General features: G+C 42.7%; 66 protein-coding genes, 4 tRNA genes and 2 pseudogenes (1 of these 72 running past the window's edge). 37 read left to right on the forward strand and 35 right to left on the reverse strand.

The annotated features are described in order from the left end of the window. The coding region (locus Q0C29_RS00335) for a DapH/DapD/GlmU-related protein (RefSeq protein WP_291998673.1) at positions 1–263 on the forward strand (263 nt) is incomplete at its 5' end. Here Q0C29_RS00335 and Q0C29_RS00340 read toward each other — a convergent pair. Next, positions 252–785, reverse strand: a complete 534-nt coding sequence (locus tag Q0C29_RS00340; RefSeq protein ID WP_291998674.1) for a hypothetical protein — start codon at positions 783–785, stop codon at positions 252–254. The two genes, Q0C29_RS00335 and Q0C29_RS00340, sit on opposite strands and share 12 nt — an antisense overlap. An 85-nt stretch (positions 786–870) precedes the next feature. Between Q0C29_RS00340 and Q0C29_RS00345 the strand changes: the two genes are divergently transcribed. After that, a complete protein-coding gene (locus Q0C29_RS00345) occupies positions 871–1,632 on the forward strand; it encodes an MBL fold metallo-hydrolase (RefSeq protein WP_291998675.1) in 762 nt (253 codons plus the stop codon). Here the strand turns inward: Q0C29_RS00345 and Q0C29_RS00350 are convergent. Together Q0C29_RS00350 and Q0C29_RS00355 are read right to left on the reverse strand one after the other, a co-directional pair. Next, positions 1,629–1,985 (reverse strand): hypothetical protein, encoded by a 357-nt coding sequence (locus Q0C29_RS00350; protein ID WP_291998676.1) that lies wholly within the window; start codon positions 1,983–1,985, stop codon positions 1,629–1,631. The two genes, Q0C29_RS00345 and Q0C29_RS00350, sit on opposite strands and share 4 nt — an antisense overlap. Continuing rightward, positions 1,975–2,310, reverse strand: a complete 336-nt coding sequence (locus Q0C29_RS00355; protein WP_291998677.1) for a hypothetical protein — start codon at positions 2,308–2,310, stop codon at positions 1,975–1,977. The genes Q0C29_RS00350 and Q0C29_RS00355 overlap by 11 nt, the downstream gene beginning before the upstream one ends. 206 nt (positions 2,311–2,516) lie before the next feature. Between Q0C29_RS00355 and Q0C29_RS00360 the strand changes: the two genes are divergently transcribed. The 3 genes from Q0C29_RS00360 to Q0C29_RS00370 are packed head-to-tail and all read left to right on the forward strand — an operon-like array spanning position 2,517 to position 4,913. Continuing rightward, a complete protein-coding gene (locus tag Q0C29_RS00360) occupies positions 2,517–3,017 on the forward strand; it encodes an archaellin/type IV pilin N-terminal domain-containing protein (protein WP_291998678.1) in 501 nt (166 codons plus the stop codon). A 38-nt stretch (positions 3,018–3,055) separates the two neighbouring features. Further along, entirely contained in the window at positions 3,056–3,490 is a 435-nt protein-coding gene (locus Q0C29_RS00365) for a hypothetical protein (protein ID WP_291998679.1), read from the forward strand. Next, positions 3,480–4,913: a hypothetical protein gene (locus Q0C29_RS00370; RefSeq protein ID WP_291998680.1), complete on the forward strand. Its 1,434-nt coding sequence runs from the start codon at positions 3,480–3,482 to the stop codon at positions 4,911–4,913. Before Q0C29_RS00365 ends, Q0C29_RS00370 begins: the two co-directional genes overlap by 11 nt. A gap of 1 nt (position 4,914) precedes the next feature. Here Q0C29_RS00370 and Q0C29_RS00375 read toward each other — a convergent pair whose 3' ends face one another. The 3 genes from Q0C29_RS00375 to Q0C29_RS00385 form a co-directional block, all read right to left on the reverse strand. Continuing rightward, positions 4,915–6,546 (reverse strand): acyl CoA:acetate/3-ketoacid CoA transferase, encoded by a 1,632-nt coding sequence (locus Q0C29_RS00375; RefSeq protein ID WP_291998681.1) that lies wholly within the window; start codon positions 6,544–6,546, stop codon positions 4,915–4,917. A 179-nt stretch (positions 6,547–6,725) separates the two neighbouring features. Continuing rightward, positions 6,726–8,048, reverse strand: coding sequence for a UbiD family decarboxylase (locus Q0C29_RS00380; protein WP_291998682.1), 1,323 nt, complete (start codon positions 8,046–8,048; stop codon positions 6,726–6,728). Between the two features lie 62 nt (positions 8,049–8,110). Beyond that, positions 8,111–9,025: a hypothetical protein gene (locus Q0C29_RS00385; RefSeq protein WP_291998683.1), complete on the reverse strand. Its 915-nt coding sequence runs from the start codon at positions 9,023–9,025 to the stop codon at positions 8,111–8,113. 89 nt (positions 9,026–9,114) lie between these two features. Between Q0C29_RS00385 and Q0C29_RS00390 the strand changes: the two genes are divergently transcribed. Beyond that, a complete protein-coding gene (locus tag Q0C29_RS00390) occupies positions 9,115–10,584 on the forward strand; it encodes a type II/IV secretion system ATPase subunit (RefSeq protein WP_291998684.1) in 1,470 nt (489 codons plus the stop codon). Next, positions 10,581–11,396 (forward strand): type II secretion system F family protein, encoded by an 816-nt coding sequence (locus Q0C29_RS00395; protein ID WP_291998685.1) that lies wholly within the window; start codon positions 10,581–10,583, stop codon positions 11,394–11,396. The genes Q0C29_RS00390 and Q0C29_RS00395 overlap by 4 nt, the downstream gene beginning before the upstream one ends. A gap of 376 nt (positions 11,397–11,772) precedes the next feature. Here the strand turns inward: Q0C29_RS00395 and Q0C29_RS00400 are convergent, their stop codons facing one another. After that, a complete protein-coding gene (locus Q0C29_RS00400; protein WP_291998686.1) occupies positions 11,773–13,581 on the reverse strand; it encodes a ribosome biogenesis/translation initiation ATPase RLI in 1,809 nt (602 codons plus the stop codon). Between the two features lie 194 nt (positions 13,582–13,775). Between Q0C29_RS00400 and Q0C29_RS00405 the strand changes: the two genes are divergently transcribed. Then, positions 13,776–14,498 carry an ABC transporter ATP-binding protein gene (locus Q0C29_RS00405; RefSeq protein WP_291998687.1) on the forward strand — a complete coding sequence of 241 codons (723 nt, stop codon included), beginning with the start codon at positions 13,776–13,778 and terminating at the stop codon, positions 14,496–14,498. A gap of 11 nt (positions 14,499–14,509) precedes the next feature. Here the strand turns inward: Q0C29_RS00405 and Q0C29_RS00410 are convergent, their stop codons facing one another. From Q0C29_RS00410 to Q0C29_RS00420, 3 genes are all read right to left on the reverse strand, one after another. Further along, positions 14,510–15,691, reverse strand: coding sequence for an MFS transporter (locus Q0C29_RS00410; protein WP_291998688.1), 1,182 nt, complete (start codon positions 15,689–15,691; stop codon positions 14,510–14,512). Beyond that, positions 15,688–16,236 (reverse strand): class IV adenylate cyclase, encoded by a 549-nt coding sequence (gene cyaB, locus Q0C29_RS00415; RefSeq protein WP_291998689.1) that lies wholly within the window; start codon positions 16,234–16,236, stop codon positions 15,688–15,690. The genes Q0C29_RS00410 and cyaB overlap by 4 nt, the downstream gene beginning before the upstream one ends. A gap of 454 nt (positions 16,237–16,690) precedes the next feature. After that, a tRNA-Pro gene (locus Q0C29_RS00420) sits at positions 16,691–16,810 on the reverse strand. Positions 16,811–17,043: 233 nt separating this feature from the next. Between Q0C29_RS00420 and Q0C29_RS00425 the strand changes: the two genes are divergently transcribed. The 3 genes from Q0C29_RS00425 to Q0C29_RS00435 are packed head-to-tail and all read left to right on the forward strand — an operon-like array spanning position 17,044 to position 18,600. Continuing rightward, entirely contained in the window at positions 17,044–17,628 is a 585-nt protein-coding gene (locus Q0C29_RS00425; RefSeq protein WP_291998690.1) for a DUF998 domain-containing protein, read from the forward strand. 32 nt (positions 17,629–17,660) lie between these two features. Then, complete coding sequence (locus Q0C29_RS00430) at positions 17,661–18,056, forward strand: hypothetical protein (RefSeq protein WP_291998691.1); 396 nt, start codon at positions 17,661–17,663, stop codon at positions 18,054–18,056. A 1-nt stretch (position 18,057) separates the two neighbouring features. Beyond that, a complete protein-coding gene (locus tag Q0C29_RS00435) occupies positions 18,058–18,600 on the forward strand; it encodes a CDP-2,3-bis-(O-geranylgeranyl)-sn-glycerol synthase (RefSeq protein WP_291998692.1) in 543 nt (180 codons plus the stop codon). A gap of 102 nt (positions 18,601–18,702) precedes the next feature. On the opposite strand, the gene Q0C29_RS00440 is transcribed toward Q0C29_RS00435, so the two are convergent. From Q0C29_RS00440 to Q0C29_RS00450, 3 genes are all read right to left on the reverse strand, one after another. Continuing rightward, a complete protein-coding gene (locus tag Q0C29_RS00440; protein ID WP_291998693.1) occupies positions 18,703–19,725 on the reverse strand; it encodes a hypothetical protein in 1,023 nt (340 codons plus the stop codon). A gap of 17 nt (positions 19,726–19,742) precedes the next feature. Further along, complete coding sequence (locus Q0C29_RS00445) at positions 19,743–19,934, reverse strand: hypothetical protein (protein WP_291998694.1); 192 nt, start codon at positions 19,932–19,934, stop codon at positions 19,743–19,745. A gap of 97 nt (positions 19,935–20,031) precedes the next feature. Then, entirely contained in the window at positions 20,032–20,640 is a 609-nt protein-coding gene (locus tag Q0C29_RS00450; RefSeq protein WP_291998695.1) for a histidine phosphatase family protein, read from the reverse strand. A gap of 203 nt (positions 20,641–20,843) precedes the next feature. Here Q0C29_RS00450 and Q0C29_RS00455 point away from each other — a divergent pair, with 203 nt between their 5' ends. Together Q0C29_RS00455 and Q0C29_RS00460 are read left to right on the forward strand one after the other, a co-directional pair. Next, entirely contained in the window at positions 20,844–21,356 is a 513-nt protein-coding gene (locus Q0C29_RS00455; RefSeq protein WP_291998696.1) for a hypothetical protein, read from the forward strand. 128 nt (positions 21,357–21,484) lie between these two features. Continuing rightward, positions 21,485–21,572 (forward strand) — tRNA-Leu (locus Q0C29_RS00460). Positions 21,573–21,734: 162 nt separating this feature from the next. Here Q0C29_RS00460 and Q0C29_RS00465 read toward each other — a convergent pair. From Q0C29_RS00465 to Q0C29_RS00475, 3 genes and pseudogenes are all read right to left on the reverse strand, one after another. Beyond that, positions 21,735–22,205, reverse strand: a pseudogene (locus Q0C29_RS00465) (PaREP1 family protein). 93 nt (positions 22,206–22,298) lie between these two features. After that, on the reverse strand, positions 22,299–22,913 hold the full coding sequence (locus tag Q0C29_RS00470) for a hypothetical protein (RefSeq protein WP_291998697.1): 615 nt from the start codon (positions 22,911–22,913) through the stop codon (positions 22,299–22,301). After that, positions 22,910–23,155 carry a MarR family transcriptional regulator gene (locus Q0C29_RS00475; RefSeq protein ID WP_291998698.1) on the reverse strand — a complete coding sequence of 82 codons (246 nt, stop codon included), beginning with the start codon at positions 23,153–23,155 and terminating at the stop codon, positions 22,910–22,912. The genes Q0C29_RS00470 and Q0C29_RS00475 overlap by 4 nt, the downstream gene beginning before the upstream one ends. Before the next feature lie 48 nt (positions 23,156–23,203). Here Q0C29_RS00475 and Q0C29_RS00480 point away from each other — a divergent pair, with 48 nt between their 5' ends. Continuing rightward, positions 23,204–23,560 carry a hypothetical protein gene (locus tag Q0C29_RS00480; protein WP_291998699.1) on the forward strand — a complete coding sequence of 119 codons (357 nt, stop codon included), beginning with the start codon at positions 23,204–23,206 and terminating at the stop codon, positions 23,558–23,560. Between the two features lie 182 nt (positions 23,561–23,742). Here the strand turns inward: Q0C29_RS00480 and Q0C29_RS00485 are convergent, their stop codons facing one another. Together Q0C29_RS00485 and Q0C29_RS00490 are read right to left on the reverse strand one after the other, a co-directional pair. Further along, positions 23,743–24,834: an ATP-binding protein gene (locus Q0C29_RS00485; protein WP_291998700.1), complete on the reverse strand. Its 1,092-nt coding sequence runs from the start codon at positions 24,832–24,834 to the stop codon at positions 23,743–23,745. A 229-nt stretch (positions 24,835–25,063) separates the two neighbouring features. Then, the gene (locus Q0C29_RS00490; RefSeq protein WP_291998701.1) at positions 25,064–26,071 is read right to left on the reverse strand and encodes an ATP-binding protein; all 1,008 of its coding nucleotides are present in this window, start codon (positions 26,069–26,071) and stop codon (positions 25,064–25,066) included. A gap of 128 nt (positions 26,072–26,199) precedes the next feature. Here Q0C29_RS00490 and Q0C29_RS00495 point away from each other — a divergent pair, with 128 nt between their 5' ends. Next, a complete protein-coding gene (locus Q0C29_RS00495; protein WP_367173589.1) occupies positions 26,200–26,673 on the forward strand; it encodes a PaREP1 family protein in 474 nt (157 codons plus the stop codon). A 34-nt stretch (positions 26,674–26,707) separates the two neighbouring features. Here Q0C29_RS00495 and Q0C29_RS00500 read toward each other — a convergent pair whose 3' ends face one another. From Q0C29_RS00500 to Q0C29_RS00505, 3 genes and pseudogenes are all read right to left on the reverse strand, one after another. Then, on the reverse strand, positions 26,708–26,869 hold the full coding sequence (locus Q0C29_RS00500; RefSeq protein ID WP_367173584.1) for a hypothetical protein: 162 nt from the start codon (positions 26,867–26,869) through the stop codon (positions 26,708–26,710). Beyond that, a pseudogene (locus Q0C29_RS10785) lies at positions 26,852–26,908 on the reverse strand (hypothetical protein); the annotation flags it as partial. The pseudogene Q0C29_RS10785 and the gene Q0C29_RS00500, both read right to left, overlap by 18 nt. Next, positions 26,893–27,117 carry an ankyrin repeat domain-containing protein gene (locus tag Q0C29_RS00505; RefSeq protein ID WP_291998703.1) on the reverse strand — a complete coding sequence of 75 codons (225 nt, stop codon included), beginning with the start codon at positions 27,115–27,117 and terminating at the stop codon, positions 26,893–26,895. The pseudogene Q0C29_RS10785 and the gene Q0C29_RS00505, both read right to left, overlap by 16 nt. Before the next feature lie 98 nt (positions 27,118–27,215). Here Q0C29_RS00505 and Q0C29_RS00510 point away from each other — a divergent pair, with 98 nt between their 5' ends. The 3 genes from Q0C29_RS00510 (at position 27,216) to Q0C29_RS00520 (ending at position 28,867) form a co-directional block, all read left to right on the forward strand. Beyond that, positions 27,216–27,692 (forward strand): PaREP1 family protein, encoded by a 477-nt coding sequence (locus Q0C29_RS00510; protein ID WP_291998704.1) that lies wholly within the window; start codon positions 27,216–27,218, stop codon positions 27,690–27,692. A 120-nt stretch (positions 27,693–27,812) separates the two neighbouring features. Beyond that, positions 27,813–28,355, forward strand: a complete 543-nt coding sequence (locus tag Q0C29_RS00515; protein ID WP_291998705.1) for a TQO small subunit DoxD — start codon at positions 27,813–27,815, stop codon at positions 28,353–28,355. Between the two features lie 5 nt (positions 28,356–28,360). After that, a complete protein-coding gene (locus Q0C29_RS00520) occupies positions 28,361–28,867 on the forward strand; it encodes a TQO small subunit DoxA domain-containing protein (protein ID WP_291998706.1) in 507 nt (168 codons plus the stop codon). Positions 28,868–29,483: 616 nt separating this feature from the next. Here Q0C29_RS00520 and Q0C29_RS00525 read toward each other — a convergent pair. From Q0C29_RS00525 to Q0C29_RS00535, 3 genes are all read right to left on the reverse strand, one after another. Continuing rightward, a complete protein-coding gene (locus Q0C29_RS00525) occupies positions 29,484–30,755 on the reverse strand; it encodes an MFS transporter (protein ID WP_291998707.1) in 1,272 nt (423 codons plus the stop codon). Next, a complete protein-coding gene (locus tag Q0C29_RS00530) occupies positions 30,752–30,931 on the reverse strand; it encodes a hypothetical protein (protein WP_291998708.1) in 180 nt (59 codons plus the stop codon). Before Q0C29_RS00530 ends, Q0C29_RS00525 begins: the two co-directional genes overlap by 4 nt. Before the next feature lie 114 nt (positions 30,932–31,045). Beyond that, positions 31,046–31,681, reverse strand: a complete 636-nt coding sequence (locus Q0C29_RS00535) for a hypothetical protein (protein WP_291998709.1) — start codon at positions 31,679–31,681, stop codon at positions 31,046–31,048. Positions 31,682–31,833: 152 nt separating this feature from the next. Here Q0C29_RS00535 and Q0C29_RS00540 point away from each other — a divergent pair, with 152 nt between their 5' ends. Continuing rightward, the gene (locus tag Q0C29_RS00540; RefSeq protein WP_367173585.1) at positions 31,834–32,040 is read left to right on the forward strand and encodes a hypothetical protein; all 207 of its coding nucleotides are present in this window, start codon (positions 31,834–31,836) and stop codon (positions 32,038–32,040) included. On the opposite strand, the gene Q0C29_RS00545 is transcribed toward Q0C29_RS00540, so the two are convergent. From Q0C29_RS00545 to Q0C29_RS00555, 3 genes are read right to left on the reverse strand one after another with little or no spacing between them, the layout of a single operon-like run. Further along, positions 31,982–32,500 carry a hypothetical protein gene (locus Q0C29_RS00545; protein ID WP_291998710.1) on the reverse strand — a complete coding sequence of 173 codons (519 nt, stop codon included), beginning with the start codon at positions 32,498–32,500 and terminating at the stop codon, positions 31,982–31,984. The genes Q0C29_RS00540 and Q0C29_RS00545 overlap by 59 nt on opposite strands. A 54-nt stretch (positions 32,501–32,554) precedes the next feature. Continuing rightward, on the reverse strand, positions 32,555–32,971 hold the full coding sequence (locus Q0C29_RS00550) for a hypothetical protein (protein WP_291998711.1): 417 nt from the start codon (positions 32,969–32,971) through the stop codon (positions 32,555–32,557). Between the two features lie 23 nt (positions 32,972–32,994). Beyond that, positions 32,995–33,873: an SPFH domain-containing protein gene (locus Q0C29_RS00555; RefSeq protein ID WP_291998712.1), complete on the reverse strand. Its 879-nt coding sequence runs from the start codon at positions 33,871–33,873 to the stop codon at positions 32,995–32,997. A 600-nt stretch (positions 33,874–34,473) separates the two neighbouring features. On the opposite strand from Q0C29_RS00555, the gene Q0C29_RS00560 reads away from it, so the two are divergent. Then, complete coding sequence (locus Q0C29_RS00560) at positions 34,474–35,613, forward strand: hypothetical protein (protein WP_291998713.1); 1,140 nt, start codon at positions 34,474–34,476, stop codon at positions 35,611–35,613. Positions 35,614–35,912: 299 nt separating this feature from the next. On the opposite strand, the gene Q0C29_RS00565 is transcribed toward Q0C29_RS00560, so the two are convergent. The 3 genes from Q0C29_RS00565 to tatC form a co-directional block, all read right to left on the reverse strand. Then, positions 35,913–35,989: transfer RNA gene (locus Q0C29_RS00565), tRNA-Phe, on the reverse strand. Positions 35,990–36,150: 161 nt separating this feature from the next. Continuing rightward, positions 36,151–36,819 (reverse strand): metallophosphoesterase, encoded by a 669-nt coding sequence (locus tag Q0C29_RS00570; protein ID WP_291998714.1) that lies wholly within the window; start codon positions 36,817–36,819, stop codon positions 36,151–36,153. A 205-nt stretch (positions 36,820–37,024) separates the two neighbouring features. Beyond that, positions 37,025–37,810, reverse strand: a complete 786-nt coding sequence (gene tatC / locus Q0C29_RS00575) for a twin-arginine translocase subunit TatC (RefSeq protein WP_291998715.1) — start codon at positions 37,808–37,810, stop codon at positions 37,025–37,027. A gap of 206 nt (positions 37,811–38,016) precedes the next feature. Between tatC and Q0C29_RS00580 the strand changes: the two genes are divergently transcribed. Next, positions 38,017–38,982, forward strand: coding sequence for an acyl-CoA thioesterase (locus tag Q0C29_RS00580; protein ID WP_291998716.1), 966 nt, complete (start codon positions 38,017–38,019; stop codon positions 38,980–38,982). Here Q0C29_RS00580 and Q0C29_RS00585 read toward each other — a convergent pair. Continuing rightward, positions 38,975–39,334, reverse strand: a complete 360-nt coding sequence (locus tag Q0C29_RS00585; protein ID WP_291998717.1) for a 50S ribosomal protein L18e — start codon at positions 39,332–39,334, stop codon at positions 38,975–38,977. The two genes, Q0C29_RS00580 and Q0C29_RS00585, sit on opposite strands and share 8 nt — an antisense overlap. Before the next feature lie 58 nt (positions 39,335–39,392). Here Q0C29_RS00585 and Q0C29_RS00590 point away from each other — a divergent pair, with 58 nt between their 5' ends. The 7 genes from Q0C29_RS00590 (at position 39,393) to Q0C29_RS00620 (ending at position 45,040) form a co-directional block, all read left to right on the forward strand. Further along, the gene (locus Q0C29_RS00590) at positions 39,393–40,355 is read left to right on the forward strand and encodes a cobalamin biosynthesis protein (RefSeq protein WP_291998718.1); all 963 of its coding nucleotides are present in this window, start codon (positions 39,393–39,395) and stop codon (positions 40,353–40,355) included. 132 nt (positions 40,356–40,487) lie between these two features. Continuing rightward, positions 40,488–40,952, forward strand: a complete 465-nt coding sequence (locus Q0C29_RS00595; RefSeq protein WP_291998719.1) for a hypothetical protein — start codon at positions 40,488–40,490, stop codon at positions 40,950–40,952. Positions 40,953–41,001: 49 nt separating this feature from the next. Further along, complete coding sequence (locus Q0C29_RS00600; protein WP_291998720.1) at positions 41,002–41,652, forward strand: hypothetical protein; 651 nt, start codon at positions 41,002–41,004, stop codon at positions 41,650–41,652. A gap of 12 nt (positions 41,653–41,664) precedes the next feature. Next, the gene (locus Q0C29_RS00605; protein ID WP_291998721.1) at positions 41,665–42,336 is read left to right on the forward strand and encodes a hypothetical protein; all 672 of its coding nucleotides are present in this window, start codon (positions 41,665–41,667) and stop codon (positions 42,334–42,336) included. Continuing rightward, complete coding sequence (locus tag Q0C29_RS00610) at positions 42,317–42,577, forward strand: winged helix-turn-helix domain-containing protein (protein ID WP_291998722.1); 261 nt, start codon at positions 42,317–42,319, stop codon at positions 42,575–42,577. The genes Q0C29_RS00605 and Q0C29_RS00610 overlap by 20 nt, the downstream gene beginning before the upstream one ends. Before the next feature lie 71 nt (positions 42,578–42,648). Continuing rightward, positions 42,649–42,882 carry a transcription elongation factor subunit Spt4 gene (gene spt4, locus Q0C29_RS00615; protein ID WP_291998723.1) on the forward strand — a complete coding sequence of 78 codons (234 nt, stop codon included), beginning with the start codon at positions 42,649–42,651 and terminating at the stop codon, positions 42,880–42,882. Between the two features lie 274 nt (positions 42,883–43,156). Next, entirely contained in the window at positions 43,157–45,040 is a 1,884-nt protein-coding gene (locus tag Q0C29_RS00620; protein WP_291998724.1) for a phosphoenolpyruvate carboxykinase (GTP), read from the forward strand. Positions 45,041–45,096: 56 nt separating this feature from the next. Here the strand turns inward: Q0C29_RS00620 and Q0C29_RS10790 are convergent, their stop codons facing one another. Then, positions 45,097–45,219, reverse strand: a complete 123-nt coding sequence (locus tag Q0C29_RS10790) for a hypothetical protein (protein ID WP_367173587.1) — start codon at positions 45,217–45,219, stop codon at positions 45,097–45,099. A gap of 172 nt (positions 45,220–45,391) precedes the next feature. On the opposite strand from Q0C29_RS10790, the gene Q0C29_RS00625 reads away from it, so the two are divergent. From Q0C29_RS00625 to Q0C29_RS00640, 4 genes are all read left to right on the forward strand, one after another. Then, positions 45,392–45,763, forward strand: coding sequence for a HEPN domain-containing protein (locus tag Q0C29_RS00625; protein WP_291998725.1), 372 nt, complete (start codon positions 45,392–45,394; stop codon positions 45,761–45,763). Continuing rightward, on the forward strand, positions 45,744–46,094 hold the full coding sequence (locus tag Q0C29_RS00630) for a nucleotidyltransferase domain-containing protein (RefSeq protein WP_291998726.1): 351 nt from the start codon (positions 45,744–45,746) through the stop codon (positions 46,092–46,094). Before Q0C29_RS00625 ends, Q0C29_RS00630 begins: the two co-directional genes overlap by 20 nt. Positions 46,095–46,372: 278 nt before the next feature. Next, on the forward strand, positions 46,373–46,537 hold the full coding sequence (locus Q0C29_RS00635; protein ID WP_291998727.1) for a hypothetical protein: 165 nt from the start codon (positions 46,373–46,375) through the stop codon (positions 46,535–46,537). A gap of 4 nt (positions 46,538–46,541) precedes the next feature. After that, positions 46,542–47,765, forward strand: coding sequence for an RNA-guided endonuclease InsQ/TnpB family protein (locus tag Q0C29_RS00640; protein ID WP_367173590.1), 1,224 nt, complete (start codon positions 46,542–46,544; stop codon positions 47,763–47,765). 336 nt (positions 47,766–48,101) lie between these two features. Here the strand turns inward: Q0C29_RS00640 and Q0C29_RS00645 are convergent. Further along, a tRNA-Ser gene (locus tag Q0C29_RS00645) sits at positions 48,102–48,190 on the reverse strand. Between the two features lie 277 nt (positions 48,191–48,467). On the opposite strand from Q0C29_RS00645, the gene Q0C29_RS00650 reads away from it, so the two are divergent. The 4 genes from Q0C29_RS00650 to Q0C29_RS00665 all read left to right on the forward strand — a co-directional run bounded on the left by Q0C29_RS00650 (position 48,468) and on the right by Q0C29_RS00665 (position 53,695). Continuing rightward, positions 48,468–49,136 (forward strand): class II aldolase/adducin family protein, encoded by a 669-nt coding sequence (locus Q0C29_RS00650; protein WP_291998729.1) that lies wholly within the window; start codon positions 48,468–48,470, stop codon positions 49,134–49,136. A gap of 9 nt (positions 49,137–49,145) precedes the next feature. Beyond that, the gene (locus Q0C29_RS00655) at positions 49,146–51,011 is read left to right on the forward strand and encodes an aldehyde ferredoxin oxidoreductase family protein (RefSeq protein WP_291998730.1); all 1,866 of its coding nucleotides are present in this window, start codon (positions 49,146–49,148) and stop codon (positions 51,009–51,011) included. 8 nt (positions 51,012–51,019) lie between these two features. Then, the gene (locus Q0C29_RS00660) at positions 51,020–52,519 is read left to right on the forward strand and encodes a rhamnulokinase family protein (RefSeq protein ID WP_291998731.1); all 1,500 of its coding nucleotides are present in this window, start codon (positions 51,020–51,022) and stop codon (positions 52,517–52,519) included. A 66-nt stretch (positions 52,520–52,585) separates the two neighbouring features. Continuing rightward, entirely contained in the window at positions 52,586–53,695 is a 1,110-nt protein-coding gene (locus tag Q0C29_RS00665) for a sugar phosphate isomerase/epimerase (RefSeq protein ID WP_291998732.1), read from the forward strand. Between the two features lie 18 nt (positions 53,696–53,713). Here Q0C29_RS00665 and Q0C29_RS00670 read toward each other — a convergent pair whose 3' ends face one another. Continuing rightward, positions 53,714–54,331, reverse strand: coding sequence for a 30S ribosomal protein S5 (locus tag Q0C29_RS00670; protein WP_291998733.1), 618 nt, complete (start codon positions 54,329–54,331; stop codon positions 53,714–53,716). A 109-nt stretch (positions 54,332–54,440) separates the two neighbouring features. Here Q0C29_RS00670 and Q0C29_RS00675 point away from each other — a divergent pair, with 109 nt between their 5' ends. Beyond that, positions 54,441–54,968 (forward strand): hypothetical protein, encoded by a 528-nt coding sequence (locus Q0C29_RS00675; RefSeq protein WP_291998734.1) that lies wholly within the window; start codon positions 54,441–54,443, stop codon positions 54,966–54,968. On the opposite strand, the gene Q0C29_RS00680 is transcribed toward Q0C29_RS00675, so the two are convergent. Next, positions 54,960–55,094: the 3' portion of a KEOPS complex kinase/ATPase Bud32 gene (locus tag Q0C29_RS00680; RefSeq protein ID WP_291998735.1), read on the reverse strand. It continues 525 nt past the right edge of the window; 135 of the gene's 660 nt are visible here — the last part of the coding sequence; its start codon lies off the right edge, out of view; the stop codon is at positions 54,960–54,962. The genes Q0C29_RS00675 and Q0C29_RS00680 overlap by 9 nt on opposite strands.

The raw sequence follows: 55,094 nt of genomic DNA on the forward strand, positions 1-55,094 counted from the left end.
GGCCGAACGCAGTGATAACCAATGATAAGTACCCACCCAGTAAGAGACTCCAGGGTGTGGTTATTAGGAGGGGGGCTGTTATTGGTGCTAACGCCACATTAATAGCCGGCATTGAGGTTGGGGAAGGAGCTGTGGTTGCCGCTGGATCAATAGTCACCAGGGATGTTAAGCCAGGGACTGTTGTTGCCGGTGCCCCGGCTAAACCCATGTATAGTGTTGATGTGTATATTGAGAAGAGGAGGATTTATGAATCAATGGGTTAAGTTACTTAATCTGCCTATGAGCTCCTTATGAAACTTTTCATCATCAATAATGCTCCTTATTATTGATTTAATAACCTCCATTCTAGACCTCTCTCCGCTAGTCAATACCCTTGATGATGCTGACTCATAGCTACTCAACATGTACTCATACATGCTTAAGGCTATTGTCTCATAATCCTCAAGCTCCATTAACCTATTAGCCAAATCCTTAGTCACACCACCCCTAACCGTTGCCGCATACTCCCTTATCTTACCAAGCTTACTCTCCAACTCCCTATTCATGGCTGCAACACCCTCAACGCTAAGTGAACCCTTAAGGTCATTGAGTAGCGTCTCTTCAATACCCTTCAATATATCCCTATGCTTAGCTGAGTCCCTACTTATTAACTGCAGGCTAATTTTACTTAATTCATCAGCAGCTAATTCGCTTAATTCACTATATAATTCAGCCAACTCATCCTCAACCTCCTCAAGATTCCTCAACATACTGATTAATGCAGAGTTAAAATCCCTAACAACCATAGGGCTTACGCATAAGCCGTGTTTTAAAGCATTCGATAATGAAAAGGACCGTAAGGTTAATTAATTTGAGGGCATTAAGGCATTAATGAGGGTTAGCTTCCTAGGCGTTGGCGGTTGGGTTTCAATGCCCTGGCTAAACCACCCCTCGATACTGGTTGAGGCCAAGGGGGCTAGGCTGCTTCTTGATGCTGGGGAGGGTTCATATAGGCAGTTGAGGAGGTGCACTGGCCTTGACGTTGACTCAATAGATGCAGTCGTAATAACTCATGGACATGGTGATCACATCCTCGGCTTACCCTCATACGTACTAATGGCTGGTTCAAGGGGTATTAGGCTGAGTGTAATAGCCCCAAGGTATGTTATGGATGATTTAGTAAGCCTAATTAAGGTAACCCACATTCAGCAGTACGCTAATGCACTTAACCCAATACCCATTGATATACCTAATGAGCCATCCCTCATAATGGAGCTTAAGGGTATTAGGATTTACGCAGTTAAGGTTAACCACACAGTGGATGCTATGGCGGTTAAATTAATCGACTCAGATGAATCATGCCTAACCTACAGCGGTGATACTGCACCATCAGGGTCACTGGTTGAGTTGGCTAAGGGCTGTGGTGCACTGATTCATGAGGCAAGTGGGAATCCGGGCTTTGAGGAAGAGGCTCATAGGCATGGTCATAGTACCGTTAAGGATGCCGTTAACATCGCTAAGGAGGCTGAGGTTAGGCAATTAATACTCACTCACTTCTATACGGTTAACCCAATCGTAAGTGGCTTAAGTGAAGGAGTAAACGTGATAATACCGTATGAGTGCTCAACTATTGAATTAAGTAAAGGGTCTTAAACACCAGCGCCCTTAACCTCCCTTAAAAGTCTCCTAAGGAATTCCCTCCTACGCCTAATCCTCCTAAGCCTACCCTCCACGTTACTCAACGGTACCCCCATTCTCCTAGCCTCAGCCACAGCCCTCTGGGCGTTAACCTCCTCAATACGTAGCCACTCATACATAACCCTAATCCTCCTAACCTCACCATAGGCATCATAACCCTGTGGCTCAACATTAATACCCAAGTAGTCGTTAAGCCACTTAACCCTAGCTTCCTCATTATCCCTAAGCGCCCTTGAAGCATCAATACCCCCAAGGAACCTAGAGTACTTGGTGGCAATTAGCTTAATTACAGGTGACTCACTGCTCATTAGGCATCAGCCTCTCCATAACCCTCTGCCCAAGGTACCTGTCCTCAACCCTACTCTCAACATTACCCACAACCTCATCATTAACCTCAACAGTCTCAACTTCATTAACCTCAACCACCTCATCATTAATGGGTCTAAGCCTACTCACTGCAGTAGCCATGTTTAAGTCAATCATCCTGAGTATTGAGTATAGGGAACGCTTATCTATCCTATTATTGTAAGCGTAGATTAAGGCTAATTCAAGAATCCTCCTACTGCTTAAGCCAGCATTGGTAAGCCCCAAAGCCTTAATGCCACCTAACAGTAATTGCCTACCCTTACCCATGATTAGTGATGCTCATTGGTGGCATTAAAAGCTAACGCGTAGAATCAGTACCTACCATGAATTTAAAGTTTAAGTAAATAGGTAATCATGTAGATAGAGCGATAATATATAGAAATGAGTAGCATGAACACCTTATGCTATTTACATTAATGATTTGCCATAGATTAACGCGTAAAGCTTAAAAATACATATTTGACAGGTAATACATGGGTAATTTGAATAGAAGGGCAAGGAGGGGTATTGAACCCATAGTGGCCGCAATACTACTAATAGTGATAACTGTCGTAGCCGCAATACTACTTTACTTCTGGTTCTCAGGATACCTATCAACGACAACAACAAGAGTATCACAAGTATCAGCTCCTGAAGAGGCGCAAATAATTGGAGTTAACTATAATCCATCAGGTAGTCAACTAATTGTGTATGTTCAGAATGTTGGGCAAATACCCATAACCATAGACCAAGCGTATATACTAAATAGTACAACATTAAATATAATATGTACATTAACCTTAACAGGCTACTCATCACCCCCTTCAGCAGCATATACTACAGCACCAGCTAGTGGGGTAACTTTAACCTATGGTAATTCTGCTGCATTATACTTCTCAATACCCTCTGGCTGCAGCCTAAATCCAAATTCACTCTATGTATTAAAACTTGTTACGGCAAGGGGTACTCAGATAACTTACCAGTTCTCAACGTAAATTCTTAATAAGCCCTAGTGCTAAAATTAAAAGTAGCCATGATGAGTTTTTTAAGGCATGGTTCAAGTGAAATCACTGGAGCGGTTCTAATACTGGTTATTTCAGTGATGCTTAGTGTGGCATTACTGGCATTATTCATAAACTACATTAATGGTTCACTACAGAGTCTCTACAGCGGTCCATTAGGCTACCATTGTGAGTTCACTGTTATTGGTTATGCAGTGAATGGTACAGTGAACACTTATAAGGTTGCCCTTGCCCTATACAATTACGGTACTGCAACATGCATTATTAACGATGCTGCGGTAATTAATGCAACGACAGGTAACGTAATAATGGTTATAACCTACAGTAACCCTATTAAGTTCAATAGGTTTACCATAGTAACTATAACAGTTAATTCAATTAAACCACCCTTCATTATTAAATTCTACTCAAATGACGGGTATACAGGTGGTGCCCTTGTTGAGTAGGCTTGGGCTCGGTGAGATTTACGTATTCGCAATATTCATAATAGCGGCAGCGGTCTTCTTAGTCTCAATACTGTATTTAGTTAACTCAATCAGGGGATTCATAAGTAAGGAAGTAACTTACGCCGCTGAGGCTTCAGCTTCTAAAATAACTATTATTCCCCAAGCACCACCTACTGCTAAGGGCTACTACACGTATGTTAATGCTTCCCTTAAAGGTGACTTAAGCGTGTATAGCACCGGTAACCCCTTACCCAACTATGCCTTTTGCTTAGTTAAGCTTAGTAACGGTACAGAGTATTATGCCCAGGGTACGGTACTATATTACTCAACCAGCGGTCTCAGCATAAATGTTAAGTGCCCAATCCCATTAAGTAACCTAAGTAATGTTGCTGAATTAACCTTGACCATACCAACCCCCCTAGGCTCAAGCGTTGAATTAACGTACAATTATATGCCATATGTACAAGTTGAAACAAAACCGCAGCTTAATGGTACTGCGGTGGGCTTATACGTGGTGAATAATTCAACAGGCTGGGTTTACATTAATGCAACAGCCACCGCCCTTAATGGTTATGTGGTTAAGCTAGGCAGTGCCATGATACCACCTGAATCATCCCTATTGCTTACTAATCTCACTTCACTCATTAACTCACCCATAGCGATAATTAGGTATACTGTCAATAATTTAGTTACGGTGAGCGAACTAGTAACCACAGTGAATATACCTTTACCATCTTCATGCCTACCTGGTAACGTAACCTTTAGTTACCTCGGTAATGGGACATTAAACTCATGGCAAAGCGCATACGATGGTTCAGGCCTCTACTGGAACTACATGGTTTACCACGGTACAGTTAATGAGTTAATGAACCCAATATACATGTATGCAACGACATTAAACTCCTCAGGTATTCTCATTCTCTACTATGATTTATCTAAACTACAGATAGGCGTAGACCATTACCCAATGGTCTCAGCGATACTCTACCCATCGCAATTCTCAGTAAATGGAACCGTATTTTTCATTTTCATTGTTACAGACAATAATGAATTAGTTGTTATTTATAGGTCATCTAATGTTAATCCATCTTCCACGGTCTCAGGAAGTAATTCGATAAGTGATATCGATATTCTTCTCAAGAGGACCCTTAAAATTAATGTTAATAAGGTGGTTAATATCAGCAATGGAACAATATTTAGCAATACACCACTCTACTTTACAGTTAACCTAAAGGGCATGGTTAGTGGTAATTACAAATACTTTGGAGTAGGCTTATTTATTAATAGTACAATTATAAGTACTAGCACCACTACTGGTGGGGGTGGTAACAAGGGAAAGGGGTCTAACACTATAGTCATTTCATCTATGGCTATTCCGTCCTATGGTGTAGCCTACTGGGATTACTTGTGTATAGGTAAGTGAATTACTGTTTAAGCATCTTTAGGGCCACTTCCCTAAGCCCTATCTTCCCTTCCCTGAATAATTCAGGCTCCATTTGCCTAATATCCCTGGATATCTGGGGCTTGAACTCCATCTTGCTTAATATATCCCTCTCAATGTCCACCCCTGGCGCATACTCCTCAAGCAGTAGGCCCTCTGGCGTTAACCTGAATATGGCCCTTTCCGTTATGTACATGACCTCCTTCCCAGCCTTTAGGGCTAATTCAGCGTTGAAGGCTATTTTGTAGGGCTTCCTAACGAACTTAACAATATCCCCATCCTTACCAATGGTTAACCTACCGTTCTCAACCCTAATGTCCCTCTTACCAGCCGTGAAGGCCCCTGCGAAGTATATCCTGGGTGCTCCATGGACTATTGATGGGAAACCCCCTGGCCCTGGTAGCCTCTCAGGTAGGAAGCTTGGGTTAACGTCACCCCTTGGCCCAACCTGCATGAAGCCGAGTGATGCGGCGTTAATTGCCCCACCCTCATAGATCGTGAATTGATCCGGCATTGGTATTACAGCGAATGGGGCTATGGCTACCCCGAAGTCGTCGCCGTTTAAGGCTATTCCACCCCATGGGCCTGATTCAACAGTTGTGAATATTAAGTCCCCTAGCCCCTCCTCACTAATCACTCTGGCTACCGTTGATGGTATTCCAATGCCAAGGTTAACTATGAGCGGCCTACCAACCTTACCAAGTAGGTTAACTAATTCAACAGTAACCCTCCTGGCTATGACCTTCTCTAAGTCCAGTTTACCATCCTGCTGAAGACAAATGTTGCTTGGGGTAACACGCCCACACACCCTTGGGTCGTACTTAATTGAAGCCGATTGAATGTGATACTCCATGGGTGCCTCAACCACATAGTCTATTAATGGTCCTGGAACGTGAACGCTCTTAGGCCTTATTGAACCAGCCTTAGACACATACATTACCTGCGCTATGACTACACCTGGATTAGGCATGGCCTTCGTGGCCTGGGTTATGGCTAATACAGTACCGTATATTGCCTCATCCTCCATGCTTAAGTTACCTAATTCATCAGCTGTTGAACCCCTTATTAAGGCTGCATTAGGCTTTGGGCAATCATACATTAGGTACTCCTCACCCTTAATCTCAATTAACTCAACCTTACATACCTTATGCTCCCTGGCTAAGTCATTCAAATATATACCATCCTGCCTTGGATCCAGGAATGTTCCTAAACCAACCTTAGTTATAACCGGTAAGCCAAGCGCCTTACTCCTAAACCAATGCGCCGATACGCCTATTGGCCAAGTATAGGCCTCAACCCTATTCTCAAGGGCTAGGCGTTGAAGCCATGGTGATTGACCTAGGAATGGAAGCATGAAACCTCTAATGAAGTTGAAGTCACCCTCATCGTACATTGACTTAGCCACTAGGTCAAGACCATGATTATTAGCTGCAGGTAACGTGTCGGATACTATGAATAGGCCACTGGGATGCCCAGTTCTCCTATATAAGTCGAAGAGCTTTATTATGAGGTACTCAGGCATTGTGGCTGCGTTGAAGCCTGAAATAGCTACTACAGAATTATCTTTAATGCTACTTAACGCCTCCTCTACATCAGTAAGCTTGGTAATAGCCATTGTAACCCCTAGCTAGGACTAGATGTTAAAGCTTAAATCGCCTATTTCATTTTATGTTGGCCAAAAATAAAACGCATATTAGACAAATGTCGGATACTAAAAATCCTACCCACATTTACTCTATCCTAACCCTTAATAAGGGTACACTTTAAAAACTCTTTTAAGCAATTAAATCCCTATTACTCGAGTTTAATCTCATTGACATTAATCCTCTCCGGTATCTTGGCTCTCTCGAATCTCCAAGCATCCTTACTTAATGGCCTAGTGGCGTCAATACCCATTTTAGTTGTTAAGCCTATTGATTGGTCAATGGCTGCTGGATCCAGGCTTGAACCCCTGACACCCTTAATGATTACTAAATCCTCATCAGCCCTAAACCTTGTTGCAATAGCCCACTCAACCTCATTCAAGTCATCAACGTTAACATCATCATCAACAACAACAACGTGCTTTAAGCTTGGGTGAGCGGCGAAGGCAGCAAGTATTGCGTTCTTACCCTCACCCTCAACAGTCTTCCTAATAGCCACAATGGCGTGGAGCCAACCCCCACCACCCCTCGTTAACCTAACGGCCTTAACATCAGCCACAGCCCTAACCGCATTCCAGATCCTAGCCTCCTTCTCAAAACCCATTAAAACCGAGTTCTCCGCATCACCAGCAACAAGCACGTGGACTATTGGATTAGGCTTAACGTAGATTGAGGTCACTTTAACAATGGGTTGCTTCCTAACTACATCGTATGTACCCATTACGTCAACGCATGGACCCTCATCATGCTCAGCATCCTTAAGAATGAAACCCTCCATAACTACTTCCGCATCAACTGGAACTGGGATACCGTTACTCAACCTAAAGACCCTTAATTCACCGTTCATGAGCCTATTGGCGACACCTAATTCGCTGACACCATACGGTGGTGAGGAGGCTGAGGCTATAAGGAAGGCTGGGTGAATACCCCAGACTATGGCTATTGGTGTATCACGCCCCTTAGCCTTATTATCATTGAAGATCCTGTAGAGGTGCCTGGGCACAAGCCTAATCACGAACTTATCCCTATCAATAACGGTAAGCCTATGAAAGGATGCATTAATGTAGTCGCCTAAGCCAAGAACCACACCACTGGTTAAGCATGGCCCAGGCTCCCTCTCAAAGAACCTTGGTATTGGGAGTTTATTTAAATCAACTTCACTAAGCCTAATTAGGGGGAAGTCGCTAACCTCCCTTGGTTCAAGGGGATTAGCCTCAGCGTTAAGAAGCCTACTGTAAGCCTCCTCAACGCTACTGGCCCCTAAGGCCATCATTAACTTAACCCTAGTATCCACTATGTTGGCCACAGCCCTAAAGCCTGGGTGACCCTTAATGTTATTGAAGAGTAAGGCTGGTCCAAGGCCGCTGAACCTATGGGCTATTAGCGGTATATCGAACTCCACAGCTATGGGTGAGTTAACCACCTTAAGCGAACCAGATCCCTTTAATTCATCAAGGTAACTACTCAAGTCCATTAGGTGCACGTCACTGGGCCCTTAATTAAGCATTAGCCGTATTACACTGAATGGTTAATCAGCTATACGTGCATTATTTGAGGCATGTATAGGTTAAGCACGTAGTTAAGCGCCACAGCCATTATGGTCATTATTGATGAGTGCATTAACCCAACGCTAAGATTCCTGTAAACAACCTTACCTATTATCATGCCTGTGAAGATTGATTGAATCATAATGCTGTAGACGAATAGAGAGTTAATGACGTTAACACTTAGGTTACCGAATGATAGTAGGCCGGTGGGTAGTGAACTCACTATTGTTGAGGTTGTTGAAATTAACCTAGGTATTAATATGGCTAGTATCACTGAACCCAGGAACACGTACACTATTATTATCGTGTAGGCTAACGTAATGTATGGTTTAAGGGAATTAACCTTATCAAGCTCATTAACGACAACATTATCAATCTCCCTATAGGCTAAGTCAAGAACCTCAGCAGCCTTAGTACCACTCCTCAGGGCTGATTCAAGAACTATTGAGGCTAATTCAAGGTACCTATTGTTAAGTTCACGGGCAAGACCCATTAAGGCGGTACCTAATTCACTAGGCCCTATTACACTTGACCCAATTCTACCACCAAGCTCCCTAGCCAATACACCACCCTGCCTAAAGGTTAAGTTAACGGTTTCAGTTATAGTTAAGCCTGTGCTTAACCCATCCCTAATCATCCTAATGAAGGTGGGTAACTCACCTGTAACGTAATTATTAATCCTCCACCTGCCGTATTCAGGTATTGATGCTATTAATATTACTAAGGCCGCTGAGACCACGTACACTGACACGTAAACGTAATTACTGGGTAATGGGGCATTAAGGGAAATACTCATGAAGTTTAAAGTAACCACCAGCTTAGGTACCATTAAGTAGCTGAGTACAATAATGATTAATACCACCAATGCAGCGGTATACCTAATAATTATATTTAACTTACCCATATGGTTCATTTAATCCTTAGTGCTTTTAAACATAACTTACAGTCAGGTTTAAAGCAAGGGATTAAAATACTGTAATATTAGTGAACCTAATGCACGCTAATGATTACGCTGTATTAGATGGATTGGTGCAGGTATCGATACTAATGAGTAGAGATGGCCAATACATTTACTGGGTTGAGGAACCTAAGTTAAGTAAGGAGGAGGAGAACCTACTCCTGAAGATTAGGGAAGAGTTGGGAAGGTTAATGAGTGCTAGGAATGTACCATCAATATACGATTACAGTAGTGTTAAGGAGTACGTTAAAGGTATTGCTGAGTCATTAATTAGGCGTTACGCACCCAGTATTAATCCTGAGGGGGCTAAAAGAATAATGTATTACCTATTGAAGAACACGGTTGGCTTCGGTCCCATTGAGCCTCTTGTTAATGATCCCAGGGTTGAGGATGTTCACATTAATGGCCCAGGTAGGAGTATTTACGTGTGGCATAATAGGTATGGCCACATTAAAACCAACATAAGCATCAGTGATGATGAGCTAAGTAGGTTAGTGACCCTCCTCTCCCAGAGGATAAGGAGGAACCCCAGTTCAGCATCACCAATACTTGAGGGGCTTCTAATGCCGGAGAACTTCAGGGTTGAGATGCTGCTTAGGGATATTGTCTCAATAGGCCCAGTGATTACTATTAGGAAGTTTAGGGAAGTGCCATTAACCGTAGTGGAGATGATTAAGTTAGGCACCTTAAGCAGTAAGCTGGCTGCTTACCTATGGTTCATGCTTGACCATGGAGTCAGCATACTCATAATAGGCCCCACTGGTGCAGGGAAGACAACACTACTTAACGCATTACTCTTCCTAGTTAGGAATGGGTTCAGGATAATTACAATTGAGGATGCTAGGGAATTATACCTGCTTCACGACCACTGGGTACCCCTGGTGGCTAGGACCTCGGAGACTCCCGGAGTCGCTAACGTGGATCTGTATGAATTGGTTAAGGTATCCATGAGGCTTAGGCCTGATTACATTGTTGTTGGTGAATTAAGGGGTGAGGAATCATACGTCTTCTTTCAGGCATTGGCAAGTGGGCACACTGGATTATCAACACTCCACGCCTACTCAGCTGAAATGGCCATTAGGAGACTGTTGTCTAAACCCATGGAGATACCTGCAACCCTATTAACATCACTGGGCGTTATTGTGCAGATAAGCATTGTGGCTAAGGGTGATGAAATAACCAGGAGGGTTACTAGGGTTGAGGAGGTTATTGATGTTCAGGAGGATAGGCCTGTGCTTAACAGGGTTTTCGAATGGAGGAGGAGCGATGATAGTATAGTTAACGTGAATGAGTCAGTACTGGTGAGTAGGATTATTGAGAACCACGCCCTACAGCCTGATGAGGTTAAGGCTGAGTTGAATAGGAGGGAGGAATTCATGTCACTCATGGTTAAGAGAAACATATCATCCCCCAGCGACGTCTTCGAAATAATAAATAAGTATTACATGAACCCTGAGGAAGCATTCAATGAGTTAAGTGAACGCAGGACTGGTGAAGTTAAGTGAGGGTCAGTAATCCCATTACGGTACTTAGGAATTGGCTTAACTCGTATTCACGCCAAGTCAGTGCTAAGAGTGGTTACACTATATCGTCTGAGTTAATTAAGGTTAGCGTGCTTTACCTATCGGTCCAGGCAATTGCATCGCTTGCCTTAGCCATCATCCTAGTTAGGCTGGGGCCTAGGGTTTCATTACTCTTCATCCTGATTTCAGCATTATCATTAACGGCAATAGGAATGATTAATGCTTATATCGTGATTAGGCTTAGGTCAAGGGCAAGGAAATTCGAGAAGTCAATAGTTACAATACTGTTAACTACAATACCGTTAATGGCCAGTGGGGAACCATTGGTTAATGTGTTCAATTACCTAGCTACAATCAGAATTGAACCTGAAGTTAATGGGGAATTCAGGAGACTGGTAAGTGAAGTTTACAGTGGCTTCGATATAGTGAGCGCGATTAAGAGGAGTATTGAGAGGGTTCCCTCTAGGGTATATAATGATGTTATGAGCATAATTGCTGAATCATATGGGGTAAGTGGGAATATAGCTGACGTGCTTGCACTTAAATTGGATTCAATAATAAGGAGGGAGCAGTCAATGTTCAGGTCAAGGACGCAGGCCCTATCACTAATGATGGAGGTTTACGTGGTTTCAGCCCAATTACTGCCAATACTCCTCATAATACTAACCATATCGCTGGCACCACTGGGTTCCATCCCAATAAGCCCAGAAGCCCTCATACTCCTCATGTTCCTAGTTTACGTACCAGTGGTTGGCTCAATATTCTACATGGTAATGAGCGGGCTACTAGATTAAAAGTATATGCACTTTGAGAGAAGGCTTTTACGTTAATTAAGATTATTCTATTTTATTTATTTTCAATTAGTATTGATGAGATGCCACTAAGGCTCCATAACCCCATACGTGACCAGAAGCTAAGAAGGTTCATTGTTAAGGTACTTAAGCATTAAGGATGAGTTTAAAGAAGTTAGGTACTGGGATTCAGCTCATATTATACTTTTTCTCAGTGCTAATGATTAGTATTAACCTCACCTTAAGACCTGGATCTTTTAATTAAATAGCTTAGCCAACTCTTTCTCAACTCACTAATTCAATGTCAATATTAATGAATTATACTCATGCCTATAGAGGAAGGTAGTAAATGAGAGAAACCAATGATCCTACTTAGGCACTACTCCTTCTCAGTAACATAGTAGTAATACTCACCAATCTCTCTTTGAATCCTATCCATTACCGAATCCTTCTTATTAATTCTTGGCCTACCATTGTGAGCATCCCTCCTGAACGTTATGTCCTGCGCCTTAAAGAACATGTTCATACCCTTCCTTAGGTCGATTGGTGAATTAGCCATACCTAACTTCCCTGGTTCACCATCAAATACCATTACTGATGAGCTTACGTAATCAAGCATAGTTACGTCATGTTCAATGAAGAGCACTGTAGCCTCCTTCTCCTCAGCTAGCCTTGCAATAACTCTGGCTGTCCTAATCCTTTGCTCAATGTCTAGATAGGCCATTGGTTCATCAAGTACGTATAACTCAGCATCCTTAAGTAAGGCTGCAGCTATCATAACCCTCTGAAGCTCACCACCGCTTAACTCCTTAAGGCTCTTATCCATTATCGGCGTTAAAAGTAAGCCATTGGCCAAGTCTGGCCAATGAGGCTTCTCCCTATAGTCGACACCAGCCACCTTACCTATCATTGAGGAGACCGTTAATTCAGGGTACTTAATTGCAATATCCCTTATGTACTGAGGCTTATAGCTTATCCTAACTACACCATAAGGTATTACCACGCCTTCATCCGGTTGAAGCTCACCCACCAGTATTCTAGCAAAGGTAGTTTTACCAATACCATTTGGCCCAAGTACACCAACAACCTCACCCCTCATTAATTGCCCTGACCGCGCGATTAACTTAAAGTCACCAAGATTCTTAGTGACATCACTCCACTCCACTAAAACCCTCTCCTTCCTAACCTCTCTTGGTGGTGGTGTTGGCTTGAATGCTATTGCCTCCCTCCTAATAAGCATGTTTTCACTGGCTAAGTAACCTCTAAGGTACTCGTTAATCCCCTCCTTAGCACCTTTGATACTTGAGACAATACCATAGGCCCCGGGCTTACCGTAGAGTATCACTACTAGATCCGCTAAGTAATCTAGCACCGCTAAGTCATGGTCAATTATTAATACGTACCTATTGCCTGAAGTTAATTCACTAATTGCCTTAGCCACCCTAAGCCTCTCGGTAACATCTAAGTGGGTTGTGGGTTCATCGAAAATGTAGACATCACCACCCTTAAGGATGGCTGCTGCAATAGCCAGCCTCTGTAATTCCCCACCACTGAGGACACTGACGTCCCTATCCAGTAGATGAGTTAAATTAAGCTTATTGGCTACTTCAAGTACCTTTCCCTCATCACTATTAACCCTCATTAAGGCCTCCTTAACCTTACCCTTAATCACCATGGGTATTAACTCAATGTACTGCGTCTTATGAATAACCCTAAGCCTATTACCGTAAAGCCTAGTGAAGTATGTTTGAAGCTCAGTGCCCCTAAACCTCCTGATCACCTCATCCCTACTACCATCACTTGAGCATAGGTTAGGTATGATTGAACCAGCGAGTATGTTGGCTATTGTTGTCTTACCAAGCGCGTTCTGGCCGATTATACCTATTACTTTACCCTGCTTAAGCATGGGTAATTTAAACAACTTAAAGCCACTTGGCCCATACTGGTGGATACAGTGTTCATCAAGCTCAGAGGGTAGGTTAATTATTGTTATTGCCTCAAAGGGGCACTTCCTTACGCAAATGCCACATGCAGTGCATAGGTCAGTTATCACTGGCCTATTAAGCTGCTCATCAAAATAAATAGCCCTCTTACCGGTCCTAACCACTGGGCAGAATCTAATGCACTCTTGACTGCACTTCCTAGGTTGGCAAAGATCCTTATCCACTACAGCTATCCTAGTGGGCATTTCATAATTGGCCCAGGCCCTTAGTTTTTATTGCTTTTCACCTCTCCTATACTGAATGGCTAATCAGAATCTCTGACCCTAATCACTCATCATATACCAGCGTGCTCATCACTAAAGGGATAGGGGATTGGGGGTAAATTAAGCATTCCTCATGCTACGCGGTAAGTATTTAACAATATTAATGAGGACTAGCTGTGAATTGCATAAGCGTTGAGGGCTTGGTGAAATCATTTAATGGGGTAAGAGCCCTAGATGGATTAACATTCAGCGTGGAGTGCGGTGATTCAGTGGCACTCCTTGGACCAAATGGGGCTGGTAAGACAACCACCATGAGGATTATTGCTGGGCTCCTTAAATCTGACTCGGGGGTGGTTAAAGTATGTGGTTTCGACGTTATTAAGGAACCTAAGAAAGCTAAGGCATGCCTAGGATACTTACCTGAAGACGCTGCACCATTCATGAACCTGACCGTTAGGGAGAATTTAGAGTACGTGGGTTTAGTGAGGGGTTTAAGCAACATTAAGGATGCTGTGGAGTGGGTTTCTCAAACCCTAGGTTTAAATGGCTTAATGAGCGTTCGACCATCATCACTATCAAGGGGTAATAGGCAGAGGGTTGCATTAGCCATGGCCATCATCCATAGGCCTAAGGTACTTTTACTTGATGAGCCATTAAACTACCTTGATATTCCAACCCAGGAGAACGTTGTTGAATTACTACTAAGCATGAGAAGAGAGGGTACTACAATGCTCATATCCACCCATATAATGTCTGTGGCGGAGAGGTTAACTAATAGAGTCATTATGATTAATAGAGGTAGATTAGTTTGGGAAGGTAGCATTAGTGAACTGATGATGCTGGTTAAGCCGGGGGAGAGAATTGAGGAGACCGTCGCCAGAATGCTTAAGGAAGCTTAACTAATATGCCATTACCTATCCTCCCCCCTGAATGACCTAAAGAACATGTAGTAAAGCAGTGGATCAAGCATTGACACTAAGCCACCCGTTATCATTGATAGTGTGAACAATGAGGCATTCATCATTACGCCTGCCGTGAAACTGCCTATGCTATAGGGTAGTCTCCTAGCTAAGCCTGTTATGGATAACCCCCTAGCCCTCTCCTCACTAGCTATAACCTCCATGGATAAGGATTGCCTCATGGGTATTGTAACCATGTAGAGCGCCACCCTAACTACATAAAGTACTGAATCCACGATTAGGCTGGGTATTATAGCCATAACTATGAATAAGCCTACTGAAATGGACCTGAGCATGGATATGGCCTTAACCCTACCCATGATTCTCTCCACCCTGTCCGCTAGTAGGGTGGAAACCATTGAAGCCAGGTATGAGGCTAGGTAAATCATGTTTATGTCGAGTTCTGTGGCATGCAGATAAAGTTTAAACCACAGCGGGAGTAGTGGAGTTACCATACCTAATCCAAGGCTACCAAAGGACCCAGCAATCGCAATCCTAGTTACTGAACTACTTGACCTCCTTGGTAGTATTTGACTTATTGAATTAACATTAACCCTCCCCCTATCCCTCCTCACCATTAGTAAAACTAGTAGAGACACTAAGCTAAGTACCGTAGATAGCTTGAATAGAAATAAGTCACCTAGGCCCATGCTGATAAGTAAGTATGATGTTGCCGCTCCAGTTAATGATGATGCCGTTGATGATGCTGTGGTAATACTGTAAACCTTAGTTCTTTCAACTGGACTCGTGTTATCAGCTAGTAGTGAAGTTTGAAGCGGCGTAACTGGTCCACCACCAGCGCCTCCCCCAGGGCCACCGCCTCCTGTAGTGCCCAGTATTGAGGTTATGAATATGGCCAGTTTATTAGTTGTTATACTATAGATTAGCATTGAAGCAGTGAATAGAGATGACATAGCTATTAGAGTATCCCTCCTACCGTAGAGATCCCCTAGGAAGCCTGCAGCTAACACTAGTAGTGATGATGAAATAGAGTTAATCATGAAGTAAAGCCCTATTAACGCTGGGTTGAAGCCTATGGACTTTAAGTAGAGGGGGATTGTGAATGATAAGTAGCCAAAGGAGAAGCTTCTAATTATCCTTGAAGCTACAAGAGCCTTAACATTCCTATTCATTTTCCCTCGCTTATCTTACTCAACATGAGTTCCAAGTATGTTTTAGGTTCCACGGAGTCCTTCTTAACCCCAAGGGCTCTCTCCGCGAAGCTCATAATACTCTTCACTAATTCACTAACTATACCCTGGTCATTAGTTAAGGTTTCAATCTCAATGAAGTTCCCTAACCCATTAACCTTATCCACGTATATTGTGTAACTACCGTAAGTATACTCAGTTCTCTCCTTCCTAATAACCGCAATCTCCCTAAAGCCAAGCTCCTTCAAGGCGCCTATAGTATTGCTGGCCGAGTCAACATCAATATTATACTCAACCCTAACCTTACCCTCACCACCTAACCTAGGTCCCTTATAAGTAACCGTTACCTTACCTGATCCATATAACCTAACCCTAACAGCCTCATCAGTTGCTGCAAAGTCCCTGCAGGGGTGATTAAAGTAATGATCCTCCTCAACATCACTACCCACATACGTAGCAAACCCCCTCAACTTACTTATAACATCATCTACGTTACTCACCCTAAACTTAACCTCAACCTCAAACATGCAACTAACTATGAAGTAGCTTATTTAAATACTCAACTAAATCCCACTCATCCTTCATTAAAGCCTTCTACCCTAAATATACCATTCGTTCCCTGCACCCTTAGAATTCTAGAATTTAGGATTCTATTGTGAAAAGCATTAAGTGCGCTGAGAGAATGATGCAATATTCACTAGAGGAATTTAAATGACTTAATAACGCATTTACTGCATTAAGGGAAACTATCGAGAACTATTAAGGCCAAGTCTAATTATACTGGACTAAACCCTACTAGCGAACCAGCAAAGCTAACACCTCACCGCAGTCGGTAGGTAACTTAGTTGAATGAACCTTATATTTCGCTAAAGTAGCCCCATGGGACACTTGAAGAAGCCGTGTGGAAAGCACGTTAAACATTAGAAAATCATCGGTTGCAAAGGTATGTTTAATTCAAAATGTGTTCCACCCTGCAGGTGATGGGGCCGCCGGGACTTGAACCCGGGATCACCGGCGATTTGGTACCACGGGGATGGTTCCCCAGGCCGCTGGACCTGGGCTTTCGCCCAGAGTATCCTAGCCAGGCTAGACTACGGCCCCTATTGTTGGCTTACCTAAAGTGTGGTTATTTAAACTTTGGGTTCGTTTAGAATCTTAGAGTTAACTTAGGGTATTTTACGTTAATTACGTGTTCCTTTATGGTTGCGGCATTAATGATTCTAAAGGACTTATGAAGTTAAAATTAATGTCTTCCTTAATCAGTGTTGGTAACCATTATGAAAATGGTCAGTTGTGTGATTAATATTTTTAAGGTTAAGCTGAAGCGAATACTCATGGTGTCTGTGAATAGTGTTTTAACATACATGGGTATTGCCGCTGCCGTATTGGCTTGGGTAGTTATAGCAGTTAGCATTAGTCTTAATCCTTGGTTCAGCATGTTTGGTAATGCCCTGAGCGACTTAGGTAATCCTCATGCTAATTACTACTGGGTGTATAATTATGGCTTGGTTGTAACGGCAGCCTTAATGCTCTTATTCTCATTTCACCTACTGCTTGTTTCTGAAAATAAAGTTGAGGTAATGGGTTCCTCCTTTGTCACTATTGCCTCTATTTTCCTTGCCCTAATAGGTATTTTTCATGAAGGCACTTACCCCCACACCTTCGTTTCTGAATGGTTCTTCACGCAAATGGATTTAGCTGTTGTTGTTTGGAGCATTGGCCTAGTATTGAGTAGAAGACTTAACTACGGTATTCCACTCCTACTGCTTGGTTTAATAGCCCCAGTACCGGCATTGCTAATTAAATGGCCCTCAACAGCCCTTCTTGAGACATATGGTATAGTAATTATTGACATATGGGCTATAGTTGCAACAATACTGATTAAGGGTAAGGCACCTAGGGTTCACTGCGGAGTTTAATGCTTAAAAAGGTTAAGGGAAAATGGTGAACCATGGCTGAGGCGGCTTATGCGCCTTTAAAGGTGGTGGTTTGCCCCATATGTAACTACATGGGTGATGTAAAGGGATTGAAGCTAGACTACTCCACCGTACCTCAACCTACTGAGGTAACGTGCCCTAAGTGTGGGCAGAAGGTACCTATTGAATCCATTGCAACACACATGAGGAAGCACCTTAAGGTTGGTGGAAAGAACTACACGTGTGATATTTGCCAAGCTAAGGTTCAAGGTGAGGGACAAGCCATGAGACATATGAAGGAACACATGATTGCAGGCTTCAGGAAGGGTAGTGTAATACTTTGGGTTTGCCTAGCCTGTGGTAGAGTGTTTAAGTATAGGTCATCAGCCTTAGCTCACTTAACGGCATTCCATGAGAGGCCGATGGATTAACATGAACATCGGCCTATTGATTGCCCAAGCCTTACTCATAATATGGCCACCCTACGTGGCTAATGCAACCCCGGTTTTAGCCAAGAGGGTTTTCAAGGGTAGGCTTCATCCAATTGACTTCAATAAGTCTCTTAAGGATGGTAAGAGGGTTCTGGGGGATGGTAAAACCTATGAAGGGTTCATGATGGGTGTTACCCTAGGAACCCTGGGTGGTTACCTTGTGGTTTACGTTATTGGTTCATTAACTACACCACTACTTAAGTACCCTACCATGCTTGATTCCTTCGTAATGTCAGTGGCTGCGCTCCTAGGTGATATGCTGGGTGCCTTCATTAAGAGGAGGCTTGGCTTAAGGAGGGGTGAACCAGCCCCATTACTGGATCAGCTTGATTTCCTCCTAGCCTCCCTACTTGCACTATACTTAATTAACCCAAGCATTTTACCTGCTCCAGTAGCAGTGGCTGCAATAATCATAACCCCCCCAATTCACCTAGCCACAAATGCTGGCGCATACCTACTTGGCCTTAAGAGCGAACCTTGGTAGGCTAGGGTTAGCTTAATTATGCTTAATTTGAGAGTCAGCCATGCGAGCCTTCCTCATTTACTCAGGACTCGAGATCCACATCACTTAGATTACATTAGTAGCCTAGCCCTTAATACGCTTTCCCATAGTTAAACATGAGTCTGCGTATTCAAGTAAATCACTGAACATTACTTCAGCCGTTGCCTCAGCTGGGCCTGTTGGACCTATGACGGTTATTTCCTTCCCATCATTGAGTTTAATGATTAATGCATTATAGTTGCCAGTAATGGAGCCAATAACGCTACTTGCTGGGACTTCCATGGGCTTGACACTTATTAACCTCCTAGTTAAATCCACTGAAGCCACTTGCTTAATCCTAATACCCTTCCTGGCGCTCTCCTTAATGTAATCATCCTTTAGGTTTAACATTGATTGTACATCAGCATCCCTTAAACTCGCATTAATGCCCATAACGTTAGCCAGTATGGTTGCCTTAGCTGCAGCATCCAAGCCACCTAGGTCTATTGCTGGGTCTGGTTCAGCTATCTTCTCCTCAATAGCCCTTTTAATAGCCTCACTCATGGTTAACCCATTCTCCACAAGGGTTAGGACGTAATTCGACGTAGCGTTCAATACGCCCTCAATATTTTTAATGATCCTACCCCTTAATCCCTTGAGCAGTTGAATTACAGGTGTACCAGCCATTACGGTAGCCGTGAAGCCTAAGTATACCCTCTTATTCCTAGCTTCATTAATTAACTCCCCGTAAGCCAAGGCTAAGCCTGTCTTATCCGCAGTAATCACTGATATACCCTCACTTATCAGTAGCCTGTATATTGTTAAATTTGGTTCACCGGTATGGTAACTTGGCGGTATTGATACTACTGCAACATCTGGTTTAAGGTTAATTAAGTCCCTTAGCTCAATTGTCTTGAAGTTAGGTGCACTATATACGCCCTTATTGGTTAAGTCAATGAGTGCTCTACTGCCTATGCATTCATCATTAATTAAACCACCCCTCGATGCAAGTATGCCTATTACGCAGGGTTCTAGCCCTAGCTTATTTAATTCAGTAACCCTGTTTACTAGTATCCTTGTGAAGGATTTACCAACATTCCCAAACCCTATGAGAGCTATTTTAACCATAATGAAGATAGCGTTAATTAGCGTTTTAAAGACTCACTTATGGGTTTCCTAACGGGTAATACCTCAATCTTATGAGGTATTTTCGATATGGGGCTTAAGCACCTTGGGCACTTACCACCCCAATACCTAGCCACATCCTCTGCACTCTTAGGCTTATCACCCTTATACAGTATGAAACCGCACCAGCGGCATACATACTCAATAGCCATGCATCTACTGTTTTTAACTAATTTAAAAGCATTATCTTTAATTAATAATATCCTTATAAATATAATGCAATATTTCAATTGCTAAGAATAGAATAATTTATTTGCAGTTTAGAAAATTAAATGGCTTAATATTGATGAATAAGACCCTCCAATCACCCCACTCATCGTCCTTAAAAATAGCCGACACTGAACCAGTATCGATCCTAATCCTATAAATGTTGCTCTGGCTTGAACCCACTACATGGGTAATTAATGATGCTATAGGTTGATAATGGGAAACCACTACAATGTTCTCCTTCGCCTCATTAATTACATTAATCATCCTACCTAAGACTGACTCAGCATCCTCACCACCAGGTGGTGGGTATTTGAGCGGGTTCCTTGAGTATTTGAGGAAACCAGGCCCTATATCATTAATCTTCATCATCTCCCACTTACCCATTTCAACTTCCCTAACCCTCTCATCAATTGTTAAGTCAACCTTAATTTCACCAGCAATAATACTGGCGGTTTCCCTAGCCCTAAGAAGTGGGGATGCAATAATTCTACTTATCCCCTTAGTATTATTCTTAAGAAACCTAGCTACGCATAATGCCTCTAATCTGCCTTTCTCAGTTAATGGCCCTACATTAATGTCCCTACTCTGCAATATCCCCTCCCTATTCAGTGTTGATTCACCATGCCTAACTAGGTAAATAGTAGCCATGAGGTCTCTGAACCTAAACCCTATTAAGCATTAACATTGCGGAAAGCTTATTTAAGCCAGGTACATAGTGGTTGTTAGCCCCGGTAGTATAGCCCGGTCAAGTATACGGCGCCGATCACCAAACCCCTAACCGGGGTTCCTTATGATGATTCACTCCTTAACTCAGCAGGTATTTAAAGGGCAGTGGAATATAGGTAGGTGAAATGGCTAATAATGATGCATATCTCCAATTAGGTAATTCAATAAGCCTAGCAGCTGCCATACTAATACTTGCTGTACTTGCTGAACTAGTATTAAATGGGCTTAAGGCTATATACTTACCATGGGTTCTCTCAGTAATGTGGATATTATGGATAATGGGTATAGCAGCGTACGTATCATACGTATCAGCTGAACTGAGGGTTAGGCAATTAATGGTGTACACTGTCCCCTTAGCATTAGCAATAACCCTAGTGGGTTTAATACTACTTACTGAGCATAAATTCCTCGGCGCTGAATTAGTGGTACTAGGTTACTTCCTAGAGCCTATAGCTGGCGTATCACTTTACTTAAGGCTCCTTAGCATAAATGGACCTGCAGCACATGCATTCTTCTGGGGTGCATTCTTGTTCACTGTGGGATTACCTCTAATACTGATTAAGGATGCTTACGTATCGCTGATAGGTGACTTAATTAAGATGATGGGCTTAATGCTACTCATTCTACGCAGTAAGTGAATATTACCCAATACACTGTGAAAGCCACACCACCAAGAATCGAGATACTAATACGCCTGGTGCTTTCCTAAGTTGATCACAGGAAGTGGAGAAACGCTTAAAAAATAAGGTCAATTAAGTAAACACAAGCGGGGGTGCCCGAGCTTGGTCAAAGGGGGCGGACTTAAGATCCGTTGGCGTAGGCCTGCGTGGGTTCAAATCCCACCCCCCGCACCATACTAGGAATTGACCATGAATACGCTCACGAGGCATCATGCATACGGTTATGGGCTAGTCCTCAAGGGTAGGAGCGGTGATGGCCAAAAATAGGTGGATCATGGAGGTAAGCCAACATGGTATACACATTGGTAAAAACAAGTGCCGAGTAATCGTTGAATTCTATTTCGATTCGAGTGTTTCTTTCAATTTATTAATTAACACCAGCATGGCCTCTCTATGTATATCGAAGCTCTCCTTTATCATTAAATTGTGGTAGAAGTTTGCGTGTAAACCCTCGGCCATTCTAAAGTTGATGAGTATGGACTTGTCCCTGGTTTCCCTATATAATTTTTCAACTATTGCGTCGTAGTCCCTATGGCTGTAGTGCTCCCAGCCATGGGTTTCAGCAATGGCATTTAACAACGCTGTAACAGCACCCTAAAGCTTCTCGCCAGCCTGGGCCAGGTCACCCCTCGCGTAAAGCTCCTCAGCAGCCCTAAGGTAATCCTCATGAAGCTTAAGGTACAATTCAACCCTCCGCGGAGGGTAAAGCCTCTCGGCAATTAGGTCAACAATAAACTCCTCAACATCCCTATCACCGGCTAACCTCCTCAGCAACTCCATAACTGTTGGCGATAGGGTTATTGACATTGTTAATTAATAAACCTGAGGATTTTAAACCCCTCCTTACTTAATGGATTACGTATTCACTTCAGTAATGTGGACATAGAGACTGTGGAGGCGTTACTCTATATTGGGTAAATCCTCACCCTTAGGCGCGTTTATTAGGTCGTTGATTAGGGCTTCAACATCGTAGCCACTCCTAGTAGCCGCATATCTAACATCCTTAATCTCCTCACCACTTGAACCAGCCTTAAGAATCATTATGGACTTAACGAATAGCCTCGAGCCTAGCCTAACCCTAATCATTGAGTCTAATAAATGCATGTAGTATGCCGAGTAGGCTATGGCTAACCTAACCATGAGGTCTCCTTCGAGTGGCTTGTAGATGTTGAAGAATTCGTGTGGCCCAAGGACACCAGTCCACACGCCAATACCAGAGCCATCGCCATCTAGCCTAACGATTATGTTATAGCCCGGTGGGTCGAAGATGTTGAAGAAGTGGTTACCATTAACCACGTAGTGTAGCCTATTGAAGCCCTTGATGGCGGCCTCCCTAAACCTATCCTCAAAACCATCATCAACACCACTAAGCTCAACGAATCCGGCATTTTGGTTAAGCCAGCCTAGGTGGTTAATTAGGGTGTTGACGTCTATTCTTAGCTTAGCCTCAAGCTCAACAATGAATGCATCAATAGTCCCAGCATCATCAGGCATTATTAGGCTGTATTGCCTCAAGGCCTCTTTAATGATGTGGAGTTTGGAGTATTCATTTCAAGGATCCTCAACCCCTCCTCAGTAATACTATAAACCCCAACATCAATCCTCTCGATCCAACCCCTCTCAATAAGGTATCTTAGGTAATTACCACAAGCACCCCTAGCCATTCCAATTAGCTTGCAAAGCTCACTAAAGGTTGCACTAGGCCTATTCCTTAAGTAATCCAACACCAGTAAGTACAGACCCTTCCCACCACCCATGGCTAAGCCCCTCTTGTTCTATATTATTTAGAGCACTTACATACATGTATGCCTCAGTGTCAGCCTAGGGTTGATGGTGCGGAGTATTGGAGTGAGGCTTGGTGGAGTGAAGGGTTTAGGACTCTTGACAAGGCTTACTCTAGGCTAATGGGCTTTATTGAGGCTAGGGGGAGTGTTATTGGGATGCTTAGCGGCGACTTAAGTAACCTACTTAAGGATGCTAACTTGAGGGACTTTACCCTAAAGGTTATTCTAGGCGGTTTTAGGGATGAGTGCCTTAACAACCCATTGGATGCTGGTAAAGTGGGTGAATGCTTCAATAGGCATGCCATAGGTAGGTTCTATAGGGAGGTACTGGGCATTGGACTAACCAACGAGGACCTATCAGAATTAGTCATCTGTTAGAGGTGTTTTTGCTAATTTATTTATAAGCTTTTCACTAGCAAAATGCTTAAATATGAGTTTAGCTAATACTGTACATTGCTTTACTTGCCACCAGTAGCCATAAACGTACTAGCCACACTGGCACTGGCCATAAGGACCATGAGGACGCCGCCGGCGCAAACCCTGAGGTATGAGTGAAGGAGCTATAGCTTTAAGGTGGTTCTTCTAATTATTGGGTCAGCAACCACGTACTCATCATTTATCTTCTCCACGATGCCGTGGTCAATCAACTCCCTCAACAGTACATATAGTGATTTATCATTAATTGACCTACCCTCCGCCCTCTCAATAGCGGCTTTAAGATCACTCCAACTCCTCCTCATAAATAACTCCCTAAGCAGCACCCTATACCTAGGGCTCCTATTGGCTAGGAAGTTCCTAAGTTCAGTAAGCGCCATCTCGGTCGCTGTCTCGAGGACCTCATCAAGCGATTGCCTACCCTCAACCGCGTATTGATGACCAACGTAAGTGAGCCAACCAATGACGCCATCAAGCTCATTCACGACACGCACCAGGAGGTCATCGCTTGGCCTAACACCGTACTGCTCGAAACCCCTCCTAAGGAAGTCCAGCGACTCATCGGGACTGAGCCTCCTGGTGCTTACGAAGTGGATGTACCTACCAAACAATGGCGCCTCAGGATCCTTAACCCTAAGGAATCTATCTAACACGCCAACCTCGGAGCCCGAGAGTAGGAATTTTACGTACCTCAGATTGTCGTAAGAATACGCGAGTATCATGTTAAAGTTAATCCAGGTGACCTTACTCAATTCCTGCGCCTCGTCAATGGCTATGACCACAGCTTTACCCAACCCAGCACCAAGATCATTAATCGCATCTAATAAATCGCCGACGCTCAACCTACGATGGCCACCAAGCCCAAACTCCACGCGTATTGGCGATACCTCAACCTTAATCCACCTAATTCTTAATAAGGCATCCTTAACCCTATCAATGAGTGACCTATTCCTGCTCAGGAAGCCCTCAAGCCCACGCCTAATCAACTCAGCGATGTCTGACTGCCTAGGCCTGCTACTAAACCTAAGGTCGAGGTAGATAAATGGGTAACCAGCCTCATTAAGCGCAACCCTCATTAGTGAGGTCTTGCCAGTCCTCCTGAGGCCCCTAACGACAATTATCTTCTCATTAACGATGCCGCTAATTAATCTCCTCAACTCAGTCTCGAAATCGTATAAGTCCTCCCTCTTACTTTTAGGTTCAAGATCAAAAAGCATAATACCAGTAACTTACCTATAGGGTAGGCTTATTAAACTATCGATACCAACACTAGTACTGCAAATATAGGGCGTTGACAAGGCTAGGCCTGGTCGGGTAAGGAGGGTTCAAATCATACTAAGTCATTGTGAGGTTGACCTGTAATGCGCGCTGCCGTGAGTTAAGGCGTGAATAAGGGAGTGCAGGGATACGTGTCTTAATGACTCTTCATGTTCAGGGCGTGGAAAACTACCTCAGTAATTGCTTGATTATTGCTCGGTAGATGGGTAGTTGCCATGCGTAGTACTCCCCAATGCCGAGCTCTGGGTCTTTGGGTATGCTCGCATTCCCTATCGTCGAGACCCACTTGTAGATTATCAGGTTGTTCCTTATCAATAGATCGCCGAGTTCTATTAACCTGGCGTTTGAATCCCTATGTATTGCGTCTGGGTCATTAACCACCTCGATTAACTCCTTCACCAATCCCCTACCCTTAACCTCATCAACGATGGGTGCCAGCCTCTCCACTACCGAGTTTCTATACGCCGTCAAGTCCCAATTAAACGCCATAGCCAACTCCCAAAGGGCTCTCGGGTTACCGCCAAGTAATGTCCAGACCTCGTCAAAGTCAAGCCAACTTGGTGGTTTGAGGGGTAGGTATAGATCCCTAAAGGATTCCCTATTGAGGTTCCATATTAATCTAGTAACTAGGTAATTATGCCTAAATAGTAACTTAAGGCTCTCGCCCTCAGATGTAGTGGCTATTACGTTCACGGCCCTGGGCCCGTACTCACTCATGAACTTCTGCATGAATTCGTAAAGCCACTTAATGTACCACTCAACGTTATTGATGCCCATTGATTTAACAACATCATCCACGGCCAGGAGAACGTACTTACCGTTGAGCCTTGTCCTCAGGGCCTTCTCGATTATTAACGTGGCCACCCTGGTTAACGCCCTACCAACGCCCTCATTAATAAAGCCACTCACCAACCCCCTAACCACGTCCATGACTAACTCAACCCCTGGCGAGGTAAGTAATGCCTTATCTAGGTCAATGCCCTCGGTGGCGTCTATGTAGAGGGCAACCCCATCATCCCCAAAGTACTCCCTGAACCTCCTCACGAATTCCTTAAGCAGCCTAGTCTTGCCACAACCCTCAGGGCCATAGATGTAGAGGGGCACGTACCTAAAGCCAGAAGCCCAATCCCTCAGCCAATAAAGCTCCACAACCCTGTTAACGAAGGGAGGCTCCACAACCCTCAGATAGCATCCACTAACCCCTTAAAATACATTGTTCTCCGCCTATTGTTTTTAACTTTATAAAATTCTTAAATCACTGCATTGCTTAATTAAAGGGGTTGTGTGCCAAGTTAATTGTGGAGATACCTGAAGAGTTGCTTAGGGAGGTTGAGAAGAGGGGTTTGGACATAGTTGACATCATCATTAACGCGATTGAGAGGGTGGATCCATCTGGCGGCGTTAAGTTGAGGGTTGAGTTAGCTGTTAGGTTTCTGAACGAGGCTAGGGAGTATTTGAATAGGGGTGATGCTGTTCAAGCATCCGAGAAGGCTTATAAGGCCATTGAGGAGACTGTTAAGGCACTGGCTGAAAAATATAATTTACCTGAATACCAGCAGGCAGTTAAGGATGGCGGATGGTTCGCTTATCTGCTACAGAGGGCGAGCAACACATTATCTACAATGCTTGGTGAATGGGTGGCGGCAGGCTGGGCATCGGCATATGCCGTACGTGTGTGGGGGTTTCACGAGGGGAAATTGGAGGTGAAGGATTTAACCACGTACATTAAAATCATTGAAGATACGGTAAATAAGGCACTGCAGATATTAAGTAAGTGAGGTAACATTATATTAGTTCCTACACTCTACATGATTAGGTTAAGTCCATATGCGTTGTATTAACCCTCGTGGGGGTTGATTTAAGCAGTTTAATGACCTCAGGGTGGTTAGCCTCCTTAGCGTAATCCAACGGGATTCTACCATCCATATCCCTAATGCTTAAATAAGCCCCGCTGCTAATGAGAAGTTTAACCATGTTAACGTCACCATCCCTCATTGCTAAATGTAGTGGGGTTCTACCGTCGCTATCTCTAGCGTTTGGATCGGCGCCATAGTTAAGCAGCGCAACGTAGTGTTAATGCGGCCACCACCAGCCGCCATGTGGAGTGGGGTCTTACCGCCACTATCCCTAACATTAGGGTCGCACCCCTCCCTCAAGAGCTTAACAATACCCTCAGCATCACCACTCCTGGCAAGTTCAAGCAGTTCAAGGCAATTAGGCATATAGGTTTATGGATGCATTATCCTTTTAAAGATTTAACACATTTTAAATGCAGCGCCTTTACGAAAACCCTTAAATATATGCGCCATTGTTTTTTAACGTGGCTATTCCACCATCATTAGTAGAGGCCCTCAGGAGGAGGGGCCTAGATGTTGGCTACCTAATCGACACCCTACTAATTAACTCAAGCATTGACCCCCCTGAAGCCGTTAAGGCCCATGCAGAATTGGCTACTATGGCTTTTAATGAAGGTGTAGAATTCGCTAATAAGGGTGATGTTGTTCAGGCCAGTGAGAAGTTGTATAAGGCTGTTGAGGAGGCTATTAAGGCACTGGCCATGGCCAAGAACCTGGAGGAGGCTAGGGAGGCCTTAAGTAAAGGGAGGTGGACAGTGGCATTATTAGACAATGCGGTATCTAAGCTAGGTGATGTAGTTGAGAGGGCATGGGATGCGGCATATTTCCTACACGTGAATGGTTTCCATGAGGTGAGGATTAATATTGAGCAGGTTAGGAGGAGGATCCCATACATAAGGTCATTGATTGATGAACTCAGGGATGAAGTTAAGGTTCAGTGAATTATTTTCTCTTTTTATAAAAGTACCCATTATAAAAGTCGAATGAATCATATTTCATCGCTATGAATTTATTAAATTTGACGCAAACCGCCTTTTTAAACAGTAGAAGGCTGGTAAATTATGGAGCAGGCTAAGGCGCTTGAGGTGAGTGGAGTGTCTCTAGCGGATAAATATCTACCCATCTTGAGGGTTACGTTGGGTTGGATGTACTTCTCGGCCTTCCTAAGGAGAACAGTTAATGTGCCAGCCAAGTTGAATCCGCACTCAAGCGCCTACGTTGGTGGTAAGTTGATAACCTTCCTGCCACATGCATGGCAGCCCATAGTGAGTACCCTTGAGTGGATTCTAATGCATCCACACTTACTCTACATCTTCCTACTGGCGTTCACAGCTATTGAGGGCATATTTGGCCTATTAATGATGCTAGGCTTCATGACTAGGCTATCTGGTCTCGTTATAGCTCTACTGGCCTGGAGCATTGGGGCTGCTGGCGGTTGGCTCGGCCCAACGTGTGTTGATGAGTGGCAGATAGCCACTGTTGAGGGTGCAGCGGCCTTCATGTTCATGTTCACTGGTAGTAGGTGGCTATCCATTGACCAGTACCTCGCCAGGAGGTATCCCGCTGGTTTAAGAATTTGGAAGATTAACGTACCCCTATGGTGATGGCTATGGACAGGACCTCCGTATACGCGGTCCTTGGATTCATAATAGCCACGGCCATAACGATGGCGCTTTACCAAATAAACTTCCTCGGATTCACCCACCTAACCAACTACTCTAAGAAGCCAGCATACTCCCTAGCGGGGACTCAACTATTTGAAAATGGCACACTGGTGCTCCACATAACTAGGGTTGCCGGGCCAGACACCTACGGTGGATTTATAGTGCTTGTACAGGTCCTGTACCCCAATGGTACAGTGGCTTACCAGTGGAATGCCGCATACCTAGGCCGCATACCGCAGAGTGATATAGTGAATAAGTATAATTTACCAGGACACCTAGTTCACTCCGATGGATTCGCCCTAGTGGTTCCATTGGGGCAATCCGCTATTGTTAAGTTATACGCGCCTGTAGCATTCAGTCCAGGCATATACATTGTTAGGGCCTATGATACTGATGGACAGTATGAGGCTTATGGAATTAAGTCCCAGACTTATGTAACCGTAACCAGTTAGCCTAATCCTTAATCTTTACCTTAAAAGAAACCGTTACTGCATATTAAGGCGTATTAATGTAACCTATTATTCTAAGTGTCCTGTAGCTCCACATTAATCACAAGAGCCTTAACCCTCAGTTAATGGAATCTCCTTGGGCAGTGTAACTTTACTGCCTTTAAGCTTACTCAATGTTTCAATTCCATTCAGTACCATGTGGACCTCCTCAATCTCCCTACTTCATTTAAATCTCTCAAGATCCTCCAGGATATTCACCATCTTAATGCTTGGCTTTAACAGGCTTCAACATCCCTAACATTCTCTAACTTAAGCTTCACATTCAGTGGGAATTTCAGAAAATACGTTAATGAGGTATTGCAAATAAGCATACACATTAATAATATCATTGTAAAACCGTTTACAGCGCTAGGAGGAAGAGTAACAGTATAATGCCAGGTAGACCAATACTACCACCTAGATCAACTATTTGAGAATCATGAGAGATTAATCAACGTGAAGTATGTTGAACTTGTGACATACCCAGAATCCTCAACCCCATACCAAGAACCGAAATAAGCTTCCTCACCCAATACTCCCTAGGTAAACCAAGGACAAGGTGAAGCAACAAAACAGAACACTAAAAGGCTGGGTAGCTCACTTTCCCTAGACTGTATTTAATTATGAGAAATATCACTATACCCGTTAACATTGCAATTAATAATGCCTCTGGTGCACCAACTACAGTACCTATGAATGCCCAAATAATGGAGCTTAGGATTTGCGATACCGTTAATATAGTCCACATTGATGAGTAGACGATTCCAAACTCCCTACGTGGAGTTACATATATGAGCATACTTCCCATCGCGGTGAAGAATGCGTTTATTGGTATATTATATATGAAATTGAGTATGAAGAGAGTTGGCACTGCAATAATCATAATTCTAATGGTCATTGGAACAATGCAGAAACCCAATCCTACAATGAGGGCAATTACCATGAGGACAATAATAGTACCTAACTTATTAACTCTGAACCTAGGTGCAAGCATTGACCCAATGACCACACCAATGGTACCAAACACTCTATCAATACCAGCGAGTAGCGCAATGTTGTAGTAGATTGATAGTATACTGTAATTCAAGACGTCCAACGATATTATCAATAGGTAAGTAATCACCATTATTAGTATCAATACCCTAAAGCTAATGTTGTTTTTAACTAATTCACTGAACTTAACGAAGCCTTGTCTGAGGACTTGGGTGCTCGGTCTATCCGTAACCCTTCCATGATGCCTCATGAGTGTTAATGGTATTAATGCCACCATGGAGAGTAGGGCTGAGGTCAAGATTAGGTACTTAGCAGTATCAATGTTTAGGTATAGTAAGTAGCCTGAGATGACTATTGCGGTTATTGATATTAACGATCTTAGTGTATTATTGAGTGATGTGTATAGTGTTATCTTCTCATTATCATTATAAAGCAAGTCCTTAATTAATGCGCTTCTTATAACACCCATTGCCGAGTATATACTCATGCCAAGCATGATAGTAATGAGCATCAGGATTAGGCTTAGGCTGTTTATCCCCATCATGACTATTATGAGGAATGCAATAACGTAAGATACAGACATTAAGGCATCACTTATGGCCAATACCTTCTTCTCATGACCAAGAACATCAATCACCGCACCACTGAAAAACCTCATTATTGTTGATGATGCGTAGAACACATAGACGAGGGCAACACCAAAAATCCTCATTGTATCAAAACCAAGGATGAATGAAACAAACTGAGTAACATCATACACAGTATTATTGAAGACATTAGAGTAAACAAGCAAAACAACATCCTTAATGCCCAGGATACTACAATATCTGTTAAATAAATTACGTAATAAGTTAATCATAACCTCCCCCTACTAAATGCATCCTCATCAGGCTTTAATTCACTGTAAATTCGCCTAAGCAGTGTTGTACTGCTCGCCTCATTAGGGCCTAGAATTGAGACTACTTTACCCTTATGAAACTCAATATTGATATCACCATTAACTGGTATGTTGCTGAAACTTTTCCGCACCTCCATTGTCTTCACTATTATGTTTTCCATATTTAGTATCAGATTTAACTGATACTGAATCTTTTAAATTTTACGTCTCGAAGAACGTTTTTACCTGGTATTACTAGAGAAATTACATCACTATGATGAGAAGGATTGCGCATTAGTTAGCTCAATGCTGATTAATTGCTGGATTTCTGTTTTACTTAAGGTTGCTCCATTTATAATAATTATAAGTATATCGTGGCTATTTGTGGCCATGACTGCAGTGTATTGTTCACCATTACCAGAAGGGGATTCAACCATGTAATTGTATCCCCTTATGTTACCCATTATAGGGCTTTTAGGGGGAAGGGTTAGATTGAAATATGAAGTTACCGCGAAGTATGAAACGATAACTACAGTAACTCCATTTAATGTTCCACGTAGGGTGGTTTCATAAGCCTTTAGTGGATTAATATTCATTTTATTAGGAAGCGGGAAGAAGTATAGGGACCCGGTCTTAAATGGGTTACCATTATAAGGTACTACGTAGTACCCATTACTGTTTTTACTCAGATACCCATACATGGCTGTCTGAACATTCCATGACCCTCCTAAAACCTGATGAGCTTGAGAGGGCGTAAGTAATAAGGGGAAATTCCGTGGAATTAATGAAACCCTAGCTTGAGTCACTATGTAAACTGTACCTACTACAGTTGTCACTATTACTAAGATTACTATTATAATCACCATAGTAGATATGCCTCTCTTAAATGTATATTCTAAGTAATTCATTAAATGGGTTAAAAATGAATTATTAATAAATTTTTCTGAAAACTATAAACAATTGAAAAATAGTGATTTTAATTTATTTATTAATTAATTAGTATTTAATTTTCTTTAAGGATTTTCCAATTGCTTTAATATTACATATTAAGAGTATTCAGGTGAGGGATGGGATTGCCTTTGCCTACATTACTCACGATATTTCCACAGCCAAGTACTTCAGTGATAAGATACTGGTAATGTACGCCGGTAAAATGGCTGAAATAGGACCATACAGAGACGTGATAAGGGATACACTGAGAAGTATGCTTACTCCCTTAACTTGGAGGGCATTAACACTTTCTGTCTCTCATTGGCGTAAACCCTAGCCTCCTTAACAGCATTAAGTATACTTAGTGGAGGTTGATTAGACTTAGCTAAGTCAAGTATTTCCCTAGCCTTAGTAATTAACCTATAATCATACTCCACAAGTCTCTCTAAGTCCTCTGGGTAAACCTTAAACCTATCGTGCATACCAGCATCACCAAGTGGGGCATTATAGACTTCACTTATTAACTTCCTTATCTCACTCAGTAAGTTCTCATACTGCTGAATTATGGGGTCAAATGGGTTTGATTGAGCTACTAGAGCCTCATTAGCCTCAATAAGGCCCCTAGCCTCCTCAAGCATCTGGGTTATTGCCTTTCTCACTAGGAAGTCGTCCTGCCTAATTAAGTCCTTAACCTTATACCCCCTAAATCCAGGAACCATTAATTGAAGCCTCTCCAATGGGGTTAAGGGTGATTCAGATACCGGGGTGGGTGATTCATTATCCTGCCTATTACTCATGGTTCACTACTGTTGCTACTGAAATTTAAGCCTTTTATCTTTAATGCACGTTAACTAACTAAGCCTAACACCAACGTAGCCTCCTATGATACCGGAGATTAAGTTAACAACTATGAATACGCCTATCTTAGTCCTTAATGGTCCTACATAAGCATCGAACAGTATTGATAGGAAGGCTAAGGATACTATGGTGAATATGACTATCCTTTGAGTGGACTTAAATATATTCGAGTAACCCATCATGTACTCTGACTTATAAGGTCTAGTGAAAATAATTAATATTACATATAATGCCAGTGTTAATAGGAGACTAACCCAGTAACCCTTGTAAAGTGACCAAAATGGGCTTAGAGCCAGTGGAGTGGGGTAGAATATGTTGGCTAATGCCTCCAGGGCTAGTGTTAGTACCGAAACTAGGAAGGAGAACCCCACTCCACTTACAGCACCATACCTCACATCTCTAGTACTCATGGTTAAGTTAATTCACTTAAGCCTTAACTCTCCTGACTGGAGCCCTCTTCCCTCTTCCTCTCTGGTTTAGCCATGGGTGGTGTGAATTGGGTGGTTGGTATTACCCCGGTTCCCCCTATTACTAAGTTTATTGGGTAATATGGTACGCCAAGCATCATGTTTGTGGCTGCTGGGTCTGAGCGTTGAGCCATTATTTCAGCTAACCTAGCCCTAATTGCGGTAACTGGGTCTAGGCCAATTGCGGTGAACTGTATTATCCTCCTCATGGTTTCATCCTCAGGCTCAAGTCTAACTATCCTGCAGGTAAGCAGGTTAACACCCATCTCTTCCATCACAGTCCTAAGTGATGCTGTTACCGCATCGGTTATCTTATGTAGGTTCGCGTAAACTTCATTAAGGGAAATCATGTTAAGCACCTGTGATACTGACTGATCCACTATTGGTGATAGGAATATGGCAAAATCATTAACAGTGTACTTAAGTTCACTGAATTGAATACTGTTAATGAACTTAACGGGGTCAGATATCGTGAAGTAGTAGGCCACTTGATACTTCATTGGTACAAGCTCCTTAGTCTGAGTTGAACCCTCGCTCCTAGCCTCATGACGCGCAGTGCTAATGAAAAGTACCTCCACCTCCCATGGCAGATTACCTGAGTACTGGAGCCTTGCGAAGAATTGGGAAACTGGGTTAGCTGGAGTCTGTAGATCATGAGCTCCCGGATCAAAGACACCAGTCACTTGGCCCTGAACCCTAACTACTGCCCTCTGGTTTGAATAAACTATTAGCCTTGACCTAGTCCTAACATCCACTGAGTGATACTTAACTACAAGGTCGTTAGGACCCATTTCATCAATACCCTTCTCATTAACAGAGGATATTACCTGCGCCCTAATTGACATAAATTAAGTATAATACCTGGTGGTTTAAATACATTGCTGTATTCAATAATGAAATAAACCTTTACCTACTCATAACCTTGCCTAGGACACCTACTGAAACTTGTTTCAACATACCAGGTTAATTATAAAATAAAATACGATTTTTAGTTAAATATAATTCATAACGTTATATTATAATCAAAATTATAAGATATATTTTATATTAATAAAGTTCAATCACATTAAAAAGAAATACCTAAGATGCGGATTCAGGACAATGAGGACCTAATTATAATTGATGAACTGAACGATAAGCCTTACTTCTTCTAATGATTGGGGTTGGTTTTTAAATTTTCTGTTTTGCTTTAGTGCTTCAGGAACCGCGGATTAGGGTCTCCATGGTTTATTACTGGACGAACAGAGCAGGGGTAACGCTTACCAGCAGTAAGCAGTTAGGATGAAGGTAGTAAACCATAAACCAATGAACCACCCAAGGAAAACATTCCTCAATGGTGGAGAAGGAGATGGTGACGCTGATTGAGGCTCATAACCGTTAACCTTATATTTAATTATAGATCAGGTTCATATATGAATGCAGGATTTCTTAATAAGATATTAATTGTGATTAGTATCGTTCTAGCTGTTTTACTGGGTTTATCGATGGGTGGTGTCTTACCCTACGTTTCTCATGTAAGTATAAGCCCAGTATTCTTTACCATAACCTCAACATCATATGTAACGTACACTTCAATAGCGCACTCGACCATAACACGCACATCAACTATAACTACCACGACAATAATTATGCGCAATTATACTGAAACACTAACCACAACTAGTGTGGCCACTCAAGTAAGTAGTACAACAGTCACAGTGACCGTCACCAATACAGTCACAATCACACCATCAACAACCACCACATTAACCACAAGCACCACAACAAGCCCAAGTACGGCTAGTCCATTACTCTTGCTGAATACTACGGCTAATACTGGTGAATACACCGGCTTCATTATGAATAATAGCCTCTACATCTACTACACTGCCCCATTATCCCAATTAATTGGTGTTAGGATTATTGGCTTGAATATTACTAATGCTCCCGTGCCAGTTAGTAGTGGTGTTGGTGCACCAGACTATTATAATAATGGACTCCTCTTCATTGAGAATATTGGCGGTAGTTTCGCAATAGTCTATTGGGATTTCAAAACCATGAGGGTGCTTACGCCAGTGGTGGGTTATTATGTGGCTTATGCCTTTAACCCAGCCACTAGCCTCGAGGGGGCATTATGGATGCCTAGACTCCTCGCCTTTAATGAGACTAGGCTACTCATACTCAAGGATTGGAGCAGCATAGTCACTAATGTTAGCATGCCTTATGCTAACACTATTCAGGAGTGCCCTAATGGCTCATTCATTATCCAGCTCCTAAACTCAACCATTGTAGTATACCCTGGGTTTAGGGATTATAATGGTTACCAGGCTTTCGGATGTGACTACTACATGATTGCCAATACCCTGTATTACGATGGTAAAGCCTACTACCTAGGAGCCCGCATGATACTCACTGCCTACCCAAATGGCTCACTAATCATAGTGCTAACGCCAAGTGGTGTTAGCGTGTATGATTTGAGCATGAGGCTACTCTTTAGTGTGCCAGTTAATACCCCAGCTAGTGCTGAGGTTTTTAGGCTTGGTGAATATTACTATGTTATTGCATCAAGCTTAGGTAGGCTTGTGGTTTATGCTGTTAAGGCTTAAGTGAGCTATCCCGTCCTGAAGGGTGGGGTTCTGTAGGCTGTTGGGTTGGCTTCCAGTCCCCTTTCCTTAGAATGTTTATGCTTGCGTTCATTATGCTTAGTATCCTCCAACCTCTTCAAAAACAACCCCACGACGAGTAGGAGGGTTAAAGGAAACGACTACGCCTACATATACGTAGGAAACGTAGAGGCATTGAAGAAACTCAAGGGAAAGAAAGTATGCCTACTAATACTAGAGGAATGTATGTTTCCAGCTTTTAGATAAGACAAGTATCCTTAACAGTAAAAGGACTTGATACCTGGTGCCCCGGCCGGGACTTGAACCCGGGACCCCCCGGTCTTCAGCCGGGTGCTCTCCCAGGCTGAGCTACCGGGGCCTGTTGCGTTTTAGTTAGCCTAAATGGTTTTTATGCTTTTCCTTAGGATACTTAAAATAATTGATCCTTCATTATTCATGTTCTCATAATCCTTATTAGTACCTTCATGCTGCCTTTAGTAGAGGTTAATGATACTTAAATTCAAGCAGTGGTGAGGCTCATTAAATCTTAAACACGTATTCCTCAGCACCATCTTTAAGTACCTTAATACTCATATCATCGGTGCTGAGTATGGCGTAGCACCTGTACCTTTGTGATGAATCAACCCTAAGGTAATTACCCCACTCGTACTTACCGTAATTATAGCATTCACCTGTCATATGACCATTAAGCAGTAGCCTTGGTTTAAGAAGCTTAACCGCATCTAGTGCCACTGTACTGTATTCATCATTCCTCATCCATGGGTATTGGTCAGGTAAGTAGAGTGGTTGATGCATTATAAGTAAGTCAAGGGAATTAACCTTCCTCTTAATCCTATTAATTACCCTCATGAACCTATTAAACCCAATGGTGTACTCACCATCGCTTTGACTTATTAACCCATTAATACCACTGAGGGTTAAGCCATGTACCCTGCGGATTGCACCATCACCAATGGCGTAATGCTTAATTAAGCCGAAGTTCTCATGATTCCCATAGACTGTGATTAAGGGTACTCTACTAATAATTGCGTATAAGTCATCTTGAGTTAAGTACTCACCCCAATCACCCGCTGATATTAATATATCAGGCTTAACATCATCAATAACTCCAATTAACCAGTTAACCGCCTCATATTCCCCAGGCTCAATCGTCTTATGTAGGTCACTTATCAACAGTAGCTTAGCCATACCTTAGTGAAGGCATTAAGATTATTAAATCTTAGGTTAAATTTAAGGAATTCATTAATTAAGTAGGGTATACCGATAATGTTCCCCCAATTCACGTAGGGATCAGTAAGCATGGGTTCTTAATCACCGGACCTCATTCGGTTAAGGTTTCATCACTTAGTTGACGGTCTAGGGGTAGTTATTAAGCTTATTTACCATTAAGAGACTACCTCTTCTCCACTATCATTGAAGCCAACACGCCCACTATGTATAATGCCGACATGGTTAACCCAATTGTTGTCTCAATTATCCCACCAGTTGTTCCTGGGGATATTATTAGTGCGAATAGGAAGCTTGCTAGTACTCCCCAACGCCAGTACTGTCTCCAGGTTGATGCCTTAACAATCCTGAACCTTGTTAATATAGTCATTATTAACGGTGTCTGGAATGCTAAACCCATTGAGAGCATTAGGGCTAGTATAGTCTGCACGAATGATCTTAGGCTTATCGTTGGCTCAACATTAAGGGCTTTAGCGTAGAATAGGAAGAACTTGAATATTACAGGTATTATAATGGCGTACGCGAATAATGAGCCTAATGCGAAGAGTACCATTGCCGGTAGTACTGACGCCTTGAGCATACGCCTCTCATGCTCATAAAGGCCAGGTGAGATGAATGCCCAGACTTCCCACAGTACTATTGGTAAGGCTATTATTACTGCGAGGAAAAGCGATATTTGAGCCGCCGCCAACAGTGGGTCAAAAGGGGATATTGTTATTATCTCAACACCCTTAGGTACGGTTGCGTGAATGAAGAAGTTTATTACTGATACTGAGAATGAATCATCTATTGAGGGTATCGGCACAATAACCAGTATGCCGGGTGGATCAATCCTAGTGATACTGTATTTGAATGCGAAAACAAGTATGAATGATATTAATATGGTGTATAATGCCTTCCTTAACCTACCAATTAACTCCACAATATGGCTTATTAACGGTTGCTCCTGCATTCCTAAATTCCTTGCTAGCTAACTCAACTAATAAGTTTTGATTCCGGGAAACTGAAAATGTGTACATGAGGAAAAGCTAATAAACCAAGGGATTAACCTTAACTCAGCGGCCGTGGTCTAGTGGTCTAGGATGGCGGCCCCCCGTGCGGCGGTGCGTGATTTAATAAACGAATTATTTATTAAGGCTTGTGAAATACTACATAAGTATGGTTAGTATTAGGGATACTGAGGTTACCCTCCTTGAGGTAGTTCAACCATTTGACGCTAATTCTGTTGGCAGACTATTTGGCGGTAGGATACTGGAGTGGATTGCTAACATTGGTACAGTGGCCACTGTTAAGTTTTCCCATGGGCCAACCGTATTGGCTTACATGGATAGGCACTTCTTCCTAGCCCCAGCCTTCATCGGTGATTCAATTACACTTAAGGCTAGGGTTGAGTACGTGGGCAGATCATCCATGGAGACTTACATTGAGGCTGTTAGGCATCATGGTGGTGACCAGGTGGTTATGACCATGACCACGGCGGCTTATGTTGCTGTTGATGATTATGGGCAACCCAGGTTAATTAGGAGCGAACTTAAGCCTAATCCTGATGAATTAAGGATTTACAATAATGCCAGGAATAGGTATGAGGCTAGGAAGAGTAAGATAGCGAATAGGCGTGAAGAGAGGTATAATGTTAAGGATCCAACAGAGAACCTTAGGTGGAGGGTTGAGTCAAATAGGTGGGTTACTCCTCAAGACGCCTTCATGTCTAACATGGTTTCCGCAGGCAGATTACTGGCTTGGATTGATAATATTGCAGCCTCACTGGCAAGTGAATACGCCAAGTCGGTAGTGGTAACTGGGTCAATTGATGATACAGTGTTTTACTCACCAATAAGGATTGGTGAGATTGTTAAGATTGCTGCAGGCATAAGTTATGTTGGGAAGACCAGCCTGGAGACTTTAATACACGTTACCACTGAGGATGCCTACGGTAACGTTAAGAGGGTGTGCACCGCCTACTACACTTACATTGCCATTGATGATAAGGGAAAGCCTCAGCCTGTTCCGCAGTATCAGCCTATTAATGATTATGAGAGGGGGCTTTTTGAGGAGGGGGCTAGGAGGAAGGCTGTTAGGGATGAGGAGATTAGGAGGTTGAGGGGGTCGATGATTGTTAAGTGATTATCTTAACGCCGCTTGGCTTAGGCATTCTCCTAACAAGCTCCGGGATGCTTAGGGCCTCGCCTCCATTAGCCTTAATCTTACTAATGGCTGTTTTAGAGAAGGCCCAAGCAGCCACCGTTACCCTTTTACTTAATTCACCATCCCCAAGAACCTTACCTGGAACAACAGCCACATCACCATCATTAAGAAGCCTATTCAACTCACCAACATTAACAACAACCCTACCCCTCCTAGGCCTACTAAGCAAAACAGCCACAGTAGCCCAGAGCCCCACATTATACCGCCTATGCGCCACCTCAAGAAACCTAACAGTCATCCTAAGATACTGGTTCGTTGACTTTAACTCCACGGGAAGCCTTCTACTGCTATATTTTAAAAACTTAATCTTAAGGAGGATTAAAGGGGCCATGAAACCGTACCTCTTAATTGCTTTAACCATAGCATTAATGATGGATTACCTATACCCCCTGCATAAGGGCCTACTATACTTAATTCACCCAGTGCACTTAACCTATGGGTTAGCTATAAGGCTATATAGGCCTTATTCAGGAAGGCTATGGGGGGTAGCTGTATGGTTTTCATCAGTTGTACCAATCCTATTAATCTACAGCGTACCCATTATCGTAGTACACTTAGGTAATCCTGTTCTCCTAGTCATTATCCTAGTTTACGCCGGCTTCATGGTTAAGTTAAGCATATCCTTAAGGCTACTGTTAAGTATAGTTGAGGATTACGGTAAGGCTATTAATGAAGGCGACTTAAACAAAGCTAGGGGTATAGCTCAGCAATTGGTTAGAAGGAATGTGTGGATTATTGATATTGGGCACGTTAACTCAGCCGTGGTTGAGTCACTCTTTGAGAGCCTCGTGGATGGCTTCACCTCACCCCTATTTTACCTAATGCTACTTGGACCAATTGGCTCATTACTTCAGAGGTTATCAAACACCATGGATAGCGCCCTAGGTTACACTGATGAACCATATAGGCGTGTTGGCTGGTTCTCAGCTAAGGTGGATACTGTCATGAATTATGTTCCAGCCAGATTAACCGCATTACTAATAATACTCACTGGGTTTTTAATGGGGAGGGGGCCAAGGCTAAGCACATACTTAAGGTATAGGTCAATTACCAGGAGCTTGAATGCAGGGCACCCCCTTGCCGCGGCATCATCGGTACTAGGCGTAAGGCTGGAGAAGATTAACGAATACAGTATTGGAGATGGGGAATTACCTGACATCACTAGCCTACTAACTGCAATTAAGCTAACTAAGCTTACTGCAGTATTGTTCATTATAATACTTGCCTTATGCTTAATATTAATCCCATCAGTTAAATACGGCTTAATTGGTTCATTAATCAAACTCAATTAAAATCCTCAATAATTACTCAATCATGCTACAAAGCCTTAAAACTAGTAGCTTAGTCAATAAATCATCCAGCAATGAGAATTCTCATTGTTACTCAGCAGTTTCTTTATAAACCCTGTTAAGGGATACTTAATAATGGGTACTGTTAACGTTAATAAACCTGTAACAACAATGCTCAGTGAACTAAGTAATGATTTAAATCGAGATGACTTAGTTCTGGTTGAAAGAATGCCTCAAATAAAGGAGACTGAGAGGTATAGGGATGTGGTAATAAACATGCTTAAGGAATTCCACGTGACACTGGTTCTAGTTAGGTTAGTGTTTAAGAGCGGTGAGGTTAAGGGTTATGTTTTCCTGGTTAAGGCTGATGATTCAAGTGAAGTTCCTGGTAATGGGCATGTGGAGGGTTACGTGATAGTGAGGGATCATAGGGGTAGGATGACTAAGTATGTTTATAATCCTGAGGAAGCACCCCTAGATTATTTAGCCAGGGAGGTTTTAACCTTCGCTGAATTGTATAGGAAGGCTGAGGAGAGGGTCATTAAACTTGGCTTAACTGAGGCGTATAGGGATAGGGGCTTTTTCACTGATTACGAATAAAACTTAAAGTAAGCGGCTGAAGGTTAGTTGACTTGGTGTGTTAAAAACTGTGGCTGAGGTGTATGAGACTAGGAAGAGGAAGTTTGTGGATAGGTTGATTAGGGAGGGAGAGGAGGGTAGGGTTGATTTCGATATTTTCGATTTCCTAAGGGAATTCAACGAATTGAGTAATTACTACACAACCAGTAGTTGTAGTGGTAGAATAATGATTGTTGATGCCTTTTCACTCAGCTTCGCTAAGGGTAGAGGGTTAGCTAAAATACTGGCTAAGTGGCATAGGCCAGTTACTTTAAGTGAGGTACTGGGCGCAATCAATAGCGGAGTTAATTTATGGCTGCTTACCAGGGGGCCAATACTGCATGTTGTTGCTAAGGATGTGGAGTCAGCTATGGATTTAACCAGGTTGGCTAAGGATGCGGGATTTAAGAGAAGCAGCATCTTGTCAATTAAGGATTGGGGGGTTGTTATTGAGATCGAGAGCGACGATAGGTTAGATATCCCAATTAAGGTTAATGGAGAATTACTTCTCAATAATAATCAACTTAGTGAAATTATAAATGCTGCTAATGAGACGCTAATGTTCGGTAAATTAAGGCTTGTTAGGTTAATTAAGTTGATTGAATCCAGGTATTTTAACAGGAACTATAGTCAAGATAATGAGGCACTGGTGCCATATAGGGTCTTTAAGAGGTGGCTCTAGGGTGATGGCTTAATGGCAATAATGGTGCCTACAAGGCACCTACTTTACTTCCTAATAATAGCCTACGAGGCTTACATACTAATGGCTAACCTACTAATATCCTACTACGCCTATAGGGCCTCGAGAATTTTAAGCAGTAGGAATATGCTACTACTATCAGTGGGCATAATGCTTTTCGGAATATACATGCTTACTAATAGTTTAATAAACATATCAGTCCTAGCGTACCTATATTATGAACCAGCCAGGAGACTAATATATGTACCACCCAGTGTATATCCCTGGCTTATTATGGATGGTTTAATGGAGTTAGCCAGCCTTATATTAATATCATTGGCCTTAAGCCTACCGGCTGAAGCCTACATGCTAATTGCTGGTTTACTGATTATGCATGCTAACCCAATATTCGTGATACATTCATTATCAGTACTAAGTATAATCTTCTTATCATACATATGTATACTGCTCTGGTTAAGGTTTTCTCAAGGTAATAACCTAGTAATGTTAACTGCATTAGCGTTTACGTTACTCCTCTTTAACATACCAGTGGAGGTCCTAGTATTCATAGTGACTAATTCACTGTTCCTTGAACTAGTAGAGGAGAGGCTAGTTTACTCAGTAGCATCCACTATACTACTAGTAAACGTCATAAGGGTTGTTCACTATGGTAAAGCGCAGGAGTAGGGTTGAGATTATAATGGAAATCCTAGAATACTTATCCGAGAACTGCAGTAAACCTACTAAGATGTCCATGGCGCTGAACTTAGCTTACGATAGGCTTGATCAAATGCTTCAACAATTGAGGAGCAATGGACTAGTGACATACGATGGTGACTCATTTTGCATAACACATAAGGGGCTTGAGCTACTGAGGGAATACCAGAGGTTTAGGAAACTCGCCAAGTCACTTGGAATAGATCTCTAATTGAGTAGTAGGAATTTTTAGTCCCCGCCATGGTTAGGAATGTTTATTAACCCTAATGCTACTTTACGCTGATGAGTAGAGCTACTAGGAGTAGGACTAGGAGGAGGCCATTATCAGGATTTAAAGCATGTAGAAAGTGCAAGTTGATAGTTCCCGATGAGGTTAATCAATGCCCCAACTGTGGTAGCATTGAATTCAGTGAAGAGTGGAGGGGATTAATAATTGTCCTTAACCCTGAGGAATCATGCATAGCCAAGGAGTTAAACATAAGTAAACCAGGCATGTACGCTGTTGAAGTATCGTAAGCTTCATTAACGATATTCCCATCAACACCTAGGCTACTTAATTTATACTCAGCTTAAATGCTATGTGGAGGTTAATAACTATGTACTCTATTGTTACCTTCATGTGAAACACTATTATTATTAAAGATCAGTGTGTAAATATATAAAAATTTAATTGTATATTGCTTATTACGTATCGATTAATTTTCATTAACTTAAGCTCACGATAATATTACATTTATCTATCAATTATATAATCAACAATATTTATAAGTGCAATTAACAAACACTACTAATGAGCGCCTCAGGCTACAGCTTAAGCAATTTACGTGGCATTATGAACGATGAATCGTATAATCGATTAACGGCGATAAAAAACGATAGGCTTCATTCCTTCTTAGCTTGGGTTATTGAAGTATGCGAACCAGCATCAGTATTTGTGTCTACTGGTAGTCCTGAGGATAATGAGTACATTAGGAGGAAAGCCATTGAGAGTGGTGAGGAAATCCCCCTAAGGCTAAGGGGGCATACTGTACACTTCGATAGTCCACTTGACCAAGCAAGGGCTAGGGATGATACAGCAATACTGCTGCCTAATAATCAGAGGCTTCCCTTCATAAGAACTAAGGATAGGGATGAGGGTATTAAGGAAATGATAACACTACTTAAGGGTGTAATGAAGGGTAGGGAGATGCTTGTGGGTTTTTACTCACTTGGCCCTAAGGCATCACCCTTTAGCGTACTTGCTGTCCAAGTAACCGACTCCTACTATGTCATGCATAGTGAGAATATTCTATATAGGCAAGCTTACGATGAATTCATTAGGCAGGGGAAAGAGGCACGCTTCCTAAAGTTCATTCACTCCCAAGGCGAGTTAAATGAGATTAAGCAGAGCAGGAACATTAAACAGAGGAGAATATTCATTGATTTAACCGATGAGACAGTTTACAGCGTTAATACCCAGTATGGTGGTAATAGTATTGGCTTAAAGAAGCTTGCGCTTAGGTTAACAATAAAGAGAGCAATGGAGGAGGGATGGTTAAGTGAGCACATGTTCCTAATAGGTGTGAATGGGCCAGGAGGTAGAGTTACCTACTTTACAGGTGCATTCCCCTCAATGTCGGGTAAGACCTCAACAGCAATGTTGGGGAGATTGGTTGGAGATGACTTGGCGTACTTAAGGATCATTAATGGGGAAGTCAAGGCAGTTAATCCAGAAGCTGGAGTATTCGGCATAATAGAGGGTATTAATCCGATAGATGACCCATTAATATATGATGTATTGAGTAAGCCAGGGGAAGTAATATTCTCCAACGTTTTAATGCTTGAAAACGGCGACGTCTACTGGAATGGTAAGGGGGAACCTGAACCCAGTAGTGGAATTAACTACACTGGTAAGTGGTGGAAGGGTAAGGTTGATGAGAAGGGTAACCCAATACCACCATCCCACCCAAACGCGAGATTCACTGTTTCACTGAAGGCCTTCAGTAACCTAGACCCAGTTTACGATGACCCAAGTGGCGTACCTGTTAAGGGCATAATATTCGGTGGTAGGGATTCAGACACCATGGTACCACTTCTAGAATCCTTTAACTGGGAACACGGCGTCATAACCATAGCCGCATCCCTTGAATCCGAGAGAACCGCTGCGGTTATTGGTAAGGCTGGGGAAAGGGAATTTAACCCCATGGCTAACTTAGACTTCCTTTCAGTTGACCTAGGCGTATACATAAGTAATTACCTTAAGTTTGGTAAAGAAGCCTTGAATCCACCTAAGATATTTAGTGTTAATTACTTCCTTAGAGATGAAAATGGCGAGTTCATGAATAGTAAAGAGGATAAGAAAGTATGGTTAGCCTGGATGGAGAGAAGGGTAAATGATGAATTAGACGCGGTTGAGACACCCATAGGCTTAATACCAAGGTATAGCGACTTAAAGGCATTATTTGAGGAAGTTTTAGGTAAGGAATATCGGTTTGAGGATTACGAAAAGCAATTCACTGTAAGAGCCGGTAAACTTATTGAGAAGATTGATAGAATAACTAAAATATACTCAGAAATACCAACAACACCTAAGGTACTGTTCAATATACTAAATGAACAGAAACAGAGACTACTGGAGATTGAAGGTAAGTACGGTTACGTGATTCCACCAAGCGTCTTCGATAAGAATCAGTAAGATTGTGTTTTAATTTCATTAAAAATCAGCTAACCTAAACCTTAATATTAAGGGTTTCAAGAATATTTATGAACCTTATATAACCTTCCCAGTAATATTAAACCACTTTGAGTAATACAATAACCACATGCACTATTCCTAACTAACCCTAGGTCTTCAAGGTATGTTAAAATTGGCATAAGCCTATTATAGGCTAAGCTTAACTCAATAGATACCTTAAAGAATGGGGATTACTTAATTAGAATGTCAACCTTAGCTAGTAGACATCAATATGAACGCATTGGGGGAGCGGATTTATTATGATTTTAATGATCATAGTATTTTTAAGTAACCTATTAACGTATACTCATTGTGGCTGAATACCTTAAGGACAATGCCTTAGATTTCTTAAGGGAGGCGGAGGATGACTTAAAGAATGGCAAGTATAATTTAGCGATATTTCACTTGGAGCAGGCACTTCAATTGGCATTGAAGTATAAGTTATTTCAGTTAACTGGAAGCTTTCAGAAAACCCATGATATAGTAGCCTTACTAGATCAGGTAATTGAATTAACTAATAATGAGAATTTAAGGAATACTAGAATTAATGAGGCTGTAGCGTTGAGCCTGTTAAGGCAAGCCTACATAGCATCCAGATACCTACCTTATAAGTATGATGAGGCCACGGTAAGAAAAGTTTACCTCCTAGTTAAGGTGATTTTAAGTGAACTTGGTATTGCGTGAACACTGGTTAAGGAGACTTGAGGTTTTAAGGAACGCTAAAGCCTACGTTAAAAGAATTAAGGAAATCTGCGTGAATGAAATAGACCCAGAATGTAGGGTCATTTTATTTGGATCAGTAGCTAAGGGTACCTATAGGATTGATAGTGACGTTGATGTACTTGTTATAACAAGCAGAGCTACGGATGCATGGAGTAGGGCTAAAATAGCCAACATGATACATGAGAAACTTGGGGTTTACGATCCCCTAGAGCTTCATGTAATTACAATGAGCGAGTTCGAGAATTGGTATAAAAGATTCATGGACGTTTACGAAGAAGTGAACTTTCCTTAATGAGTTTACTTTGTCGCAAAAGTTTTAAGAAATCTCACGCCCATTCTAGGGCAGAATTCTTTTTCGTGTTAATAGAAGTCTTTTTATATTCATTTATTATTAACTAATTTTGTGGGGAGGCTGCTGAGGCCTGGGTGGTAGGTGTAGGATTTCTTATATTCTTGGGCAATTAAGCTACTTAACAAACCATGCTACGGCAATTGCTTATTACTTAATTTTGCCAGTCTATAGACTTTACTCTGTAGAAAAATTTATTAATTGGCCTGTTGAGTGGGGTTGTGCCTCTGGTGGTTAGGGGGAGGGTTGAGGTTAGGAGCTCGAGGGGTGGTAGGTATAGGTGGTTGGGTATTTACCTAGGTAATGTGCCTGAGTTGGAGAAGTACCGTGGCAGGGGCGTGTGCATAGTCATCTACACACCAGAGGAGTGTAGGATAGGTGATTAACGTGTTGGTTAGGACTGTTAAGCTTAGGGTTAGGGTTAACCATGAAGTGTACTTCGCACTTAAGGAGGTTGAGGGGGAGTATAGGGGGATACTGGAGGATGCGTTGGAGTACGGATTGAGAAGTGGGGTTAACTCGTTCGTGATGCTCAAGGCCGGTATTTATGGGGCTGAGAGGGAGAAGCATGGGGGCTTACCGTCACATTACATATATACTGCATGTGAGGATGCTTCGATGAGGCTAAAAAGCTTCCTCAAGCTGAGGAGGCTCGGTAGGGCTTACACTGATAGGCCCGAGTTAAGGAGTGTGACGGTACACCTCGACGATCACCTGTGGAGGTTTGGGCTTGACGCCATACGTGTAGCCACTAAACGTGGTTGGGTGGGGCTTGAGCCACAGTACCATAAGCTCTTCTGGATGTACCTCAACGGTGGTTGGGGGTTGGCTAGTGAGGCTAGGTTTAAACTGTTGGAGGGGAACTTTGTTGAGTTCTTCATAGTTTTTAAGAAGGATGAGCCTAAACCTTATGAACCAAAGGGTTTCATCCCAGTTGATCTCAATGAGAATTCAGTCTCTGTATTACTTGATGAAGAACCTATCCTTTTAGAGACCAACACCAAGAAAATTACTCTAGGCTATGAGTATAGGAGGTGGAGAATTGAGAAAGGGAGGTCCACTAAGGATAGGGATGTAAGGAGGAAGTTAAAGAAGCTGAGGGAGAGGGATAAAAAAGCTGATGCTAGGAGGAAATTGGCTAAGTTAATCGTTATGGAGGCTTATGAGAGTAGGAGCGCCATAGTCCTTGAGAACCTGCCTAAGAGGGCTCCGGAGCACATGGTTAAGGGTGTGAAGGATAAGCAGCTTAGGTTGAGGATCTACCACTCAGCCTTCTCCTCAATGAAGAATGCCATCATCGAGAAGGCTAGGGAATACGGAGTACCAGTAATGCTCGTAAACCCATCCCACACCTCCACAACCTGCCCAATCCACGGGGCTAGAATCAACTACCGGCCCAATGGGAGCAATGCTCCAAGGGTCGGCAAATGCCCCGTGGGTGGTGAACTTTGGCATAGGGACGTGGCCGCACTATACAACCTACTGAGGAAGGCCGGAGATGGGAGGCCCATGCCGTTGGCCTCGACCGGGCCCCATGACCCACACGTGATCAATATGAGCGTGTGGCCGAGGGCCAAGTCCCTACACTCAATCATGAGTGAAATGAAAGTGTAGGGACAAACGGTAGGATTTAGCTGAAGTTTAATAATAGTGGGATTTTTATCTTTATCTTCTATATGTGAAAATTGAATGGAAGACTTATGAAACTTTTGCTCTATTAGGATTTAGAAGTTGGTGCACGGCGACTCTAGCAGAGAACGTGTTGCTTAATGATGTCGGCGAAATAGAAATACCCTCGAGATCCTCCGTGCACCTGGCGACCCCAAACCAAGTATTGCTCTTATTGGCGATACACTTGAGTACTAACACCGTCTTACTCGCGTTAATAACAGAGTAATTGGCCTTAACCCTTACAAACCTCTCAAAGTAGGAAAAGGAAAACGCAACAACTGGCGCCGGGGCCGGGATTTGAACCCGGGCCCCCTTGCGGGGATGGGCTTAGCAGGCCCACGCCTTAAACCAGGCTCGGCCACCCCGGCTATCATTTAGCCCTTAATAGGCTCCTTAAAAGGTTTCCCTCTTGAGACTTAATACCTACATTACAGAGACAACAGTAAGGAACCTTATTGATTGCCATAAATGCGTTTATGCCTTTGTACTCTTTCCGTCACTAGGAATGATGTAATGAAAACAATCACCCTCAGGTAATGGTATTACTCATTACTCCACTATTCATTGTACCCTCATGGGTACCTAACTTGTTAGGTTAAGTATGGGAATAAAATGCTTATATACGTCTGGCTAAACATTTACTGTATGTCGACTGGAGAAGAGGGACCTAGCCTTATTAGTGAGGATGAGATTAAGAGCGAAATTACGCGTGTAATGAAGGCGCTGTACGAGAGGGGGTTAGTGTCTGCACTTGGGGGTAATGTTAGTGCAAGGGTGCCGGGAGCTAATGAGTTTTGGATAACACCGAGTGGTGTCTTTAAAGGTGCTGTTAATGTTGATGACTTAGTCAAGGTTGACTTAGATGGTAATGTGGTTGAGGGTGTGCTTAGGCCGTCAACTGAGACTCCCTTCCATGCGGCCATATATAAGGTTAGGCCTGATGTGAATGCCGTTATTCACGCGCATAACCCAGTTACGTTAGGGTTGGCATTAGCTGGTGTTAACCTGAAGCCTATATCAGTTGAGGCTATTATGACATTGAGGAAGGTTGAGGTTGTTCCCTTTGCCTTTCCTGGAACAGACCAGTTAGCTAAACTGGTTTCTGAGGCTGCACTTAAGGGTGCGCGTGCAATAATATTGATGAACCATGGTGTAGTGGGTATGGGGGCTAATTTACTTGAAGCTGAGGCAGTAGTAGAGACCCTTGAGGAGGTTGCAATGGCGCAATTCGTAGCGATGGCGTTGGGTAAGGAACCACCGGTTATACCTGAAAAGGATGTTGAACTCTACATGAAGTTGTACTTCCAGGGTTAGGTGAATAATATGAGTGAGTGGTATGGTTACGTGGGAAAGATACTTGAGGTTGATTTAAGCAGTGGCAGAACTAAGATTAGGGAATTGAAAGAAGATGAAGCTGACATGTTCATAGGTGGTATTGGCCTTGCTGCTAAGATAATGTTTGATGAAGTTGATCCAAGGGTTGAACCCTTTAGCCCAGATAACGTCCTAGTATTCATGACAGGGCCATTAACTGGTACAATGGTTCAATGCAGTGGCCGTTACGTGGTGGCTGCTAAGTCGCCATTAACCATGGCTTGGGGTGAAGCCCATGCATCAGGCTTTTGGGGTGTTGAACTTAAGAAAGCCGGCTTCGACGGTATAATAATTAAGGGTAAGTCAAGTAACCCAGTTTACTTATACATACATGATGGGGAGGTTGAAATCCGTGATGCATCTAAGTACTGGGGCTTAACAACTGTTGAAACAGACCTCGGCTTAAAGAGTGATTTAGGAGATAAGGCAGTACGTGTGGCTGCAATAGGCCCAGCTGGTGAGAGACTTGTTAGGTACGCCATAATTGCCTCAGACATAACCCCAGATGGACCTAGGGTGGCGGGTAGGACAGGGATGGGGGCTGTCATGGGTTCAAAGAACCTTAAGGCTATTGTTGTTAAGGGTAATGGGCAGATTAGGATTAAGGAGCCCGAGAAGCTTAGAAGTAACATTAATAGGCTTCTACCTTACATACTTTCTTACCCAACGACGCAACTCTACTCAATATATGGTACTGCAGGTGAGGTTGAGGAATTCCATGAGTATGGTGACATGCCTATAAAGAATTTCACAGTGGGTAAGTGGGATGGTATACTTAATATAAGTGGCAGGGCTTTTAGGGAGAAGGGCATCGTGAAGGCCCATAGGGCATGCTGGGCATGCCCCATACACTGCTGGAAGTACGTTGAGGTAAATAATGTTAAAGGCAGAGGTCCTGAATACGAGACTATTGCCTCATTAGGCTCAATGCTGATGATAGATGATCCCTACTACATAGCTGAGGCAAATGATCTATGCAATAAGTATGGTATAGACACAATATCAACCGGAGGTACTATTGCATGGGCTATTGAGAGCTTTGAGAAGGGGTTATTGACTAAGGAGGATACTGGTGGATTAGAGCTTAAGTGGGGTGATAAGGAAACTGTACTTAAGCTCATAGAACTTATAGGGAAACGTGAGGGTTTCGGTAAGTTACTTGGGGAGGGGTGCCGTGTAGCTTCAAGGAGTGTAGGTAGGGGTACTGAGAAGTACTGCATGCACGTTAAGGGTACTGAAATGCCGATGCATGATCCAAGGGCCTTCAAGGGTATGGGGCTTCAATACGCAACGTCAAACAGGGGTGCTGACCATCTTCAGGGTTTAACATTCAGGATTGAGCAGGGTGAGAGGATAACGGACTTGAAGATTTACGAGAGGTATGACAGGGTCTCCTACATTGGTAAAGGACGCGTGGTAGCCACTATGGAGACTTGGCACGAGGTCCTTGAGTCACTGGTAATATGTAAGTTCATAAGTATACCACCATTACACTTAGCTGGAATGTACACTTTAGTGACGGGAAGGAAGAAGACACTGCAGGACCTTTTAACTGCCGGTAGGCGTATATTCACGTTGAAGAGAATGTTCAATGTAATAAACGGTATAAGTAGGAAGGATGATACATTACCTGAAAGGTTCCTGAAGGAGCCATTAAGTGAAGGTGGGGCTAGAGGACAGGTTGTTGAACTTGAACCCATGCTTAACGAGTACTACAACTACATGGGTTGGGATGAGAATGGTATACCAACTAGGGAGACCCTAAAAGAATTAGGAATATTACCAATAGTGGAGAGATTCATGAATAATAAGTGAGAGCGCTCATGGATTCAGTAGTAATGTTGGCTATAGACGTAGGTGCAAGTGGAGGCAAGGCTATTGCGGGGGTATTGGACTTGAAGGAACTTAAGTTAACCATTGATGAATTATACAGGTTCCCCAACCAAATGATTAAGGTTGATAACCACCTGTACTGGAATGTGCTTCAACTATGGGGTGAAGTTAAGAATTCGATTAAAGTAGCCTTAAGAAAGTATAAGGGTAAGTTAACCTCAGTGGGTATTGATACTTGGGGTGTTGACTTCGCACTGTTGGATAACCACGACGAATTAGTGGGCCTACCTTACGCTTACAGGGATCCTATGACTGAAGGATTAATGAGTGAAGTCTTCAGTAAGGTACCTAAGGAAGTAATATACAGTAGGACTGGTATACAATTCATGCGTATTAACACCCTCTATCAACTTTATGCCTTAGTTAAATTAAATTCACCTAAACTTAGGATAGCTAAGTCAATGCTAATGATACCTGACTTACTTAATTACTGGTTAAGCGGCGTTAAGGTTAATGAGTACACTAATGCATCAACAACTCAATTCCTTGATGCTAGGAGCAGAAAGTGGTGTATGGACATATTGGAGAAGCTCAATATACCAACCAACATCCTCCTTGAAATAGTCAACGCCGGTTCCGTTTTAGGTAACTTAAGAAGGGATATTGTTGAAGAGATGGGTGAGAAGGCAGGGAAGGATATAAGTGTAATAGCGCCAGCAACACATGATACTGCCTCAGCAGTGGCAGCTGGACCAATGATTGATGAAAACACTGGATATGTGAGTTCAGGAACCTGGAACCTTGTTGGAGTAGAGTTAAGTGAACCCTTAATTAATGAACAAGCAATGCTAAGTAACTTCACCAATGAAGGTGGTGCCTTTGGGACAATTACTTTCTTAAGAAACATGCAGGGCATGTGGATAATACAGGAGATTAGGAGGATAATGATGGATTTAAGTGGAAGAGAGTACACTTACGATGAGTTAGTTAACCTTGCTATTAAGGCTGAGGAAACTGGATCTTTCATAGATGTTGATGATCCAAGATTTCTGGCTCCAATAAACATGATTAATGAGATACATGGTTATCTTAAGGAAACTGGACAAAGGGAACCAGGTAGTTTAGGTGAGTTAATTAGACTGATTATAAGTAGTATAGCGTTGAAGCATAGGTACATATTTGAGAAGGCGACTAAAATAACAGGACGGGGGCTGAGGAGAATTAACATATTTGGTGGTGGTTCTAGAAACAACCTGATGAACCAATTAACAGCTAATGTAATGGGGATTCCTGTTTATGCAGGGCCTGAGGAATCAACATCCATCGGCAACATACTTATTCAAGCGTCAGGTATGGGCATTATTAAGTCTATTCATGAGCTTAGATCCATAGTTAGGAATTCATTCAATATCAGAGTCTTTGAGCCTAAGGATGAGGAGAAGTACGATGACATGTATTCCATGTTCATAACCAGGCTTAACCTACCCTAACCCGTTTAATGATTAATGATTGCTATAACTTAAAAGTAAACTCATGCTAATCCACCAGTGGTAGGCATGAGCATAAGCAGGTTAAGATCAGCCTACTCTGGTTTCATGGAGGGTAAGACTGTTGATCAATTCTTCAGCGAGTACAATGTTAAGTTCGCTGCAGGCACATGGACCGCCGGGGATTTCTCAGACAGATTCAATAGGGGTGGTTATTTCCCAAACCTACCAAGGGGGCTAGTGGATCAATTGAGGAGAATAAAGGAGGCTGGGATTGAGGGGGTTGTGCCCATAGATGCTCAATTCTTTGATGATAACCTTAAGGTTAAGGAGGACTTAATAAGTGAGGTTAAGGCAACTGCGAGTGAGTTAGGCCTTAAGATAGCTGGGTTAGGAATGGATATTTCAGGCTTCCACGTGTTTAAACTAGGTTCATTAACAAACCCTGACCCCAAGGTGAGGGAACTAGCCTTAAGCACTCTTACTCAGAGCCTTGACGTTGCCCATAGCCTTGGCTTAGATTCAGTATCGCTTTGGCTTGGCCCAGATGGATGGGATTATAGCCTTGAGTCCAATTATGGTAAGAAGATTAAGGAGCTTTACGAGGGGTTACTCAGCCTAGGTAAGGAGGCTCATAGACTGGGCATTAAGTCCTTTGGGCTTGAAGCCAAGCCTAAGGAACCTAGGGAAGGTAATCTAATCATACCCACATCCCACGTGTCCATAATACTTGCAAGTAGGTTAAACAGTGATTTAGGTTCAAGACTATTCGGAATAACCATAGACTATGGTCATGAATTAATGTACGCTGTTGAACCAGCCTACACTGTTTACTTAGCTAGGGAACAAGGGGTCTCAGTATCCACAGTACACATTAACACGGCTAAGTGGCACAGTAATGATGAGGATAGGGTGGTTGGAACAGGGGATGCGTGGCATTTCGTGGATTTCCTCTATGCGCTACTGGATACTGGTTACTCAGGCTGGTTTACCCTGGATCAATTCACGTATAGGCTTAACCCAGTGGATGGGTTGAGGCTATCGAAGGAATTATTCGCAAACCTGTATAAGAAGGCGCTTGCACTATACATCTCCAAGGATGAGTTTGAGGGCATTAGATCCACCGGTGATCAGGCTAAGGTACTTGACTACGTTAAGAGAATAATGTATGGCTTATGATCACTAAGTTAAAAAGCCCTAAATCTTAAACATGTAAGTGTTCTTTAATGCATTCCAAGTGGCCATGGCGAAGTTGAGGGTTGTCCTTGTTTCACCAAGGGTCCTTGACCAAACATCCTTAATTCCAGCTAACCTAAGTATAGGCTTTATGGTATCGCCTGCAACTAAACCAACACCCTTAGGTGCAGGTATGAGTTCAACAATCACTGTACCAGCCTTACCCCTAACCACGAATGGTACACTGTGTGGTTCATCACATGAACAATACCATGAACCACAACCCCTCCTCACGGGGATGATGTTGACCTTAGCTTCCCTTATTGCCTTCTCCATAGCTGGACCTATTTGCCTAGCCTTACCAACACCTATACCCACGTATCCATCTTCATTACCTAAGGTTACCGCCACTTGAAATTGACTAACCTCCCCAGCATCAGTCTGTCTCTGTACAATGTTTATACTAAGTACCTCGTACTTAAGGTTAGTTAGTAACGCATCAACAATCTCAGGTTCCTGAATTCTTGCATTAGCAATGAATATGTCATCAATTGACTTTACCTTACCCTCCTTAACAAGCCTACCAATCTCAGTCCTAGGCTTCCACTCCTCAATATTAGCAGTAGGGACTTCAGACATTGCCCAAATAGCTTAGCCACCCTTTTTAAATCTAATGCCACCTCAATGAGCGATAGTGATCCACAGGACCGAGGTAACATTTATATTGTTTGCTTAGGCTAAATTAACCGTGGGTAATGAAGAACTGAACATTAAGGAACTACTTGAATTAAGGAGGAGGATTAGAGAAAGGGTTAATGAACTTAGGGATGAGTTAAGCATGCTTGAGTCAACACTTAAGGTAATAGATGCACTAATAAGGACCCGGTCAATAACCACAGCTGATAAGGTTTCATCCAAGGAGGAACTGCACTTAACAGCACCCGATGGGGAAGAGGTAGCTAAGTTAACGTATGATGATAATAGTATCGTTATTGAATTCAGTAAACCAATAACTGATCAACCACCATTAAGGAGGTTCTTCATTGAGAAGGTTCTTAATGGCCTTAAGGGTGAGGATGAGGAATTAGTCAATGGTGGTGAATTAGATGAATCTAGGGGATTTAATTATGAGGTTGAGAGAAATAGTGAGGGTCTCATAACCAAGATAATTATTCGAAACTACAGGGAGCAGCGTAGGTTGAAGAGGATTATTGATGCACTTAAGTGGACTGTATCAAAGATGGGTGAGAAGCAGGGTTCGGAATCGTCACAGTAATCTCCCCGTGTAGTACCTTGCCAAGCTCCTAATTCTCCTAACCCACTTAACTACGGAAGCAGCCTTATCCCTACCGACAGCATTACTGTAGCCATCAATGAAATCATTGAAGAGTTGCTCACTGTA

This window comes from Caldivirga sp. (assembly GCF_023256255.1).
In the GTDB taxonomy this organism is placed as follows: Archaea; Thermoproteota; Thermoprotei; order Thermoproteales; family Thermocladiaceae; genus Caldivirga.

What these genes read in the sequence shown, in the direction of transcription:
- Q0C29_RS00340 (WP_291998674.1), bottom strand. Translation starts at nt 785, where the DNA reads ATGGTTGTTAGGGATTTTAACTCTGCATTAATCAGTATGTTGAGGAAT.
- Q0C29_RS00345 (WP_291998675.1), top strand. Translation starts at nt 871, where the DNA reads ATGAGGGTTAGCTTCCTAGGCGTTGGCGGTTGGGTTTCAATGCCCTGG.
- Q0C29_RS00350 (WP_291998676.1), bottom strand. Translation starts at nt 1,985, where the DNA reads ATGAGCAGTGAGTCACCTGTAATTAAGCTAATTGCCACCAAGTACTCT.
- Q0C29_RS00355 (WP_291998677.1), bottom strand. Translation starts at nt 2,310, where the DNA reads ATGGGTAAGGGTAGGCAATTACTGTTAGGTGGCATTAAGGCTTTGGGG.
- Q0C29_RS00360 (WP_291998678.1), top strand. Translation starts at nt 2,517, where the DNA reads ATGGGTAATTTGAATAGAAGGGCAAGGAGGGGTATTGAACCCATAGTG.
- Q0C29_RS00365 (WP_291998679.1), top strand. Translation starts at nt 3,056, where the DNA reads ATGATGAGTTTTTTAAGGCATGGTTCAAGTGAAATCACTGGAGCGGTT.
- Q0C29_RS00375 (WP_291998681.1), bottom strand. Translation starts at nt 6,546, where the DNA reads ATGGCTATTACCAAGCTTACTGATGTAGAGGAGGCGTTAAGTAGCATT.
- Q0C29_RS00380 (WP_291998682.1), bottom strand. Translation starts at nt 8,048, where the DNA reads ATGGACTTGAGTAGTTACCTTGATGAATTAAAGGGATCTGGTTCGCTT.
- Q0C29_RS00385 (WP_291998683.1), bottom strand. Translation starts at nt 9,025, where the DNA reads ATGGGTAAGTTAAATATAATTATTAGGTATACCGCTGCATTGGTGGTA.
- Q0C29_RS00390 (WP_291998684.1), top strand. Translation starts at nt 9,115, where the DNA reads ATGCACGCTAATGATTACGCTGTATTAGATGGATTGGTGCAGGTATCG.
- Q0C29_RS00400 (WP_291998686.1), bottom strand. Translation starts at nt 13,581, where the DNA reads ATGCCCACTAGGATAGCTGTAGTGGATAAGGATCTTTGCCAACCTAGG.
- Q0C29_RS00410 (WP_291998688.1), bottom strand. Translation starts at nt 15,691, where the DNA reads ATGAATAGGAATGTTAAGGCTCTTGTAGCTTCAAGGATAATTAGAAGC.
- cyaB (WP_291998689.1), bottom strand. Translation starts at nt 16,236, where the DNA reads ATGTTTGAGGTTGAGGTTAAGTTTAGGGTGAGTAACGTAGATGATGTT.
- Q0C29_RS00425 (WP_291998690.1), top strand. Translation starts at nt 17,044, where the DNA reads ATGGTGTCTGTGAATAGTGTTTTAACATACATGGGTATTGCCGCTGCC.
- Q0C29_RS00430 (WP_291998691.1), top strand. Translation starts at nt 17,661, where the DNA reads ATGGCTGAGGCGGCTTATGCGCCTTTAAAGGTGGTGGTTTGCCCCATA.
- Q0C29_RS00435 (WP_291998692.1), top strand. Translation starts at nt 18,058, where the DNA reads ATGAACATCGGCCTATTGATTGCCCAAGCCTTACTCATAATATGGCCA.
- Q0C29_RS00440 (WP_291998693.1), bottom strand. Translation starts at nt 19,725, where the DNA reads ATGGTTAAAATAGCTCTCATAGGGTTTGGGAATGTTGGTAAATCCTTC.
- Q0C29_RS00445 (WP_291998694.1), bottom strand. Translation starts at nt 19,934, where the DNA reads ATGGCTATTGAGTATGTATGCCGCTGGTGCGGTTTCATACTGTATAAG.
- Q0C29_RS00450 (WP_291998695.1), bottom strand. Translation starts at nt 20,640, where the DNA reads ATGGCTACTATTTACCTAGTTAGGCATGGTGAATCAACACTGAATAGG.
- Q0C29_RS00455 (WP_291998696.1), top strand. Translation starts at nt 20,844, where the DNA reads ATGGCTAATAATGATGCATATCTCCAATTAGGTAATTCAATAAGCCTA.
- Q0C29_RS00475 (WP_291998698.1), bottom strand. Translation starts at nt 23,155, where the DNA reads ATGGGTGGTGGGAAGGGTCTGTACTTACTGGTGTTGGATTACTTAAGG.
- Q0C29_RS00480 (WP_291998699.1), top strand. Translation starts at nt 23,204, where the DNA reads ATGCCTCAGTGTCAGCCTAGGGTTGATGGTGCGGAGTATTGGAGTGAG.
- Q0C29_RS00485 (WP_291998700.1), bottom strand. Translation starts at nt 24,834, where the DNA reads ATGCTTTTTGATCTTGAACCTAAAAGTAAGAGGGAGGACTTATACGAT.
- Q0C29_RS00500 (WP_367173584.1), bottom strand. Translation starts at nt 26,869, where the DNA reads ATGGTTAAACTTCTCATTAGCAGCGGGGCTTATTTAAGCATTAGGGAT.
- Q0C29_RS00505 (WP_291998703.1), bottom strand. Translation starts at nt 27,117, where the DNA reads ATGCCTAATTGCCTTGAACTGCTTGAACTTGCCAGGAGTGGTGATGCT.
- Q0C29_RS00515 (WP_291998705.1), top strand. Translation starts at nt 27,813, where the DNA reads ATGGAGCAGGCTAAGGCGCTTGAGGTGAGTGGAGTGTCTCTAGCGGAT.
- Q0C29_RS00520 (WP_291998706.1), top strand. Translation starts at nt 28,361, where the DNA reads ATGGACAGGACCTCCGTATACGCGGTCCTTGGATTCATAATAGCCACG.
- Q0C29_RS00525 (WP_291998707.1), bottom strand. Translation starts at nt 30,755, where the DNA reads ATGATTAACTTATTACGTAATTTATTTAACAGATATTGTAGTATCCTG.
- Q0C29_RS00530 (WP_291998708.1), bottom strand. Translation starts at nt 30,931, where the DNA reads ATGGAGGTGCGGAAAAGTTTCAGCAACATACCAGTTAATGGTGATATC.
- Q0C29_RS00535 (WP_291998709.1), bottom strand. Translation starts at nt 31,681, where the DNA reads ATGAATTACTTAGAATATACATTTAAGAGAGGCATATCTACTATGGTG.
- Q0C29_RS00545 (WP_291998710.1), bottom strand. Translation starts at nt 32,500, where the DNA reads ATGAGTAATAGGCAGGATAATGAATCACCCACCCCGGTATCTGAATCA.
- Q0C29_RS00550 (WP_291998711.1), bottom strand. Translation starts at nt 32,971, where the DNA reads ATGAGTACTAGAGATGTGAGGTATGGTGCTGTAAGTGGAGTGGGGTTC.
- Q0C29_RS00555 (WP_291998712.1), bottom strand. Translation starts at nt 33,873, where the DNA reads ATGTCAATTAGGGCGCAGGTAATATCCTCTGTTAATGAGAAGGGTATT.
- Q0C29_RS00570 (WP_291998714.1), bottom strand. Translation starts at nt 36,819, where the DNA reads ATGGCTAAGCTACTGTTGATAAGTGACCTACATAAGACGATTGAGCCT.
- tatC (WP_291998715.1), bottom strand. Translation starts at nt 37,810, where the DNA reads ATGCAGGAGCAACCGTTAATAAGCCATATTGTGGAGTTAATTGGTAGG.
- Q0C29_RS00580 (WP_291998716.1), top strand. Translation starts at nt 38,017, where the DNA reads ATGGTTAGTATTAGGGATACTGAGGTTACCCTCCTTGAGGTAGTTCAA.
- Q0C29_RS00590 (WP_291998718.1), top strand. Translation starts at nt 39,393, where the DNA reads ATGAAACCGTACCTCTTAATTGCTTTAACCATAGCATTAATGATGGAT.
- Q0C29_RS00595 (WP_291998719.1), top strand. Translation starts at nt 40,488, where the DNA reads ATGGGTACTGTTAACGTTAATAAACCTGTAACAACAATGCTCAGTGAA.
- Q0C29_RS00605 (WP_291998721.1), top strand. Translation starts at nt 41,665, where the DNA reads ATGGCAATAATGGTGCCTACAAGGCACCTACTTTACTTCCTAATAATA.
- Q0C29_RS00610 (WP_291998722.1), top strand. Translation starts at nt 42,317, where the DNA reads ATGGTAAAGCGCAGGAGTAGGGTTGAGATTATAATGGAAATCCTAGAA.
- spt4 (WP_291998723.1), top strand. Translation starts at nt 42,649, where the DNA reads ATGAGTAGAGCTACTAGGAGTAGGACTAGGAGGAGGCCATTATCAGGA.
- Q0C29_RS00620 (WP_291998724.1), top strand. Translation starts at nt 43,157, where the DNA reads ATGAGCGCCTCAGGCTACAGCTTAAGCAATTTACGTGGCATTATGAAC.
- Q0C29_RS10790 (WP_367173587.1), bottom strand. Translation starts at nt 45,219, where the DNA reads ATGCCAATTTTAACATACCTTGAAGACCTAGGGTTAGTTAGGAATAGT.
- Q0C29_RS00650 (WP_291998729.1), top strand. Translation starts at nt 48,468, where the DNA reads ATGTCGACTGGAGAAGAGGGACCTAGCCTTATTAGTGAGGATGAGATT.
- Q0C29_RS00655 (WP_291998730.1), top strand. Translation starts at nt 49,146, where the DNA reads ATGAGTGAGTGGTATGGTTACGTGGGAAAGATACTTGAGGTTGATTTA.
- Q0C29_RS00660 (WP_291998731.1), top strand. Translation starts at nt 51,020, where the DNA reads ATGGATTCAGTAGTAATGTTGGCTATAGACGTAGGTGCAAGTGGAGGC.
- Q0C29_RS00665 (WP_291998732.1), top strand. Translation starts at nt 52,586, where the DNA reads ATGAGCATAAGCAGGTTAAGATCAGCCTACTCTGGTTTCATGGAGGGT.
- Q0C29_RS00670 (WP_291998733.1), bottom strand. Translation starts at nt 54,331, where the DNA reads ATGTCTGAAGTCCCTACTGCTAATATTGAGGAGTGGAAGCCTAGGACT.